Source organism: Lactobacillus sp. HBUAS51381, assembly GCF_012641095.1.
GTDB lineage: Bacteria > Bacillota > Bacilli > Lactobacillales > Lactobacillaceae > Levilactobacillus.
The window spans coordinates 1-44,195 of sequence record NZ_JAAVSC010000024.1; the positions used below are offsets into that span (position 1 = coordinate 1).

At 51.5% G+C, this 44,195-nt stretch carries 49 protein-coding genes and 1 tRNA gene; 15 read left to right on the plus strand and 35 right to left on the minus strand.

Annotation, left to right across the window (positions count from 1 at the left end):
* On the minus strand, positions 1–870 hold an 870-nt coding region (locus HEQ50_RS08840), incomplete at its 3' end, for a transposase (protein ID WP_168900158.1).
* 207 nt (positions 871–1,077) lie between these two features.
* On the opposite strand from HEQ50_RS08840, the gene HEQ50_RS08845 reads away from it, so the two are divergent.
* The gene (locus HEQ50_RS08845) at positions 1,078–3,027 is read left to right on the plus strand and encodes a M13 family metallopeptidase (RefSeq protein WP_168900159.1); all 1,950 of its coding nucleotides are present in this window, start codon (positions 1,078–1,080) and stop codon (positions 3,025–3,027) included.
* 590 nt (positions 3,028–3,617) lie between these two features.
* On the opposite strand, the gene HEQ50_RS08850 is transcribed toward HEQ50_RS08845, so the two are convergent.
* From HEQ50_RS08850 to HEQ50_RS08895, 10 genes are all read right to left on the minus strand, one after another.
* Entirely contained in the window at positions 3,618–4,016 is a 399-nt protein-coding gene (locus tag HEQ50_RS08850) for a type II toxin-antitoxin system HicB family antitoxin (protein WP_168900160.1), read from the minus strand.
* 24 nt (positions 4,017–4,040) lie between these two features.
* Positions 4,041–4,232 carry a type II toxin-antitoxin system HicA family toxin gene (locus HEQ50_RS08855; RefSeq protein WP_168900161.1) on the minus strand — a complete coding sequence of 64 codons (192 nt, stop codon included), beginning with the start codon at positions 4,230–4,232 and terminating at the stop codon, positions 4,041–4,043.
* A gap of 166 nt (positions 4,233–4,398) precedes the next feature.
* Positions 4,399–5,406: a LacI family DNA-binding transcriptional regulator gene (locus tag HEQ50_RS08860; protein WP_168900203.1), complete on the minus strand. Its 1,008-nt coding sequence runs from the start codon at positions 5,404–5,406 to the stop codon at positions 4,399–4,401.
* A gap of 22 nt (positions 5,407–5,428) precedes the next feature.
* Positions 5,429–6,892, minus strand: a complete 1,464-nt coding sequence (locus tag HEQ50_RS08865; protein ID WP_168900162.1) for a UDP-glucose--hexose-1-phosphate uridylyltransferase — start codon at positions 6,890–6,892, stop codon at positions 5,429–5,431.
* Positions 6,892–7,899 carry a UDP-glucose 4-epimerase GalE gene (gene galE / locus HEQ50_RS08870; RefSeq protein WP_168900163.1) on the minus strand — a complete coding sequence of 336 codons (1,008 nt, stop codon included), beginning with the start codon at positions 7,897–7,899 and terminating at the stop codon, positions 6,892–6,894. The genes HEQ50_RS08865 and galE overlap by 1 nt, the downstream gene beginning before the upstream one ends.
* A 204-nt stretch (positions 7,900–8,103) precedes the next feature.
* The gene (locus tag HEQ50_RS08875; RefSeq protein ID WP_168900164.1) at positions 8,104–9,273 is read right to left on the minus strand and encodes a galactokinase; all 1,170 of its coding nucleotides are present in this window, start codon (positions 9,271–9,273) and stop codon (positions 8,104–8,106) included.
* 199 nt (positions 9,274–9,472) lie between these two features.
* Positions 9,473–10,888 (minus strand): glycoside-pentoside-hexuronide (GPH):cation symporter, encoded by a 1,416-nt coding sequence (locus HEQ50_RS08880; RefSeq protein WP_168900165.1) that lies wholly within the window; start codon positions 10,886–10,888, stop codon positions 9,473–9,475.
* A 63-nt stretch (positions 10,889–10,951) separates the two neighbouring features.
* Complete coding sequence (locus HEQ50_RS08885) at positions 10,952–11,194, minus strand: hypothetical protein (RefSeq protein ID WP_168900166.1); 243 nt, start codon at positions 11,192–11,194, stop codon at positions 10,952–10,954.
* Positions 11,195–11,604: 410 nt separating this feature from the next.
* Positions 11,605–13,338, minus strand: a complete 1,734-nt coding sequence (locus HEQ50_RS08890; protein WP_168900167.1) for a phospho-sugar mutase — start codon at positions 13,336–13,338, stop codon at positions 11,605–11,607.
* A gap of 202 nt (positions 13,339–13,540) precedes the next feature.
* Positions 13,541–14,572, minus strand: a complete 1,032-nt coding sequence (locus tag HEQ50_RS08895) for an aldose epimerase family protein (protein ID WP_168900168.1) — start codon at positions 14,570–14,572, stop codon at positions 13,541–13,543.
* A 213-nt stretch (positions 14,573–14,785) separates the two neighbouring features.
* On the opposite strand from HEQ50_RS08895, the gene HEQ50_RS08900 reads away from it, so the two are divergent.
* From HEQ50_RS08900 to HEQ50_RS08910, 3 genes are read left to right on the plus strand one after another with little or no spacing between them, the layout of a single operon-like run.
* On the plus strand, positions 14,786–15,907 hold the full coding sequence (locus HEQ50_RS08900) for an acyl-CoA dehydrogenase family protein (RefSeq protein WP_168900169.1): 1,122 nt from the start codon (positions 14,786–14,788) through the stop codon (positions 15,905–15,907).
* An 11-nt stretch (positions 15,908–15,918) separates the two neighbouring features.
* Entirely contained in the window at positions 15,919–16,713 is a 795-nt protein-coding gene (locus HEQ50_RS08905; RefSeq protein ID WP_168900170.1) for an electron transfer flavoprotein subunit beta/FixA family protein, read from the plus strand.
* Positions 16,714–16,726: 13 nt separating this feature from the next.
* The gene (locus tag HEQ50_RS08910) at positions 16,727–17,692 is read left to right on the plus strand and encodes an electron transfer flavoprotein subunit alpha/FixB family protein (protein WP_168900171.1); all 966 of its coding nucleotides are present in this window, start codon (positions 16,727–16,729) and stop codon (positions 17,690–17,692) included.
* 515 nt (positions 17,693–18,207) lie between these two features.
* On the opposite strand, the gene HEQ50_RS08915 is transcribed toward HEQ50_RS08910, so the two are convergent.
* On the minus strand, positions 18,208–19,926 hold the full coding sequence (locus HEQ50_RS08915) for a phosphoenolpyruvate carboxykinase (ATP) (protein ID WP_168900172.1): 1,719 nt from the start codon (positions 19,924–19,926) through the stop codon (positions 18,208–18,210).
* A 202-nt stretch (positions 19,927–20,128) separates the two neighbouring features.
* Between HEQ50_RS08915 and HEQ50_RS08920 the strand changes: the two genes are divergently transcribed.
* A complete protein-coding gene (locus tag HEQ50_RS08920; protein WP_168900173.1) occupies positions 20,129–20,998 on the plus strand; it encodes a quinate/shikimate dehydrogenase in 870 nt (289 codons plus the stop codon).
* Between the two features lie 3 nt (positions 20,999–21,001).
* Positions 21,002–21,823, plus strand: a complete 822-nt coding sequence (locus HEQ50_RS08925) for an SDR family NAD(P)-dependent oxidoreductase (protein ID WP_168900174.1) — start codon at positions 21,002–21,004, stop codon at positions 21,821–21,823.
* 158 nt (positions 21,824–21,981) lie between these two features.
* On the opposite strand, the gene HEQ50_RS08930 is transcribed toward HEQ50_RS08925, so the two are convergent.
* The 5 genes from HEQ50_RS08930 to HEQ50_RS08950 all read right to left on the minus strand — a co-directional run bounded on the left by HEQ50_RS08930 (position 21,982) and on the right by HEQ50_RS08950 (position 25,366).
* Positions 21,982–22,263: a type II toxin-antitoxin system mRNA interferase toxin, RelE/StbE family gene (locus HEQ50_RS08930; RefSeq protein WP_168900175.1), complete on the minus strand. Its 282-nt coding sequence runs from the start codon at positions 22,261–22,263 to the stop codon at positions 21,982–21,984.
* On the minus strand, positions 22,260–22,550 hold the full coding sequence (locus tag HEQ50_RS08935) for a type II toxin-antitoxin system RelB/DinJ family antitoxin (protein ID WP_168900176.1): 291 nt from the start codon (positions 22,548–22,550) through the stop codon (positions 22,260–22,262). Before HEQ50_RS08935 ends, HEQ50_RS08930 begins: the two co-directional genes overlap by 4 nt.
* 262 nt (positions 22,551–22,812) lie before the next feature.
* A complete protein-coding gene (locus HEQ50_RS08940; RefSeq protein WP_168900177.1) occupies positions 22,813–23,172 on the minus strand; it encodes a hypothetical protein in 360 nt (119 codons plus the stop codon).
* A 4-nt stretch (positions 23,173–23,176) separates the two neighbouring features.
* Positions 23,177–23,809 (minus strand): hypothetical protein, encoded by a 633-nt coding sequence (locus tag HEQ50_RS08945; RefSeq protein WP_168900178.1) that lies wholly within the window; start codon positions 23,807–23,809, stop codon positions 23,177–23,179.
* Between the two features lie 141 nt (positions 23,810–23,950).
* Positions 23,951–25,366, minus strand: a complete 1,416-nt coding sequence (locus tag HEQ50_RS08950; RefSeq protein WP_168900179.1) for an MFS transporter — start codon at positions 25,364–25,366, stop codon at positions 23,951–23,953.
* Positions 25,367–25,568: 202 nt separating this feature from the next.
* Here HEQ50_RS08950 and HEQ50_RS08955 point away from each other — a divergent pair, with 202 nt between their 5' ends.
* The 4 genes from HEQ50_RS08955 (at position 25,569) to HEQ50_RS08970 (ending at position 27,620) form a co-directional block, all read left to right on the plus strand.
* Positions 25,569–25,745 (plus strand): hypothetical protein, encoded by a 177-nt coding sequence (locus HEQ50_RS08955; RefSeq protein ID WP_168900180.1) that lies wholly within the window; start codon positions 25,569–25,571, stop codon positions 25,743–25,745.
* 91 nt (positions 25,746–25,836) lie between these two features.
* The gene (locus HEQ50_RS08960; RefSeq protein ID WP_168900181.1) at positions 25,837–26,010 is read left to right on the plus strand and encodes a hypothetical protein; all 174 of its coding nucleotides are present in this window, start codon (positions 25,837–25,839) and stop codon (positions 26,008–26,010) included.
* Between the two features lie 77 nt (positions 26,011–26,087).
* On the plus strand, positions 26,088–26,882 hold the full coding sequence (gene map / locus HEQ50_RS08965) for a type I methionyl aminopeptidase (RefSeq protein ID WP_168900182.1): 795 nt from the start codon (positions 26,088–26,090) through the stop codon (positions 26,880–26,882).
* Between the two features lie 18 nt (positions 26,883–26,900).
* The gene (locus HEQ50_RS08970) at positions 26,901–27,620 is read left to right on the plus strand and encodes a demethylmenaquinone methyltransferase (protein ID WP_168900183.1); all 720 of its coding nucleotides are present in this window, start codon (positions 26,901–26,903) and stop codon (positions 27,618–27,620) included.
* A gap of 445 nt (positions 27,621–28,065) precedes the next feature.
* On the opposite strand, the gene HEQ50_RS08975 is transcribed toward HEQ50_RS08970, so the two are convergent.
* Positions 28,066–28,692 (minus strand): DNA-3-methyladenine glycosylase, encoded by a 627-nt coding sequence (locus HEQ50_RS08975; protein ID WP_168900184.1) that lies wholly within the window; start codon positions 28,690–28,692, stop codon positions 28,066–28,068.
* A gap of 54 nt (positions 28,693–28,746) precedes the next feature.
* Here HEQ50_RS08975 and HEQ50_RS08980 point away from each other — a divergent pair, with 54 nt between their 5' ends.
* Positions 28,747–29,139, plus strand: coding sequence for a DUF488 domain-containing protein (locus HEQ50_RS08980; RefSeq protein WP_168900185.1), 393 nt, complete (start codon positions 28,747–28,749; stop codon positions 29,137–29,139).
* Here the strand turns inward: HEQ50_RS08980 and HEQ50_RS08985 are convergent.
* From HEQ50_RS08985 to HEQ50_RS09010, 6 genes are all read right to left on the minus strand, one after another.
* Positions 29,093–29,770, minus strand: a complete 678-nt coding sequence (locus tag HEQ50_RS08985; RefSeq protein ID WP_168900186.1) for an HAD family phosphatase — start codon at positions 29,768–29,770, stop codon at positions 29,093–29,095. The two genes, HEQ50_RS08980 and HEQ50_RS08985, sit on opposite strands and share 47 nt — an antisense overlap.
* A gap of 98 nt (positions 29,771–29,868) precedes the next feature.
* Positions 29,869–30,327, minus strand: a complete 459-nt coding sequence (locus HEQ50_RS08990) for a universal stress protein (protein ID WP_168900187.1) — start codon at positions 30,325–30,327, stop codon at positions 29,869–29,871.
* Between the two features lie 381 nt (positions 30,328–30,708).
* On the minus strand, positions 30,709–32,322 hold the full coding sequence (locus HEQ50_RS08995) for a BCCT family transporter (RefSeq protein WP_370520142.1): 1,614 nt from the start codon (positions 32,320–32,322) through the stop codon (positions 30,709–30,711).
* Between the two features lie 311 nt (positions 32,323–32,633).
* The gene (locus HEQ50_RS09000) at positions 32,634–33,239 is read right to left on the minus strand and encodes a sugar O-acetyltransferase (RefSeq protein ID WP_168900188.1); all 606 of its coding nucleotides are present in this window, start codon (positions 33,237–33,239) and stop codon (positions 32,634–32,636) included.
* Positions 33,240–33,442: 203 nt separating this feature from the next.
* Positions 33,443–33,907, minus strand: a complete 465-nt coding sequence (locus HEQ50_RS09005; RefSeq protein ID WP_168900189.1) for a VOC family protein — start codon at positions 33,905–33,907, stop codon at positions 33,443–33,445.
* A gap of 117 nt (positions 33,908–34,024) precedes the next feature.
* Positions 34,025–34,900, minus strand: a complete 876-nt coding sequence (locus tag HEQ50_RS09010) for a ribonuclease H family protein (protein WP_168900190.1) — start codon at positions 34,898–34,900, stop codon at positions 34,025–34,027.
* A 276-nt stretch (positions 34,901–35,176) separates the two neighbouring features.
* Here HEQ50_RS09010 and HEQ50_RS09015 point away from each other — a divergent pair, with 276 nt between their 5' ends.
* On the plus strand, positions 35,177–35,656 hold the full coding sequence (locus HEQ50_RS09015; protein ID WP_168900191.1) for a hypothetical protein: 480 nt from the start codon (positions 35,177–35,179) through the stop codon (positions 35,654–35,656).
* A 166-nt stretch (positions 35,657–35,822) separates the two neighbouring features.
* A complete protein-coding gene (locus HEQ50_RS09020; protein WP_168900192.1) occupies positions 35,823–36,044 on the plus strand; it encodes a PLD nuclease N-terminal domain-containing protein in 222 nt (73 codons plus the stop codon).
* 108 nt (positions 36,045–36,152) lie between these two features.
* On the opposite strand, the gene codA is transcribed toward HEQ50_RS09020, so the two are convergent.
* Both codA and HEQ50_RS09030 read right to left on the minus strand, forming a co-directional pair.
* Complete coding sequence (gene codA / locus HEQ50_RS09025) at positions 36,153–37,388, minus strand: cytosine deaminase (protein WP_168900193.1); 1,236 nt, start codon at positions 37,386–37,388, stop codon at positions 36,153–36,155.
* A gap of 35 nt (positions 37,389–37,423) precedes the next feature.
* The gene (locus tag HEQ50_RS09030; protein WP_232842724.1) at positions 37,424–37,723 is read right to left on the minus strand and encodes a hypothetical protein; all 300 of its coding nucleotides are present in this window, start codon (positions 37,721–37,723) and stop codon (positions 37,424–37,426) included.
* A gap of 246 nt (positions 37,724–37,969) precedes the next feature.
* Here HEQ50_RS09030 and thiD point away from each other — a divergent pair, with 246 nt between their 5' ends.
* Positions 37,970–38,788, plus strand: coding sequence for a bifunctional hydroxymethylpyrimidine kinase/phosphomethylpyrimidine kinase (gene thiD / locus HEQ50_RS09035; RefSeq protein WP_168900194.1), 819 nt, complete (start codon positions 37,970–37,972; stop codon positions 38,786–38,788).
* Between the two features lie 88 nt (positions 38,789–38,876).
* Here thiD and HEQ50_RS09040 read toward each other — a convergent pair whose 3' ends face one another.
* The 4 genes from HEQ50_RS09040 to HEQ50_RS09055 all read right to left on the minus strand — a co-directional run bounded on the left by HEQ50_RS09040 (position 38,877) and on the right by HEQ50_RS09055 (position 40,451).
* Positions 38,877–39,056 carry a hypothetical protein gene (locus HEQ50_RS09040; protein ID WP_168900195.1) on the minus strand — a complete coding sequence of 60 codons (180 nt, stop codon included), beginning with the start codon at positions 39,054–39,056 and terminating at the stop codon, positions 38,877–38,879.
* The gene (locus tag HEQ50_RS09045; RefSeq protein ID WP_168900196.1) at positions 39,049–39,741 is read right to left on the minus strand and encodes an NAD(P)H-dependent oxidoreductase; all 693 of its coding nucleotides are present in this window, start codon (positions 39,739–39,741) and stop codon (positions 39,049–39,051) included. Before HEQ50_RS09045 ends, HEQ50_RS09040 begins: the two co-directional genes overlap by 8 nt.
* 139 nt (positions 39,742–39,880) lie before the next feature.
* Complete coding sequence (locus tag HEQ50_RS09050; RefSeq protein WP_168900197.1) at positions 39,881–40,033, minus strand: hypothetical protein; 153 nt, start codon at positions 40,031–40,033, stop codon at positions 39,881–39,883.
* Between the two features lie 115 nt (positions 40,034–40,148).
* Entirely contained in the window at positions 40,149–40,451 is a 303-nt protein-coding gene (locus HEQ50_RS09055; protein WP_168900198.1) for a hypothetical protein, read from the minus strand.
* Between the two features lie 144 nt (positions 40,452–40,595).
* Between HEQ50_RS09055 and HEQ50_RS09060 the strand changes: the two genes are divergently transcribed.
* Positions 40,596–40,669 (plus strand) — tRNA-Arg (locus tag HEQ50_RS09060).
* Positions 40,670–40,828: 159 nt separating this feature from the next.
* On the opposite strand, the gene HEQ50_RS09065 is transcribed toward HEQ50_RS09060, so the two are convergent.
* The 5 genes from HEQ50_RS09065 to HEQ50_RS09085 form a co-directional block, all read right to left on the minus strand.
* Complete coding sequence (locus HEQ50_RS09065; protein WP_168900199.1) at positions 40,829–41,068, minus strand: cytochrome b5 domain-containing protein; 240 nt, start codon at positions 41,066–41,068, stop codon at positions 40,829–40,831.
* Positions 41,069–41,220: 152 nt separating this feature from the next.
* The gene (locus tag HEQ50_RS09070; RefSeq protein WP_024746588.1) at positions 41,221–41,424 is read right to left on the minus strand and encodes a cold-shock protein; all 204 of its coding nucleotides are present in this window, start codon (positions 41,422–41,424) and stop codon (positions 41,221–41,223) included.
* A gap of 193 nt (positions 41,425–41,617) precedes the next feature.
* Positions 41,618–42,226, minus strand: a complete 609-nt coding sequence (locus HEQ50_RS09075) for an alpha/beta hydrolase (RefSeq protein ID WP_168900200.1) — start codon at positions 42,224–42,226, stop codon at positions 41,618–41,620.
* Positions 42,227–42,239: 13 nt separating this feature from the next.
* Complete coding sequence (locus tag HEQ50_RS09080; protein ID WP_168900201.1) at positions 42,240–42,560, minus strand: hypothetical protein; 321 nt, start codon at positions 42,558–42,560, stop codon at positions 42,240–42,242.
* Positions 42,561–42,630: 70 nt separating this feature from the next.
* Complete coding sequence (locus HEQ50_RS09085; RefSeq protein ID WP_168900202.1) at positions 42,631–43,770, minus strand: A/G-specific adenine glycosylase; 1,140 nt, start codon at positions 43,768–43,770, stop codon at positions 42,631–42,633.
* Between the last annotated feature and the right edge of the window lie 425 nt (positions 43,771–44,195).

Here is a 44,195-nt window from a genome sequence, read left to right on the forward strand (position 1 = left end):
CAGGACAAAGAGCGTTTGGGGGCCGTACAACGTAACGAGTGTCTTAGATAGCTGATGATTGATGTCAGTCATCCAGCGGTTCTCTCGTTGCTGTAACTGCTTCAGCTTTTTCTTCGCTGATTTGGTCCCGCGATGCTGTAATTCTGCGCGTATTTTCTGAAATTTATGACGTTTCAACAGGACTTTCTTCCCATCAAAAAATCTAGTTTTTCCTCGTTGATCAAAGGTGGTTGTCAGAAAACGTAATCCTCGGTCAATGCCTACGATCTGAGACGGGATGGTTGAATCGAAGTCCGCGACCTCTTTAGTGATACCAATGTGTAAGTACCATTTACCTCTGCTATGTATTAATTTGGCCGTACCCAGTTTCCAACCATTCTGGAAATAGTGTTCAACTCCCTTGATAGTAAAGGGCATTTTAGCTCTTTTCTCAAGAGTCGTTAAGGAAATCTCAGTTAAACCATTCCCAAAAGAATAATTGCTTCGTCGTACTAAATCTGCTTGTGGACGAGAAAAATGAAGTGGCTTAAACAGCCAGGTCAAGTCTTTGGTAACGCGTACCCACTTCTTATCGTCATCTTGATAGCGATAAGGATGGTGCTTCATTTGTTCCAGAACTGTTTTGTACCGCGCGACCACCGTTCTAAAAACGGATTGAATCATTTGACTGTTCAGTAACGATTCTCGTCGGAATACTTTGTACAGGGCATGATTGATTTTCAAGCTATTCAGTGGGAAATCATGATCAAAGACCCATTGGCTGACTAGATTAGCTAGGTGCTGATATTCTCGACTCATTTCTAAGAGTTGGGTAGCTTGACTTGCGTCAGGATAGAGTCTGACCTTCAGTGTTCGACCTAACATTGCCATGACTTCACCTCCCCGAAAGATTGGATTAAGTATAGCACATGCTGGGATCAAAAAGGGGAACGTACGTTTTAGAAAAGATTAAGATTTCGCATTCATCCTTTGATTGAAATCAAAGGTATTCTGCTTAATTTCTAAATAAAAAAAATTCCCTTTTAACGCTAAAAGCGTTAATCTGTCATTAATGACAACTTTTAAGGAGGATTTCCTATGCGACTTAATCATTTTGCTTCTGGTACCCCATCCGCAGCCGATTTCCCGGTCGACGATTCCCTGCTGACCCAGGACTTCTACGATGCTGTGAATGGCAAATGGGCCGCCCAAGCGACCATCCCCGGTGACCACGCTTCGACCGGTGGCTTCATGGACTTGGCCGATAACATTGAACACACGTTGATGCATGACTTCGGTGACCTGTTAGCGGGCAAATTAACGCCGGCAAATCCTGAAATGGCGGAGTTCAAGAAACTTTACACCATGACGAGTGACTTCGACCAACGGGAAAAGACGGGCACGGCCCCGCTCAAACCTTGGTTAGCCAAGATTGAAGCCCTGACAGACTTTGACGATCTCAGTCAGCACTTAGCCGACTGGTACCGTCAGGGGCTCCCCGCGCCCATCGAAATCGGCGTCGAACCAGACATGAAGGACACCAGCCAATACGCGCTCTACGTGGATGCACCGAGCCTCTTCTTGCCCGACAAGACCTACTACAGTAAGGATAACCCAGCGGCCAAGCAACTCATGCCGATCTTTACGCAAACGGCAACCAAGTTACTCGAACTGCTCGGGTATACCGCCGACAAGGCCGCAACTATCGTGGAACAAGCTAAACAATTTGACGCGCAGATTGCACCCCACGTGAAGTCCTCCGAGGAAGCCGCTGACTACGTCAAAATCTACAATCCGCGGAAGTTAGCCGCCGTGGACGCTCAGGTCAGTGCGTTAGACCTGACCGGCGCCATTACTGACCTGTTACACGATACGCCGGAAACGGTGATCCTTCCGCAACCGAAATTCTTCGATGCAGTCGATGACATTCTGACGCCAGCAAACTTCGAGGCCATCAAGAGTTGGATGCTCGTCAACACCGCCTTTGATGCCACTGGTCTTCTGACCGAGGAATACCGTCAAGTTGGTGGCACCTACAGCCGGGCCCTCTCCGGTAAGAAGGAAGCTCGTTCCCAAGCCAAGGCCGCTTACTACCTGGCCATGGGCAGCTTCTCCCAAGTAGTCGGTGACTACTACGGTCGCAAGTACTTCGGCGAAACGGCTAAAAAGGACGTCCACGACATGGTCGTCAAGATGGCCAACGTTTACCAGAACCGCCTGAAGACCAACGACTGGCTCAGCAAGGCGACCCGGGAAAAGGCGATTGTCAAGCTACAGAAGCTGACGATCAAGGTGGGTTATCCCGATAAGATCGATCCGCTTTACGCCAAATTCCACGTGGACACTGATCAGTCCGTCTTCGACAACTTGCAAAAGTTTAGCGAAATCATCTTAGCCGACGCCTACGGTCACTGGGGCAAGCCGGTTGACCGGGACAAGTGGGAAATGAGTGCCAGCACCGTCAACGCCTACTACTCTCCAACCAACAACGAAATTGTCTTCCCGGCGGCGATCCTGCAGAAGCCGTTCTACAGCCTAGAACAGTCCAGCAGTGCCAACTATGGCGGGATTGGGGCCGTGATCGCCCACGAAATCTCCCACGCCTTTGACAACAACGGGGCCCAGTTCGATGAATTTGGGAACCTGAATAACTGGTGGACGGACGCCGATCTGGCGCACTTCAAGGACTTGGCCAAGGCTATGATTAACGAATTTGATGACATCCCGTTTGCCGGTCAAAAGGTCAACGGTAAACTGACCGTTTCCGAAAACATTGCCGATGCCGGTGGTCTGAGTTGTGCCCTAGAAGCCGCTAAGTCTGAAGACGACGTTGACCTCCGCGCCTTCTTCATCAACTGGGGCAATATCTGGCGGATGAAAGCCACCAAGGAATACATGCAACTCTTACTGTCGATTGACGTCCACGCCCCCGCTAAGCTGCGGGCCAACGTGCAACTCAAGAACTTGTCTGACTTCTACAGCACCTTCAACGTCCAATCCAACGACGCCATGTACTTGGCACCGGCGGATCGGGTGAAGATCTGGTAGTCGCGCAACTTTAATTTCAAATCAAAATAGCTGTAAATTCCCGATTGTGAGAATTTACAGCTATTTTTTGTATGCTCAGCTAAAGGTTGAAAGATAGAAAACAGCTAAGATTCCTGGTGTGACAAGGATAACAACCATTATAATATGATAGTCGCGTGCTGGCCGCCTTACCGTTCGCCAAATTTGGTCTGGATCGCGGTGGGAAGGATCGGGAAAAGCCAAAGTGCTGTCTTTTCCCTCGCTTTGAGCCGTCAGCCCGCGTCTCAAAGGCGCCATTTACCAAGAAAAGTCACTTGGTAAATCCCACGGCTGAGACCAAATTTGACTCACTCACGGCTACATGAGATGTAACCAATTAAACTGACCGGACGTTGCCATTCCAGCGATGTCACCACACATTTAGTGGCTTTAAACCATCGTAACCGGAGGCAGGCAGAGACAGCCGGAGGACCGCTTCTCAGGCCGCAGGTGGTCCCCACAGCACCGGAATCTCTGGCAGCCGCAGGTGGTCGGTGATGATTAATTTTATGGCGATAAACCTTGTCAGCTGGGGACTGGGACATGTTCGTGAACTTTCAACCTTTAGATGATCAGCCTTGTGCCGACTCGTAGATTTCCTCTAAAGCCTCGGTTGCGAGTCGTGACACATTAATCTTTTGTTTTTTGGCCATGTCATTTAGATAGGCCGGCACCGTAATCGAGCGTTTAACCGTCTTAGCGTGCCTGCCAACCCAAGCACCCATATCTACCGTAACGTATACGACAACCTCATTGTCTTGTAGATGCCAGTCCTTAGGTTCCTGAACGTCTGGATAGCTTTCACCATCTAACATCGTGGCAATGGCATCCTCGGCATGGTTAACCAGTCCAAGCATCGTATCCGCCTGCGTCACCATCCCCGGAATATTTGGGGAAAAGCCAACGTAGTAGTGACCATCTTCATCGTTATTTTCTTGGGCGATGATAGGATAAACCAATTTATTTTTCATTTTTTGAATAGACCTGTGACGGGCTTATTTGAGACCCGCGTCCTTTCTAATTTTATTTTCAGTTCCCCTCTTAAGTTCGCCAGTATGAAACGGGATTTCTGTTGTTCGACCATCTGGATGCTTGTAACGTCTATGTCCTCCCTTACCACGAGTAGGAACCCTGATAAATCCAGCACTAAATAACTCTTTTTCAAGTTTCGCAGGACGAATCGGCATTTCTTTCCCCTTCTCTAATTAGAAAGTAGTATAACAAAAAGTAGGTATTTTATCCATATTAACGCTTATAAAATACCGATCTAAAAAATCGGCCAAAACTTACCGTATATTCAATAATTACGACAAAATAGCCCTCAAATCCGCTAAGATTTGAGGGCTATTTGATTTACGCTTTTAACGTACTTTCTCGTTCAATTAATTCGGTCCCAATCGTTACGCGCTGCGGTGTCTGTCGCCCGGTTTGCATGCGGTCGGCCACCAGATCGGCGGCCTCCGCACCCAGCATCTCCGTGTTCACGTGGACGCTGCTCAACTCGGGAAAGACGTACTTGGCAATCGTGGTGTCATTGAAGCTAAAGACGCTGACCTGTTCTGGCACGGCGATCCCGTTTTCCCGTAAGGCCTTCAATGCGCCCGCCGCCATTGGATCGTTGGTGACAAAGAACGCCGACGGAAGCTGCTTACCGAGCCGCGTAATGGCGGCCTGCATCTGTTCATAGCCCGACTCCGCGGTGTAATCACCAGTGAAGACCAGCTTCGGGTCAAAGACCCCCCGCACCTGCATTTCATGGCAATACGCCGTGTAACGCGGATCGAGCACGTCGAGCTTACCATCGGTCGTTGACTCGCTCCCACAGATCAATCCGATTTCGTGTTGGTCATGCTGCCAGAAGAAGTCGACCACCTGTTGAACGGCTACGTCAAAGTCGGTGACCACGCTATCGTAGCCGTGTGCCAACTGATCTTGATCCACGAAGACCAGGTTACCCGTGAGCCGGGACAGTGTGGTGACCTGGTCGTCGCTGAACTTACCAATGGCAATCACGGCGTCCACGTCGGAATCAATGGCCTGTAGGTTGTTCTGAAACGTCCGTGTCGCAAGCATGTTGAGCTGCTCACAGCGTTTCTCCAAGCCCAAACGAATCGCCATGTAATACAGATCATCCAGCTCTTTAGACTTCGAGTACCACTGCACGATGGCGACTCGCAATTGCTTGACCGGGGCATTGGCCCGTCGCTTGGACTTGGTGTAGTTCAAGTCCTCGGCAACCTCGAATATTTGTTTTCTGGTGGACTCGCTGACCGATAACGTCCGGTCATAGTTTAAGACCCGGGACACGGTCGCTAGTGAGACGCCCACAGTATTCGCAATATCTTTTAGGGTGGCTGCGATCACCTTCACCTCCTGACAGACTTTAAAGCTGCGCGATAAACTTATCCAGGGCCGCTTGCCCCTGCGCGTCTCGTTTAAAGACACCCGCATCGGCGAGCACCCGCGCAAACGTGTTACCAATTGCCTGGTGGACAATAGCGGTCACGTTGGCCGCGGTCACGTCGTTGTTTCGCTTCAATTCATCGGCCCAAGCCTGATGCATCGGCGCCATTTGATTCGACTGCCCCAGCAGGTACTTGCTGACTTCGGCCATCTCGGACTTCAGCCGCGCCGGCAAAATTGCCCGGCCCATGACCTCAATCAAGCCGATATTTTCGCGCTTGATGTGTTGAACGTCCTGATGCGGATGAAAAATCCCATCTGGATACTGAGTCGACGTTTGATTATCCCGTAGCACTAAATCCAAGACGTAATCCGCACCGTCACGGTAGGCAATCGGCGTGATCGTATGGTGGCGCGTACCATCCGTGTAGGCCCGCACGTCCACCTGCTCATCGGAATAGTTAATCCATGAATTCAGGACCTTTGTCGCCGCCGTAATCAGCGGTTCTGGTTGTGTCCCGCGCAACCGGATATCGGTCATTGGCCACTTCACAATCCCGGCCGAAACACCGTCAACGCCCAGATCTACGGCCCGATCAATTGGCGCTTTCATCATTGGGAAGGTATGTTTCCCCCCTTGATAATGGTCGTGCGTCAGCATGGATCCCCCCACGATGGGCAGATCGGCGTTACTCCCGACAAAGTACGTCGGAAATTGCCGTACGATTTCCAATAGGTTGGTAAAGGTATGCTGGTTAATGACCATTGGCCGGTGCACGTTGGACAAAAAGATGGCGTGCTCCGCAAAGTAAGCGTATGGCGAATACTGGAAGCCCCAGGTCTCGCCGCCCAGCATCATGCGGATAATCCGGTGATTACTACGGGCGGGATAGCCCAACCGTCCCAGATAGCCTTCATTGGTCATGCAGAGCTGGTCCAATGGATAGCTGACCTGTTGCTGGTTCTGCGCGGCCGCAATGGCCTTGGGGTCCTTTTCCGGCTTGGACAGGTTAATCGTGATTTCCAGTTCACCGGCCGGCGTTTGTGCCGGGAAGACCACGTTACGGGCAATGTTACGCGTTTTAATGTAGTTATTGGCCTTACTCAACTGGTAGAACCAGTCGGTCGCCGCACTCGGACTCTGTTGATAACGATCCCAGAAACCCCGGTTAACCGCCGATGGGAGCGGCGTCATGAAGTCCATTAACTGGGATTCCAGAATCTCACGGGGACTCGGCGCATCTTCAATCTTGCCGTTGGCCACGGCCGTGTCGACCATCGCGGCGACTAAATCAATCGGTTCGTCGCTCACCGCAGCCTGCGCCGCGCCATCCCCAATCAAGGCAAAGATCCGGTTGGTCACGTACTGCCGGTCCAATTCCGTGTAGGGTGCCGGCGAAGCCACGACGGCATCAATAAACGTTTGAATGGTCTCTTGTGTCATTATTTACCTGCCTCGTTTTGATCATCGTAACCAGCCGGATGCTTTTGCTTCCAGTTCCAAGCCGTCCGAATAATATCTTCGACGTTATCAAATTGTGGCTGCCAGTTCAAGACCTTCCGCGCCTTATCGCTCGCCGCAATCAGCGTGCTAGGATCACCGGCCCGCCGTGGAGCCATCTTGGCTGGAATTTCCTTACCGGTGACCTTCCGTGCGGCTTCCAGCATCTCTTTGTTGGAGAAGCCGGTGGAAGAGCCGAGATTAAAGGCATCACTGTCATGACCGGCCTTCAGGTATTCCAAGGCCAAGATATGGGCATCAACCAGGTCGACCACTTGAACATAGTCCCGAACGTTGGTCCCGTCCTTAGTCGGATAGTCACTCCCAAAGATTGAAAGTTCCTTGCGTTCACCCGCAGCAACCTGCAGGATGATGGGAATCAAGTGGGTTTCAGGATGATGGTCTTCACCAATGCTCCCGTCTTCCTTGGCTCCGGCCACGTTGAAGTAGCGTAACGCAATGAATTTAATCCCATAGGCTTCGTCGGCCCACCGCATGATCTTTTCCATCATCAGCTTGCTTTCACCATATGGGTTCGTCGGAATCTGTGGGTCGGTTTCCTTGATTGGAATCTGTTTCGGTTCACCGTAAGTCGCGGCCGTCGACGAGAAGATAATCCGCTTAACGTTGTGCTTGTTCATGACTTCGAGTAAGGACACCATCCCCGTCGTATTGTTGTCGAAGTACTTTAATGGTTTTTCCATGGATTCGGGAACGATGGAGAACGCGGCGAAATGCATGACGCCTTCGATGTCTTCCTGATCAAAGACGCTGTTCAAGAACTTCTGGTCGCGCACGTCTCCTTCGTAGAACCGTGCCTTGGCATTCACCGCGGCCCGATGACCGGTCACCAAATTATCGACAACGGCAACATCGTAACCCTTCTCTACTAAACGATCTACGGCGTGGGAGCCGATGTAACCGGCACCACCTAAGACTAAAACTGTCATTAATCAATTCCTCCTCAATTGTGTCGCTTCGTGGCTCACGCCCGGCTTGCTCAAACTGGCAATGGTCGCTGACCAGAAGCTGTTGTACGCTATTTTATCTTCAAACGGACTGTTTTGCTGACAAGTCGGTTTAAGTCAGTGTGATTGCCTAATACCTGAACCCAACCCGTCTTAACTTAACCGACAAGATTGCCTGATTCTCGACTACTTGTGCAATTCCTTAGGGCCGTCTGCGATTTCGGCAACGTAGAACTCAGCCTTGTGGCCAATGGCTTCTTCATAAACGCGACCAACCTGAGCCTCAAAGTCTTTGACGTTGGCCTTCTTGACCAGGGCAATCGCGCAACCGCCGAAGCCGGCACCCGTCATCCGGGCACCCAAGACACCGGGTTGCTTCCAAGCCGTTTCAACCAGGGTGTCCAACTCCTTACCCGTTACGGCAAAGTCGTAATTCAAGGAGATGTGCGACGCGTTGATCAGATGGCCAAAGACGGTAAGATCGTTGTCTTGCAACGCTTTGAAGGCCTTCAACGTCCGTTGGTTTTCGAAGACTGCGTGCCGCGCACGTTTGATCAAGACATCATCGTTGATCAGGTAGGCGTTCTGATCAAATTGATCTTCATTCAAGTCACCCAGCGTCTTAATGTCAAGCTTGGTTTGCAGCCGCTTCAAGGCCTCTTCACACTGTGCCCGGCGCTCGTTGTACTTGGAGTCCGTCAGCTCACGGCGCTTCTTCGTATTCATGATGACCACGACGTTATCCCCTAGATCTAGTGGGGCGTATTCGTAGGCCAAGGTATTGGTGTCCAACAGCATGGCTTGGTCCTTCTTCCCCATGCCAATGGCGAATTGATCCATGATCCCGGTGTTCAGCCCAAAGTAGTCGTTTTCAACCTGTTGGCCGACCTTGACCATCTCGACTTCATCCAACTTCATGCCATATGCCGCGTGGAGAATCTCGCCCATCAACATTTCCATCGACGCGGACGAGGATAATCCCGACGCATCCGGCAAGTTCCCATGAACGAAGAGATCAAACCCGTGGTCGATCGTCAGGTTCTGCTTTGCCAGCTCAAACAACATGCCCTTCAGGTAGTTGGCCCAGTTGTCCGCCTTGTTAAAGGCTAAATCATCCAGTGAGAACGTCAACGTACCGGCGTCCGGAACGTTGGCCGAGTAAACCCGAAACTGCCGGTCATCACGACTTGAGTAGGCGGCATAAGTACCCATACTGATGGCCGCTGGGAAGACGTGTCCCCCGTTAAAATCGGTGTATTCACCGATCAGATTAATCCGACCCGGGGAAAAGAACACCCGTTGTGGCGCGACGTTAAACTTCTCTTGATATTCCGTTGCTAAGCTGGCAAAATCCATGGCGATTAACCCCTTTTTGAGTTTTAGTAAACTTTTACTACAATTATCATAAACGCTTTTGCGACTATTGTCAATTTATTTTTGAAGCGCTTTCTTTTTGGCCACTTCGGCATTCGTCGGTTTTCGCCACCGAATGTCTTAAAAAAATACCTCTAACAGAAAAGCCCCAGCAGATTTGCCTGAGGCTTAGACGTCTTAATTACTTCTCTGATTCAATTTTTTCAGTCTTAATCTTGTGTTCCAATTCTTTAACAATTTCCGCATGTTTCTTTTCGGACAAGGTTACCTTGAACTGGTAAATCAATGCGGAGACAACCAATAGAATCATTGGCATGTAGAAAATGAAAGAATGGAAGATAAACATACCGTGTGCGGTAATATCACTAGGTTGGGCGTTACCCGTCATCCCGGCGTGAACGGCGGCAATCACCACAATCCCCGTTGAGAAGGCCCCGGCCAGCTTATCGATCAACGGCCGAACGGACAAGGTCACGGATTCATTCCGCGTGCCATTCTTCAATTGCCCGTATTCCACACTGTCCGTGATGGTCATCAAGGCCGCCAAGAAAATCATGGGGTATGGGAAGAAGAAGATGGCGTCCGCAATATACATCATGATGGCACTACTGCCCGCAAAATTAAACAGAACGTACCCTACCAGCATCATGCAGATTCCGCCGACATAAACGCCACGCCGGGTAATCTTAGACACAATGATTGGAAACAGCGGTACCGAGATAATTCCTAAGATGGCCGTAACCACCCCAATGATACTGTATGCTGCAGCGTTCCCGATGACATAACGGAAGTAGTATATCAATAGGGAATTGGTCACCACGTAACTTAAGGCAAATAACAGGTACGAGAAACCTAACCACATCAATTGATCATTTTCACCAATGACCTTGAAGACATCGCGGAACCGCGTCCGTTCAGTATCTTCACGAATCAGGTTCTTGGTTTCCTTGGTTCCAAAGAAGGTTGCCAAAGCCCCTAACAGAGAAACCAAACCAATAACTGTCGCAAATCCTAACCAACCGGCACGCGTCTGGGTACTACCATGAGTACCGGAGAACATTTGTGAAAAGTAGATGACCAATGGCGTCACCACGATGATGACCCCTTGGGAACCTAAGGTCGAACCAAACCGACCAACTGTCCCGAATCGGTTACGCACCTTGGTGTCCACACTCAAGGCAGGTAACATGGACCAGAACGAAATGTCTTTGAATGAATAGAAGATATCCATAATGACGAAGACAATTCCGAAGACCAGGAAGTACAGCGACGAATTGGAATCCGCCAAGCCAAACAGGCTAGAGAACATCAGAATCAGTCCAACTGAACTGACAATGGCCCCGGCTAACAACCACGGCTTAAACTTCCCAACTTTGGTATCGGTATTATCAACCATCCCACCAATCATGGGATCAAAAGCGATTTCAATTAAACGAATGACCACGACCATCGTGGTGACGATTCCCGCTTCAGCGGCGGAACCCTTGCCAACAAACAAGGCACTGGTAACAAAGATTGCAAAATAAGTATTCAATGTCGCGTAAAAGGCATCGTGTCCAAACGCCCCTAAAGCATATGAGAGATATTGCTTAACCATTGTTTCTTCCACACCTTTCAACAAGAAACTCTTTAAAATAATTGCCCATTCTCAGTTGTTACCCTAGTGATACCGGTGCTCAATGATCTTTGACAATACATCTTCTCGTTGTTGCGCCTTGGCCATATCAAACTGGGATTCTTCCAGCTTGTTGAAGTCTTGGGCCAGCAACGTGGCTTCCAGATAAAGTGTCAGCTGGCGTTTAATATACAGTTTGTTCTCCTCATCCGGATATTGCGCGTTACCTCCTAAAACGGCCGCCGCAAACTTCGCGGGATCCACTACAATTTTGTCACTCTTAGCCATTTTGACCCACCTCTGATTTTTAAAAATAGACGCTTAAACCCACAAATCATTTTAACTAAAATGTAAGCGCTTTACGTCCATTATCATAAGGTTTTACCGCCATAAATGCAATGATTTTTATTGTGAAAAAAATTCTAAAAAATGCGACTATCCGGAGCCAAATACAATTGCAACCGGTTGTATTTTTCAATGTAAAAATTTAGTAAAGCTGGCGGTAAAGTCTGTTAGCTCCCTTCACCCCCTATGAAAATGGCGTGAGCCTCGCCAAGCGACTGAAAGCAGCCCACTACGCCGAAATACCCGCTAACAACCGGTTGTCCACTTTTAGATCCTCCGGCGACCAAAAAATGGCGGTCAACTGCCCCCTGCAAGAGGACGGCTAACCGCCACAAACATTTAATTTAATTCGTCTACTTTACAGAATCAACGTATTGCTTTAAGGCCTTTTCGTACCCAGCTAACTGCTCCTGAGCAGCTGCATTCGTGGACGCACTCGTGCCAATGTAGAACTTGACCTTCGGCTCGGTCCCGGAAGGCCGAATGCAGATCCAGGTGCCATCGCTTAACCAGTACTTCAAAACGTTAGATTGTGGGAGATCAATCGTGCTGGTCGTCCCATCTGCGGCCGTCTTGACGCTGGTCGAGAAGTCTTCAACCGTTTCGATGGTACTGTCACCAAACGACTTCGGGGCATTTTCTCTAAACTCACTCATCAAATGCGCCATCTGCTTGGCCCCATCGATACCAGCAAACTCTTCAAACGTGGTCTTTTCGGCAAAGTAGCCGTAGGTCGCGTAGAGTTCCTCGATCCCGTCGTACAGGGTCATCCCCCGTTGCTTGTAGTCGGCGGCGACTTCCGCCAATAGCACCGTGGATTGGATGGCATCCTTGTCCCGGACGAACGGCTTAATCAGGTAACCGTAGCTTTCTTCAAACCCAAACAGGAAGGTGTGGTCGTGGTTGGTCTCGTACTGGTGAATCTGTTCGGCAATAAACTTAAACCCAGTCAGCACGTTCTTCATTTCCACGCCATACGCCGCCGCAATCTTGGTGGCCAGTTCCGTCGATACAATGGACTTAACCACGCGTGAGTTGGCTGGCAACTGACCGGCTTGCTTACGGGCCTTTAAAATGTAAGCCAGCAAAATTGACGCAATCTGGTTCCCCGTCAACAGTTGGTAGTCCCCATTGGGTTGGCGAACGGCGGCGCCTAGTCGATCGGCATCGGGATCGGTGGCGACTAACAGGTCGGCACCCTCTTTTTTACCCAGCGCAATCGCCATATCGAAGGCTTGCGGAAATTCGGGATTCGGGAAAGGAACGGTCGGAAATTCGGGATCGGCAATGGCTTGTTCGGGCACCATGGTAAAGTTCTCGAAGCCTGCACCGCGCAAGGCCCGTTCGCCAATCACCTTCCCCGTCCCGTGAAGCGGCGTATAGATTAACTTCATCGTCTTGCCCACGGTCTTGACCAGTTCAGGGTTGATCGTCACACTCGCCACATTCTTCAAGTAGGGTTGGTCGACGTTTTCACCGATGATCTGCATGGTCTTATCCGCACGCAGTTGCCGCTCATCGGCAACCTTGATGGCAAAGACATCCTTGGCTGAGCGGACAAAGTCGGTGATCATGTCGGACGCCTTCGGGGGCATCTGGCCGCCATCCGGGCCGTAGATCTTGTAGCCGTTGTACTGCTTGGGATTGTGACTCGCCGTAATCATGATCCCCATCGCCGTCTGTAAGTGACGGACCGCAAAGGATAATTCTGGCGTTGGCCGCAAATCATCGAAGACAAAGCTCGGAATGTGATGGGCGCCTAAGACCCGGGCAGCCTCGTGAGCGAACTCCGTGGAATGGTACCGGGAATCAAAGCTAATCGCAACCCCGCGTTGTTTAGTCGCGTCATCCAGCGTATCCAGGTAACGGGCCACCCCTTCGGTAGCTTGGCGAACCGTGTACACGTTCATCTGGCCAATTCCAGGGCCCATAACGCCCCGCATCCCGGCCGTTCCAAAGCTCATAGGCCCACTAAAGGCCGCTTCCAACGCCTTGGGATCATCCGCCATCGCGTCTAATTCTCGCTTGATATCCGGAAGCATGGTGGTTTGTTCTTGCCAAACGCGATAATTATCTTGCCAACTCATCTAAACCTCTCCTTTTCAATCGTCACTTAACATTTCACCACGGTTGGTGCGGGTCCCCGACTGACGTACCGCCAATCCTGATCATCCGTTGCTCTCCCCTGAGGTGAACGGTCACCAACCTGATGCCAATACCACTACTATACCAGCAACACCCCAACTTTTACATGACCCGGTCACAGTTTAAGCAAATCATTCGCTCAATTTAGTCCTTCCCACCGGCTAAATACTGGTAGGCAATCGTGTGGGTCACGGTCTGGTTGGCCGGCAACACGATGTCCCCAAAGTCATCGTGGTGAATGGCATCCGGTAATGCCTGAGCCTCTAAGGCTAGGGCATTGTAATCGCGGACCTTTGCCCGTTTAGCGTCCGTTGGATTGGCCGTGAAGACCACCAGACCACTCCGATCGGAGTAAAGGGCAACGCGGCGGTGTCCCGTGGTATCCCCAATCGCCGCAATCGGTGTGGTGGCGCTGGGAACGACCTCAAAGGCGTCATCGTATTCGACCGCACCCGTTTGCTTGAGTTCGGCTAGCCCATCCGCAATCGTCCGGGGCTGACTGAAATCGTAGCCGGTGCCCGCCGTTGGCAGCTTCTTCCCCGTCGGCACCTTGGTGTCATCGAGTTCGAGACGCTTGTCCCCACTCAGTAACAGCCACTGTTGATCCAGGCTATGTTGATCATCGGTCACATTGAAGTACGTGTGAATCGTCGGGTTAAACAGCGTGTCGGCATCGCTCTTCCCGGTAAAGCTAATCTCCAAGCGGTCAGCCGCCGTTAACGTATAGGTGATGGTGGTTGCCAACGTCCCAGGATAGCGATCGGCTTCTGGCGTCGCGATATAGGTCAGCGCCACGCTAGCCGTGTCGTCGGTCGTGTGCGTCGTCCCAGCCCAGTTGACACATTTAAAACCGTGCGGGCCACCGTGGATGGCGTTGCCGTCATCGCCGGCTTCCAAATGAACCGTTTGCCCATCCAATTCAAATTGGGCCCCGCCAATTCGACCGGCAACCCGGCCCAAGGCTTGGCACAGCGCCCAACCATTGTGATCGTAAGCGGTGAAATCGGATTCTCCCACCACGAGTTGTTGCCGACGGGTACCCTCAACAACACTAAATTCTTGTAACGTTGCCCCCCAGGACAAAACGGACACACGGGTCCCTTGTTGATTGGTTAACAGGTACTGAGTGACCGGCTGACTTTCAATGGTTCCTACAACAGTTTGCTTAACGTTCATGAGTCATTCCTCCAATTTAGAATCCGTTTTCATTGTATAATAATCAGCTGGTCAGTACCAATTTTTTTATGACCGGAATCGTACCTAGCCGCAACCGTTCATTTCTAAAAATAGTAATACTTTTGCTGGACTTATCGTTTGATTATTCGCTATACTTACTTCGAATCGTGCACTTTTACACAATTAAATTGTTCGTATAAGGAGGAACTATTTATGCCATCTACAACTGCTGCCGCTGAGAAGCTACTGCTCCAAATGGTCGACGACTATACCGAACGCGAGATTAGTCCCCAAGACATGCCCATGGATGCAGCGGGTGACTTCCCGGCTGGTTTCATGCAAAAGTTAACGGATACCGGCTTCCTCGGCATCATGCTCCCACAAGAATTCGGTGGCGCCGGCTTCGGCCCCGAGGTCACGGCCAAAGCGTTGAACCACATTGCTAGGGGAAATGCCAGCACGGCGGTCACCCTCGAGGGCCACTTTAAAACCATCGATCAACTTCTAAAATTCGGGACCCCGGCCCTGCAGAAGAAACTCTTGCCATCCGCCAATGACCGGATCTTCGCCTTCTCCATGACCGAAGCCTCCGGCGGGTCCAATCCTATGGGTATCAGCTCCACGGCTACCCGTGAAGGCGACCACTGGGTCATCAATGGCGACAAGATTATGATTACCAACGGTGGCTTGGCCCAAGTCTACTGTGTCCTGGTGAAGACCGCCCCCAAAGAACTCTCCGTCTTTGTGGTCGACCAAGATATGCCCGGCTTCTCATTTGGGAAACGCGAAGACTTCATCGGTCTGCGCGGCACGCCCGTGGGTGAAATCGTCATGGACCACATCATGGTTGACGACGACCACCTGCTGGGTAAATTGGGCGATGGCGGCCTGATCGGTGATTCCGCCCACGACGACGCCCGCATTCTGATGGGCGCCGTGCTTACCGGCATCATGGAACACGATTTAAAGATTGCCACCGACTATGCCAAGGAACGGAAAGCCGGCAACACGCCGTTGACCGACCTGCAAGTCACCCATCGTAAGGTTGCCGACATCGCTATGCGCAAGGAAACCACGCGCCTGTTGTACCAAAACGCCGCTAAATTGAAAGCGGCCGGCCAACCCTACAGCGAAGAAGCCGCCATGGCTAAGGCTCACGGCTCTAGGGCCGCCGTCAGTGCCGGTGACGACACCTTACAGATCTTGGCTGGTTACGGCTACAGTCGCGAATATCCGGTTGAACACCTGATCCGTGATGCGCGGGCAATGGAAATCGCCGAAGGAACCGTCGAAAAGATGCGGTCCGCCATTGCCACCGCCGAATTTAACAAATAGGAGGTCTCCCCATGAAAATTGTCGTATGTATTAAGCAAGTTCCCGAAACCAACGACGTCACCATCGACCCAGTGACCCACAACCTGGATCGGCGTGGCTTGGCTGGGGTTATGAATCCATTTGATAAAAACGCCATTGAACTGGCCCTGCACCTCAAGGACACGGCCAGTGAAGACGTCCAAGTGGCCCTGCTCACCATGGGCCCCGACGACTACGCGGAATCCCTGCGTGAAGGCATGGCGATGGGCGCCGATGCGGGCTATCTCCTGTCCGACCGGGCCTTCGCGGGTGCCGATACCCTGGCCACCGGCTACGTCATCGCCCAAGCGCTGAAAAAGATTGGCGATGCCGACCTGATTTTATTTGGCCGACAAGCCGTCGACGCCGATACTGGTCAAGTGGGCCCGATCGTCGCCGAATTTCTCCACCAACCCCAGATTACTTACGCGGCTAGCCTGCGTCTGAGCGGCAAGAACGAAGTCACCGCCGAACGCCTGCTGGAGGACACCAAGCAAACGTTGGTCGCCCAACTGCCAGCCGTGGTCAGCGTTCGTAGCGAGCTGAACACGCCGCGCTACCCGACACCGCGCAATATCCAGTTGAGCTTCGATAAGCCGCTGACCGTTTGGCACCACGATGACCTCGACCTAGACGATTCCCGGCTGGGTCAGGCCGGCTCACCGACCATCGTCACCAAGGTCTACGCGCCCAAGCCGGTCAAACGTGAACTGACACCACTGACGGGGACGCCAAGCGAGGCCGCCAGTCAACTTATCACCGCCCTAAAGAGTCGTCAATTAATCTAAGGAGGAATCTGCTATGTCAAAACCAGAACTGTGGGTCATCGCGGAACGCCGCTTAGACCACATTGAACCCACGACGCAACAATTGATTACTAAGGCCAAGCATTTGGCTGGGGATGCCTTTCACACCGTGGTCATCTTATTTGAAGCCAACAACGACCACTTGGAAGACGAATTAACCGCGTACGGCCCCGACGAGATTCGGATCGTCCGTGACGATCGCTTCCCTACGGCGACCGACGCCGAACACGCCGACGCCCTGGAACAATTAGTCCACAAATACCAACCAAACTCGATTCTCTTCGGGGCCACCATCACCGGGCGGTCTATCGCCCCACGGCTACAGGCCAAGCTCCAAACCGGCCTGACCGCCGACTGTCTGGACCTGCGTTTCGACGACGAGACCCTAGTCGCCACCAAGCCGTCTTACGGGGACAACATCATGTGTGAAATCATTTGCCCCGACCACCGGCCACAAATGGCCACGGTCCGGCCCAACACCTTCGTCGCCGAAACCACGCCTGGCGAGGCCACTGTCACGACAGAAACGATCATCTTTCATCCCGTCGCCCGGCTCCAGGTCAAGGCGGCAACACCGGTGGTCAACACCGCTACTACGGTCGGTGATGCCACCCGCGTCGTCGCCTTAGGTCGGGGGGCTGCCGGTGCCGCCACCATCGACACGGCCACTAAACTCGCCGAAAAGCTCGGCGGCCGCATCGGAGTCTCCCGGCCATTGACCGATCAGGAACGCTTTACGCACGACGACCAAATTGGACAAAGTGGGAATACGATCCACCCCGAATTAATCCTCAACTTTGGGATTAGCGGGGCCGTCCAATACCTGGTCGGGATGCAGGGTTCCCAGACCATTGTCGCGGTGAACGCCGATAAGGATGCGCCAATCTTTGATGTGGCGGATTACGGTTACGTGGGCGATGCTTCCGCCTTCATGTCCGCTCTGCTGGACCAATTCGTCTGACCTTTTAAGATTGTGGTTAACTGGCCGCCTTGCCGTTCGCCAAAGTCTGGGCTGGAACGCTGGGGAAGGACCGGGACGAGCCTGAAAGACGGTCTCGTCCCTCGCTTGAAACCGCCACAAACCGGCGTTTCCAAGACGCCCATTCATAACTGGTAACCCATCAGTTATGAATGCCCCGGCTGAGCCCAGATTTGGCTCACTCACGGCTACGAGAACAGCACCACAACGTCGTTAACCAACTGCACAACCACAGGCCACTTTCGACCATCTTAAGTTGACTGAACAAAAAATGCCGGCACATCAACGCTATCAAAACGTTGATGTGCCGGCATTTTACTTTGTGTCGGTCGATTCTTGCATTACGCTATTTGAACCATTCTCCGCAATGGCGCGAACGATAAGGCGGCCAGCCCACCCCCAAGTCGCCAACAACTGACCACAACATTTCAAAAAAGGCTGCAACAAATCTCTAACTTTTTACATTAGTAGTAAGTGTAACGGTAAATTCATTGGACCTAGAGCTTCAATAACTCGGCCAACAATTCCTTCGCCGATTCGTTGAGCTTGGCCTGTGATTTGTCGTTGCCCAGGTGGGTGTAAATTTCACCTACGTAGACGCCGTCCGTGAACAGCCGGTCGAAAACGGCATCGATGATCGGCTGCGTGGCGGCCTGTTCCTGAACCGGGCCAAACGGGTTGGCGAAGAAGGTCGTACTCATCCCCACTTCATCCGTGGTACCCAGCGCCTTACGTTTGCCAGCGATGAACGTCTTCTTGGCTGTCTCCTGATCCGTGAAGCGGTGAACGCCCACGGCATCATCGTAGTTATTGGCGTAGACCCACATGTCGATGTGGTGGTGGGCGACGACGCGTGGCCAGGTGTTGGCCGGAATGATAACCCGCGCATTCTTCTGTTCGGGATTCATGTAGATCCCCCGGTCCATGTTGTTGAAGGCCACCTCACTGCTCAGGTCATCGAGCCGCACGAAGGCGCCGGTTTCGGTTCCCTGTGCGTACAGCTCTTGACCAGCCAACGTGAAGCTCCCCATATCGTCAAAGATCGTTTCCATACTGACAATCTGATCATCGGCGACCTGTTGTAAGGCCTCGATGGATTCGGACTTGCCGGCCCCGGAATCGCCGAAGAAGACCACCGTCTTGGTCTGCCCGTTGGCGAAGGTAATCTTCATCATCGACCCGTGAATCGGCAGGCGTTTCTGCGCGATCATGTGCAGGTTGTGCAAGGTCAGGCACATCTTCTTCATGTAGCCAAAGTATGTGGTCTGATCGTTGTACGGAATCTGGCCAACGTAAATGTCATTGGCCTGGTCGTAGAAGTAATGGCCATTCTCTGGATCGGTATCCGTCGCCACGCCCGGCGTCCCAAATAGCAGGACCAAGTCGGGTTTGTGATCGGCGACCTGTTGCGCATCAGCGAGCTGGAATAAGTTGGCCAGGGCCAGCCCGGAAGCCAGATAATCGCGGTGGAAGTAGATATAGGCCAGACTTTCACCAATCATGGCCGGGTAACAGAAGAAATCGTCCGACGTACCCGTGAAGTTGGTTAACGGGTTCACTTGGGTCGCCGTAAAGGTCCCCTTCCGCTTGTTACTCTTGGTGTGGAGCATCATTGGTGGCCGCAACATGATCCGATCGATGAAGCGAATGTCTTGGAGCTTCTCATAGCCGGTGGGCATCGGCCATTTTAGTTTCTGTAAGAGCACGCAGGCGCTAGACCCGGCGCTCACTTGCCGGTACACGTGGTTGGCGTGGCCCTGAAGCTTCTCTTCAATCGTCCGGTATAGACGAATGACCAAATCGTTGAATCGTTGGTCGATGGTCATGAATTCACTGGCGACCACGTCATTACGTTTAATGGTCATCGTAGCGACCCGTAGATACGTCCGGTAGTAGGAGTAGAGGTCTTCAATGCTGGCCAAGATTTCTGACTTTTGATACGTGGCAAAGGCATCCGGTTGATTGGTCAGGATCGCCTTGATGGTGGCCAAATAAACCTGTGGTGTAACCAAATTAAAGGTGGTCGCTGCGTCAGCTACGTCCGGCGTGTGATCCCGTTGTTCATCTAAAAATAACCGAACAAAATCGGCGAGTTCGTCACTGTTTACCAGATCAAAGATACTGGTAATGAAGCGCGTGTTGTAGTCCAAGACCGCGACGTTCCGGTCGGGATTGGCGTAAAATGAAGCCAAATCAATTGCTGCTGGTGTCTGCATGGTGAAGCCCCTTTCATAATGTCTTACCGGTAATTTTAGCCTAAAAGCCGGCCAGAAGGAAGCGACTTTACACTTTAATTAATGGCAATCGTGATTTTTGTGACTTACCATAAAGGGGTAAAGCGCTATCAAAATATTTATAATCAGGGCGGTTTCCCACTTACGTCGACGCAGCCGTCCTCCATGAAAGGAAGTTTCTGACATGAAAATTGATGGTCATACCCAATTAATCGCGCTCATCGCCCATCCGGCGGGCCATTCGCAGTCACCGGCGATGTACAACTTTGCCTTTGCGCATGAGAAGATGAACGATCGCTTCTTGGCATTAGACGTGGACCCCAAGAATCTCGCCCAGGCGATTGCCGCCGTTCGGGCCTTCAAGATGCCCGGCGTCAGCGTGTCGATGCCCTTTAAACAAAAAGTCATTCCCCTACTCGATCATCTCGATGACGCCGCTCAAATGATTGGTGCCGTCAACACGGTCGTGAACCACGATGGCGTCCTCACCGGCTACACCACCGACGGAATTGGCTTTGTCAACGCCTTAAAGGATGCCAACGTGCCGCTAGCCGGACAAACTATGACGCTGGCTGGCGTGGGCGGTGCCGGGACACCGATCGCCATTCAATCCGCGCTCAACGGTCTTACCAATCTCAACGTCTTCAATCTCAACGACGCCTCGGTGGACAACGCCAAACGGGTGGTCAAGGTCATCAACGACCAGACTGACTGTCACGCAACATTCACGCCGCTCGAAGATCGCATTCATTTTCAACAAGCCATCGCCACCAGCAACATCTACACGGATGCGACGGGACTAGGCATGGGTAAGCTCATCGATCAAGCCTTGGTCGATGACCCCACCTGGTTCCACCGCGACATGACCGTCTTTGACACCGTCTACGCGCCGGCCGAGACCAAGCTGATGCGCGTGGCAAAACAAGCGGGTGTGGCCCACGTATTCAACGGGCAAGGGATGTTGTTGAACCAAGGCGTTGCGGCCTTTAAGCTCTGGACCGGGCACGACATGCCGGTCGCCGCCGTTCGTCATGAAATCTTTAAGGAGGATTAGCTGATGTCAGAAAATTGGTTGGGTTTAGACGATAAGGTTTGTGTGGTCACCGGTGCCATCGGTGGCATGGGTACCAAGATTTGCGAAGCCTTGGCGGATCAAAACGCGAAGGTGGTCGCGCTGGACATGAAAAAAGATGCCGTGACGACCTTTGCGACCAAGTTAGCCACGGCACACCACACTGAAACATTAGCGGTGGCCTGCAACGTAACGGATGCGGACAGCGTTAAGGCCGCCGTTGCCCAGGTTCAGGCCAAGTTTGGCCGGGTTGACGTGGTCATTAACACGGCCGGTATTCTCAAGTTCGACCCGTTAGAGGATCTCGACTACGCCACCTGGAAACAGGTGCTGGATGTGAATCTGAACGGCTACTATTTAATCACGCACGAATTCGGCAAACTGATGATTCAACAACGTCATGGCACCTTCGTCCACATCTCTACGGTCGCCAGTGACATCCCCGAAACCTATAGTGGCGCGTACAGCACCAGCAAGGCCGGCGTGAACATGCTGTCCAAGCAGGTCGCGGCCGAATGGGGCATGTTCGGTATCCGAAGTAACGTCCTCGAACCTTGCCTGGTCAAAACGCCGATGTCCGCAGCCTTCTATGCCGATCCACAGGTTGAGAATGGCCGCAAAGAACTGACTGCCAGCAAGCGCATCGGCACGACCGATGATATCGCCAATGCCATCTTATTCCTGGCCAGCGACCGGTCCAGCTACATTAACGCCACCGGCCTCGCGATTGACGGTGGCTTCAGCGTCATGATGCAAAATCAGATTCCTAAGCCTGGTGGTCGCCGCGGCTTTGCGGAAACGCATTAGTTACACTTTAATTTGTCTCTAAAAAGGCTATACCAAATCAGCCATATTTTGACCGATTCGGTATAGCTTTTGTTTGCTAGTTAAAAATTGAGGCCTCGTAAGCGCGAGTGTTGATAAGGCTTGGCGCCCTTAAATTAGTCATCAACGACCACCTACGACTACAAGATATTGTGGCCTCCGGTATTAAGTAAAAGCAAAGTGAGCTCATCATCATTGATGATTTGATACAAAAGCAACCAATTTTTGTCGACATGAATTTCGTTGATACCGACAAGATTGCCGGTTAACATATGCCAATCGAATTGGCGGATGAGTGTTTCATGGTCTTCAGCTAAAATTGTTTTAATTGCCGTATCTAGGCGTGCTAAATCATAATGCTTTTTACTCAACTTTTTTAGTGAACGATCAAACCGCGCTGTGGTCCGTGAGTATTTAATCAATTGGCTGTTTTCTCTAAATCATGCAGATGCCTGAAAAGTGCATCAGGACTAGAAAATTTACTGACACGTCCAGCTTCAACATCCTCCAAAGCTTCGTCTAATTCACTCTTCGATTTAGATCGACCGGGAGTGAAGGGCAAAGCTTGTTCTTTGATCATTTGCGCCAAGAACATGTTAATAACGTTAGACAGATCCGTTCCCAGCGATTCCGCAACTTCAGCAGCTTCCTGTTTACGTTTAGCATCAATTCGGATCGTCAGTCGTTCTTTTTGTGACGGATTTATCATCAAATCACTCCCATTGTTGTCAGATTGGTGCTATTTTATCATCGATTGGTCCACTTATCCAGCAAAATTACTTTGCTCACTAAGCGTTGCGCTGCCTTACTCAACCTAATATACAAGAACCTAGTTGCGTGAGTCACTCTGGGCTTACTCCGGGGACGAACGAATCTCCATTTCTTCGAACCGTAAATTCGCCGAGCACTCGTGAATTCTTTGCCTTCATTATTTTCACCTTTTTACCCTCGCATAGCCTTCGTGTACCATCTCACCCCGGCTCTGGGGTCGGATAGGCCACATTAAAAATCAAGATTCGCGTCACGTGAAAATCAACGACTTCAAAACTCGCACTCGAATCCAAGTAGGAGCGATCAATTTCGTAAATTCGTCCAATATGGAAGCGCCCCAAGACGTAACGCGTATCCGATGCCGGGGCCTTCGTGACGGTTACTCGACGAGCCAACTGCGGATGACCGTCTAACAAGATGGCCGCCCGCACCGCATTACTGGGCACCGTCGACAGGAGGAGTAAACCCACAATCAGCAACTCAAGGCCCTTTCTAAATGGACCAATCCGGTACCAGTGCGCGACGAATCGCTTCTTGAATTGCCGCAATCTAGTCGTCATTGGCTTATTCCTCATCCGCGGATGCCACGGTCTTCAGTCGATACGTGTTCCACAATTTAAGCGGATCTCGCGGTGTCGCACTTAAGATAACCACCACATCCGTTTCACGTTTACCTTGCAGGGTCGCCAGATACAATTTTTCATGGTCCGTATTCCCCAATGCATAGGCAATCTTAGCGTAGCGCGCTTGACGCACCGCCGCTGCGACCGCTGGCGTCGTGCTCAAGCGTTGAATGGTTGGCTCATCTTGATCCGCCACCACCTTTGCCAGTGCCGCCTGCGCCAATCGAAATGGCCGATTGGTCTGCATGTAGGTATTGAACCCACCTAAGGCCACCAACAACGCGGTTAGACCCAACAAGCTAACCGTGGTGCGTTTAGGCAGAAACTGATGCCAAACTGTGACGATCTGCTGATTGTGACCCGCTAGGACACCCAGTCCCGCCACGACCAATAAGACAATCCCCCAACAGGCCAGTAAGCTGAGACTCGTCCGCAAGAAGTCCAAGCGATAAAGTCCCCAACCGGTCGACTGGTCGTTGCCCCCAATCGGCCGCCCTAGAACCATCATGAAGCTCCCCAGGGCAACTAAAAAGATAATCAGCGGTACCTTGGCCCCCAAACTATGAACAAACATACATCCTCCCCCTATTCGTTACCCCCATTGTAAACTCAAAAGCCGTCTGAACCATTTATTCACTACAATGTTAGGAATTCTTTAAGGAAAAAGCCCACTCGTCATGTCACGAGTGGACTTCTAAATTAGCATTTAAAGCATTTAAGCGGCTGCTTTCGTCTTGCGACCATCCCGTAGCATTGCCGCAAAGATCCAACCGACCACGGCGACCACCAAGAAGGTGACGAAGACCGCGTGGTATCCTGATAGCGTTGCGGCGGCATGACTGACAACTTTGACGTGGCTGGCCGTAACCATGGCCAGAATCAACGTGGCCACGGCGACCCCGGTTGACCCCAGGATCTGCCGTACGGTCGTAATCACGGCCGTCCCATGTGAGATTAATTGGTCAGGTAACGAGTTGGCCCCCAACGTGACCGCTGGCATCATGACGAAGGCGTTGCCCCCCTCAATCAGGGCCGCAATCAGAATCATGGCCACTAAGGATTGACGACTGGAAACGACCGCCAGCCATAACCAGCCCAGGACAATCATCGACATCCCCGTCAGCATTGTGCCCTTGAAGCCAATCCGATCGGCCAGTTTCCCGGTCAGTGGATTGAGCAGACTCAAGATAACCGCACCGGGAACCAAGGCCATTCCGGACGCAAACGGCGAGAGGCCCAGCACCTCTTGGTAGTACAGTGGGAAAATAATCGTCACGACGATTAACGCAATATACGAGGTTCCCGTCAGTAGAACTGCGAGATCGAAGTTAAAGGTCTTGAGGACTCGCAGATCCAGCAACGGCGTATCCATTTGAAATTGTCGCCAAACGAAGAACGCCACGGCTAGCACACTGACCACCAGTAACCCGGTCATCAGGCCCCAGTTGACGTTGGCCTTTCCAATCTGATTGACCACGTAAAGAATCCCGATGAAGCCGACACTACTGATAACGGACCAGTAATCCAGGCGTGAGTCGTGTTGGGGCATGACATCCTTAATCGTCTTCAACGCGATTAAGAAGACGATGGTAATGATGACCATGAAGACCACGAACAGCCCTTGCCAAGTCGTATACCGTAAGACGATCCCCGAGATAATGGGACCCACGGCCAAAGCAGACCCCATGACGAGGCCCGCCATTCCCATAACACCGCCCCGTTGGCCTTCTGGGGTAATCCGCAACATGACCGTTTGATAGGATGGGAACATAATCCCCACTGCCATCGCTTCCATCACCCGACCTAACATCATCAGGCCAAAGCTTGGGGCTAAATAAATAATAAAGGTCCCGATATCGAATAAGGCCAGAACGCTAACAAACAAAACGGGAAAACGAATATTATTTAAGAGCCATGGACTCACCGGCATCATCACGACCATCACCAGCATAAAGCCAGTGGTCAGCCACTGGACCGTCGAGGCTGGGACCCCGAAGTAGCGCATCAACGTGGGATACGCCGTCGACAGTGACGATTGACTGATAGACATCGTAAAGGTCCCCGCCAGTAACGTCCAGATAAACGCCAGATGATTGTATGGCCGCCCCTGTAAATCAATTGGTTGTGCCATGTAATTCCTCCCTCATGTCCACTTTAGAAGCATTATTAACTGACCTTTATCCTAGTCCTTTTCTCGTTTGCTGTAAACTCAGGCGTCCCGCAATGATCAGCTATACAATCAAGTTACTTATCCCCTAATCTTTGGTACAATGAAGCTAATTAAGACCGATCGTTATCGGTCAAGCGGATTACGCAAGGAATGAGGGTAAACTATGGATTTAGTAGCATATTTACACGACGAGATTAACTTCTTGACGGAACAAATGAATCGCGCCAAGAAGGAAAAGGATAACGCAATGAATTTTCTTTGCGACGCTCGCATTACTGAGGCGAAACGCATCTTGGAACAGATTGACAAGGGAAACATTGATCGGCTGAAGGCCGAATAGACACGGCTTCATGCGAGCGTGGAACAAAGGGTCTGGGTGTTTCGTCCCGGGCTCATTTGTGCCGTCTAAATACGCTAAGGGAGGACACTAAATGAACGTGAAAGCCATCATCGATAGCCTCATCTTCATCGTGATCATTGGCTTGTTGGTCTTTCTAATCATCAACTTCATCACCGACTTTCGCACCACCCTACTCGTGGTGTTCGCCCTGCTGGCTGCCGCTTACGTGAAGCATCATTTCTTCAAGCGCCACGCCGACCGGTGATGATCGAGTCGCGAGTTCGCCTAAACGCGCAATTAGGTGTAGATTAGTAGTGTACGAAATTTTGAGGAGGCAACACATTGATAACCATTAAATCAGATCGTGAAATTAAGAAAATGGCCGAATCAGGGGCCGTTTTAGCGGGTGTCCACAAGGGCCTGCGTGACATCATTAAGCCAGGGATTTCGAGTTGGGAAATCGAACGGTTTGCCAACAAGTACATCGCCGAACACGGCGCCACTCCGTCCGAAAAGGGCTTTGAAGGCTACAAGTATGCCACCTGTGTCAGCGTGAACGATGAAGTCGCCCACGCCATCCCGCGTAAGGATCTCCTGCTCAAGGAAGGTGACATCGTGGCGGTCGATATGACCGTGAACTTGGACGGTTTCGAAAGCGACTCTTGCTGGACCTATGCAGTCGGCAAGATTAGTCCGGAAGCCCAACACCTGATGGACGTCACCAAGAAATCCCTGTACTTGGGGATCGACCAGGCCGTCGTGGGCAACCGGATCGGTGACATCGGCCACGCCATTCAAGCCTACACCGAAGGCCAGGAACACATGGGCGATGTCCGTGAATTAATCGGCCACGGCATTCAACCAACGATGCACGAACAACCCAACGTGCCAAATTACGGCGAAGCGGGTAAGGGCCTGCGTTTGCGCGCCGGCATGACCATCACCATCGAACCCATGATTAACCTCGGCACCTGGGAGATTGCCTCTCGGGAAACGGCTGACAAATCATGGGAATACTACGTGACGGCTGATGGCTCACTATCTGCCCAATACGAACACACCTTGGTCATTACGGACGATGGTCCTAAGATCTTAACGTCCCAAGATGACCCGATCGACGAAAAGTACCGGCTTTAATCTTAGGAGGCTTCCCGCATGGCACTGACCAACCAGACCCCGGAACACACGGTGCAACACCTCTTTGACCAGATTGCCCCGCAATACGATCAAATGAATAGCGTCATCAGCCTGGGCACACACCACATCTGGCGGCAACGGGTCATGACGGCAATGGCGGTTCGCCCCGGCAATTTTGCGCTGGACCTGTGCTGTGGGACCGGCGACTGGACGTTAGCGTTGGCTCAGGCGGTTGGCCCCGCCGGACGGGTGGTTGGCTTGGATTTTAGCCCCGTGATGATTCGTGAGGCACGGTGTAAGGTACGCGCCGCAAATCTGGCCGACCGCATCACGCTCCGTGAGGGCGACGCCATGCGGCTACCCTATCCTGACAATAGTTTCAACGTGGTGACGATCGGTTTTGGCCTGCGCAACGTTCCCGATGCTAATCAAGTCCTACGAGAAATGGCTCGAGTGGTCAAACCTGGAGGTCAGGTGGTTTGTCTGGAAACCTCACAACCCACCAATCCCGTTATTCACGCTGGCTGGCAAGTTTACTTTGGCCACGTGGTCCCGTTAATGGGCAGGCTGGTGGCTCACCACTATCAGGCTTACAACTACCTTCAACAGTCGACCCACCGCTTCGTTTCGGCGGAACAACTGGCCGAGATGTTTACGGCAGCGGGCCTGACGCGGGTGCACTACCACCTCTTCAATCTAGGGGCGGCGGCCGTGCACTTCGGGTACAAACCCTATTAATCTAAACAAAAGAATCCGCCGTATCAGCGATGAGTCATCGTTGGTACGGCGGATTTTATTTTACTAAAGGTTGAAAGTTCACGAACAGTCTCCAGCTGATAAGGTTTATCACCATAAAATTAATCATCAACGACCACCTGCGGCTGCCTACATCTCTGCCTGCCTCCGGTTACGGTAGTTAAAATCGACTAACCGTGCATTGATATCGCTGGAATAGCAACGTTCTTCCAGTTTAATTGGATACATCTCATGTAGCCGTGAGTGAGCAAAATTTGGTCTCAGCCGTGGGATTTTTCAAGTGTTCTGCTTGGAAACTGGCGTCTTTGAGACGCGGGCTGACGGCTCAAAGCGAGGGAAAAGACCGGGCTTTGGCTTTTCCCGATCCTGCCCACCGCGATCCAGACCAAATTTGGTGAACGGCAAGGCGGCAGGAATCCACATAAAACTATATCCAGCCGTGGTGTTCGCGGTCCCAGTCGCGCTTGCGGCTACCGGAGACGAAGGGATTGCCCGCCACTGTGAACCGCAGTGGCCGATCCTGCCAGCTACCGGCCGACACGCCCACCCGCGACGTGGCGACCACCTGCTTCGGTTGGCGCGTCATTTCCGGAGTAATCGTCAGGTTCTGCGCCCCCAGCATTGTCCGGTTCAAGTCCTTAGATTGAATGCCCAGCGCCGCCATTAATTTTCCCGGACCGTTGGTGACGTCCGGTACCGGCTTGTCGCGATTCTGTTGCATGAGGTCCAGACCCTCGTGAGGTTCAATCCCCCGAATCAGGATTCCTTGCGGGGTCCCGGCTGCTTGGGTGGCCACATCAAACATGTAGTAACCCCGCAAGATGTAAATGTAAATCGTCCCCGGCGCATCGTACAACGCCGCGTTAGCCGCCGTGTACCGGCCGTTGAAGGCGTGGGCCGCCGTATCCTGCTCACCCAGATACGCTTCGGCCTCGACGATCCACCCACTCATGGTCCCGGCTGGGGTTCGATAGACCAATTCGTGACCCAATAAATCCCGCGCAATCTGGGGCGTGGGCCGCCCTGTAAAAAATTCAGCTAAAGCATCTGACATCGTTTTATCCTCCAATTTGACTATGTTAAAATGGGGCCATGGAGATGATACCTTATGGCAATTAAATGCGAACGAATCTACACCAAGCCCGCCGACCTTGACGGGTATCGCGTGCTCGTCGACCGACTGTGGCCGCGAGGAATTTCTAAGGTGAACGCGCAACTCGCGTCCTGGGAAAAGGAAATGGGCCCCACCACCGAACTGCGAAAATGGTTCAATCATGAGCCCGAAAAGTTCCCAGAATTCAAAAAACGCTACGTGGCCGAACTTGAAGCAAACGCAGCGTTACCCGCTTTTTTAGACCTGGTCGCCGAACACCTCACCGACCAAGACGTGATTTTATTATACGGCGCCAAGGACGAGGAACACAACCAAGCCGTCATTTTAAAGGCTTTTTTGCTTAAACGCTTAGCGGATCGAGTGCCCGCTGCACGGCTGACAGACTAAGCTCACGGGTACTCCGAAACATGGCATCCGCCTGCGGTAAGTCTTGGGTGTTGATCCCGATGGTCAAGCACCCCGCGGCCTTGGCGGACTGCACCCCGGTCACCGTATCCTCAAAGGCGATGCAATCGGTCGGGTTGCGCTGAATTAACGCGGCCGCAGCAAGATAGACGTCCGGTGCCGGTTTACTGGCCTTTAAGTCCTTGGCCGCCACAATGTGAGGAAAGTACCGGTCCAATCCGAGACGTGTGATTTCGGCGGGCGCATTGGCTGAGGCCGAGGCCAGCGCCATTGGATACCCTGCCGCAACTAGCTTGTCTAAGAAGGCCGTGATTCCAGGCAACCGGTTGGCTGGCGTCAGAGCGGCCACATATTGCCGATACAGCGCGTTCTCGTGATCCGTGATCGTTTGGCGCTGGGCGGGACTAAAGTCGCTCTGACGGCCCACAGACGCCAGAATCGTCAGTAATGAATCGGCCCGGCTCATTCCGGGTAATGTCGCGGCTAATTGGTCGGTCCACGGAATGTGGAGTTCTTGCGCAACCGTTTGCCAAGAAGCCAAATGGTATTGCCAAGAATCAGCCAACACCCCATGAAGGTCAAATAAGAAGCCGCGAAGCTGTCGTGCTTGCATGTGATCTCCCCCTTGTGAAAGCGTTTCAATTCTAACCCCATTATACACCAAAATAAAATGGTTCACCGCTTTAAACTATGCGGTGAACCATTGTTAATTTAACGAATAACGATAACCGAAACATCGGACTTCTTGGCAAGCCGTAACCCGATGGCGCCCGGATGACCGTGGCTGGCAAAGTCAACGTCCGCCCCACAAACGACCAGATCCGGTTGGAATTCTGGAATAATCTTCTCCAGCACCACGTCATCGACGTCACCGCCTTCAGCGACAATCGGACGGACATCTTCCACACCAAACGCAGTGGCCTGATCGGCATAACTCTTGACGATTGCCTTGAGATGGTCGCGTTTCTCGTTGAGCTTGTCCGGCATCAGCGACTCATAAATGCTGATATCATCACTTTCCAGTACGGAAGCAATGCCCAGATGGGCGCGATAATCCCGAGCCATCGTCATCGCGAATCGAAACGCCCGACTGGTTGAGGGCCGGTCATCCTCATCGATGGTGATTAAAATTCGCCGGAAAAATAGTGGATTGTTACTTTCGTCTGCCATAAAACCCCTCCTGCAGTGATTGATGATTCGGCCCTATTGTATCATACCTGAGCCAGAAAGTACTTGCTGGGCTTAAGTAATCGGGCCAACTAGGTGTTCCACGAAAAGAGAGTGGGCCAAAGGGCGGTTAGCTGGTGAGCATTAAGACAGATAACCGAATAATCCCGGGCTTGGATTGTTTGGTTATCTGTTTTAAGCAGAACCAGCTGCCCTTTGGCCCACGTTTCGGCAATTTAAGTTCGAAGACACAAAGAGTCTGGGCACTTTGTCCCAGACTCTTTGTGATTTATTCTTGAGTAATCGGTGACGCTGATTTCTCGCTAAGTCTTTCTAACGAGATTAACGGTCGCCGAAACGTGTTCTCTCGGGCAGGTCCCTGCGCTATCTCGCGTGGTCCGGCGACAGAATCATTGGCCCACGAACCGCACGCGGCAATTCAACCGTAATTCGACGAACCACAACGGGTTGCGGAACAACCACGGGTGCTGGTTTCGGCTTGGCTGCCAATAAGTGCCAAATAGAATGCAGCAACAGTAAGCAGACAAACATCAACGGGAAGCCAGCAATCGTGGAAACCGTTTGAACGGTCTTGAAGCCCCCGACCATCACGATCCCGAAGGAGAAGATGATGAAGACCACAACCCAGATCATCCGGTTCCACCGACTAGGTTCCTGACCATCATCCAAGTGTAGACTGGTGAAAGATGACACGATGAAGGCGGACGACGAAATCGTCGTGGCCAGGAAGATAAAGCAAGAGATACAGTACAGAGCCAAGATAATCATCTTAAATGGCAACGTCGCAATGACCGTGGCAACCACGGCCGCTTGCCCCTGCGTATTTAAGATGTGGACCAAGTTAACGGCCCCGGTCCGTTGGAGCCACAGTGAGTAGCCACCAAAGATGGCGTAGAAACTCATGCACCCTAAGGCCCCGTACGTCAACATGCCGACTAAGACCTGACGAATCGTCCGGCCCTTGGAAATCCGGGCGATGAACAGTCCCATGACGGGCATGTAAGACAACCACCAGCCCCAGTAGAAAATGGTTTCCTGCTGAGCAGTGCTGTCCCCACCGTTCGGTAAGGTGTTGGTCGACATCGAAATAAACTTCTGGGCCATTAACCCAATACTATTCGTTTCAGAATTTAAAATATAAATCGTTGGGCCAATAATTAAAATAATGGCAAGCAGACCCAGCGCCGTCCAAATGTGGGCGGAACTCAACCGGTTGATTCCCCCGTTTAATCCGTGGAAAACCGTAACGGCAAATAAAATAAACAGAATGATAAAGAGTTCAATCTTAAGCATGAGGTTGTCTTGAACCCCGGTAAGCCGGCTTAACACCTTCGAGATGATCGGAATTTCCATCCCTACGGATGAGCCAATTCCCCCCATGATCCCAAAGACCACCAGGAAATCGACCACGTGACGGGCAATGACTTTACCCTTGCTGTCACCTTGTAAGCTGGTGATAGCGGCACTGACCCGTTGCACCTTGGCATGCTTAACGTACAACACGTAAGCAATCGCAATCGTTGCCGGTGCAAACATCATCCACGCCATCGGGCCCCAGTTGAACTGACCCAACATGTGCGCAGCGCCGTAAGCGTTGCTGGAGAATGGCTTGAACCCAAACGCGGGGTGTTGGAGATACCGCAGTGGGTCAACGATGGACAGCATTAAGATGCTGGCATCAATCGCCGTGGCGAAGACCATCGATCCCCACTGAAAGTTACTGTAGTGGGGCTTGTCATCGGGATCGCCTAATTTAACCTTACCAAATTTACCAAATGCCAAATACATAAAAAATAAGAAGTTGATCACGTACACCATCAAATAGGCCCATGACATGCGAGTATCAATCCAGTTCAATAATGAACTCAGAGTGGCTTGTAATTGATTACCACCTAAGATAAATAGCAATGACGCGAGAATAAATAAAACGATGGTTGGTACGAATACTAACTTATCAATATTTTTACGCGCTAAAATAAATAATCCTCCTCATTTGTTTCCTGGAAGCAAGCTTCCAGCGGTCATGTTTCGAAGAGATTGTACGAAAAAAGCGCTATACACGGGTCGTCACACGAGCCACCTGTACAGCGCCATCACGGTTAAATACAAATTGCCTACGCAAATCTCTTTGAATCAATATCCAAAGTCTATTATACGCGGACACTAGGATTAGTAAAATCTTGAATAAGGATAAGATTTTTCTGCGGGAATTAAAGCGTTTACATCACCAATCATCATTGAATTCTAAGAATTTGATTAGAATTTAGGTGATAGCTTAACCCTTTGTCTTAGTCAAACTTTTCTGGCCACTGGGCTTTCGCCGCCGCATTACCAGTAGGACCGTTGTCAATTTCCTTGATGGCGTGGGCCGGATTGCCGACTAAAACCACGTTATCACCGAAGGATTTGGTGACCACGGCGCCCGCACCGACCACGACATTGTTTCCCAACGTGACGCCCGGTAGAACCGTCACGTTGCCGCCAAACCAAGCGTTGTCGCCAATCGTAATGGGCGCACCCATCTCGACATCGTGGACCCGCGCCATGGCGTTCAGGGGATGAACCGGCGTGTACAGGCCCACGTTAGGCCCGAAGTAGCAGTGCTCGCCGATCGTAATGGGACACGTATCCAGCAAGGTCATGTTGTAGTTGCCGTAGAAATGGTCCCCAATGTGGATGTTCCAGCCGTAGTCGTATTCCAAACCGGCTTCAACGAAGAAATCATCCCCGCTGTCCGCCATCAGCTTGCGGTAACCCGTGTTCCGTTGATCGTTGTCATCTAATTGGTTGACCGCGCGCAGTTGCTTTCTGACCGCCACCCGGCGTGCAATCAGCTCCGAATCGAATTGTTCATAGGGCTGGCCCGCCGTCATTTTTTCCCGTTCTGTTGCCATTACATCAATCACTCCTCTTGCGTCCTATGATACCACTTATCAGAAATGCGCTACTCTTTGCCCTACGTTTCAGTAATTTGGGTTCGGAGACACCAAAACGTCTGGGCGATGTGGCCCAGACGCTTACCAAAAAAGGCGCATCGGTTTTAACACCCGATACTCCCGATAATTCATCTATTCTGTCACGGCACCGTAGCGGGCACTTACATCGTTTCCGCTGCCGAGTCACCCGATACCGTTTGTTCCCGCAAAATCCAGGTAATGCCGTAAGCATCAACGACTTGGCCCATCTTACCGCCAGCGCTCTGTTCGCCAAACGGACTGATCACCTTAACGTCGGACTTGAGGAGCCGCTGATAAAGGCCCGTTAACGCCTTAACACTGGCTGAATCATCCGCATCAACATCAATCATCAGCGAGATTAACGTAGAAGACGTGGGTTGGCCCATTAAGGCGTCGGCACACTGAATGTCTAACCCCAAGATCTTAAAGCCACCCTGCATGGTCATTTCCTCTAAATTAACGGTGGGTGCTAACCCAAACTGTTCGACTTCCTCCGCTGTCGGACTGATCCGATAGGCGTTGGTTGCCCCAAAGACGCTTTGATAGTACGTAATGGCCTCTTTGGCGTTTTCAAATTCCAAATACGGAATTAACTTTGCTTGCATCGTCGGTACCCCATTCACTACTTGATTTTTTGGAACGTTTTGTCTGGTCACTGGTGGACCGGTACTAGTCCCCCCAATGAGATTATCCGCATGTGATCTCTAGTTGGTATTATACCCTTAATGATCACGAAACGGTAGGTCACGAAGTCCCTTGGCAATATCTGCGACCGATTGTTCGGCCGTGGTATGGGCCAACGGTGCTTGTGACACAGCCGATTGCGGCTTCTGTGTCGGTGAAGCGGGCGCGGGCGATTCCTTTTTAGTGTCCGCAACGGGTTTTTTAGGCCCCTGATGACGTTCTTGACCCATCCGGTCCATGGTTTCATTAAGCAAATGATCCACAAATACGTTACCCTGGTTTGTCGCGTGCCCCTTCGTCCACTGGTACTGCAGTCGACTGAATTGCGGCAACAGTCGATCCACATCCTGCCACAGTTCGGCGTTTGCTAACGGGCCCGCACTGCGTTTCCAGCCTCGCCGCTTCCAGCCGGCTAACCAGCCCTGCGTCACAGCGTTTAGCACGTAACGTGAGTCCAACACAAAGACGATACTGGCTTGGGTCTGGTGAAGGTCCACGAGTCGCCGCAAGGCATTGCGAAAGGCCATAATTTCCATGCGATTGTTGCTGGCCCCAAATTCGCCGTCGGAACCGGTCACCACATCATCGACCAACTCGATCCGGTAAGCCCAAGCGGCCTTGTCGTCAGTTCGCACGTGGCCGCCCGCAACGTTGCCAGTGTTCCGCGATCCACCATCCGTATAGACGGTAATGGCCGCGGCCTTCAGCGGCGCTGACGTGGACGCAGCCTTGGCTGTCCCCGTCGCCCGGTGCGGTTTGTCTGCGCTCTGCATGAAGTCCTCGGCGGCACTGGCCGTCGTAAAGCTCTTGTATTGCGCCCCGGAAAAACCACTCACCTGCGCCTGCGTTTCTGGCCACGTCCGGTAGATTCCCGGCTTACGACCCCGACGAACCGCGTAGTATTTCTGTGCCACATTCATTCCTCGCTTTCAATCCAATCTAGGCTAGTTTACCATAGATTTCATCATTCTAAATAAATTCGCTATGACAATCCTTATGAAGCCGATACCATTTCCCGGTGGGCCCGAAAAGATTTTTTTTGCTCGGCCAACGCCAATTTTTAAAAAACAATAATTTTAAAGTGTAAATTGTTTCCATAACTTTTAGATTATGCTAACCTAGTAAGTGTGAGTAATGGCCGGAGACTGTCATTTTTTACTTAATTTTTCAAATTTCTAAGGGGGTTTTTGATGAAAAATCCAATCCATGCGTCCATGATTACCGTCGACCAAGCCCGCGCAATGCTTAAGGACCAGCGGGAACAACGCGATGAACGTTTTCCAGAGCTGGCCGCCTCCGGCCAATACATCTTACCAGACTATCGGTTAACCCGTAAGCGTGAGGCTTTCAAGATTCGACGGCATACCTTTTTAAAGAAACATTTTCGTTCCTACGTGGCCTTTGACTCGGATAACGGTCAGACCCTGTGGATTCATAACTTCTCAAGTTTGTCCGAGGCCTGTTTCTGGCTGAACACCGGCTTAAAGCCCAACGACACGGATTCCGCTGGTTCGTACCAGAGCTGGAAGGAAGAACACGTTACTGAGATTGAGGCGTTGAAAGATCAACTGCGCGCCCAACATCAAGAAAAGAAAAAGCCCGTTGCGGTACCCAAACCGGCGACCGTTACGACCGTTAAAAAGGCCAAACGGGTTAAATCAAAGAAATAATGATTGTCAGAAACCCTCGTGCGTCACTTTCGCGAGGGTTTTTTAGTCGCCTATTTCCCCACCAATTTTACTGCGCACGTGGCCGGTTGCGGTTAGACAGTCTCATGATAGCGTTTACATAGCGAACAGCGTATACTGAAGACACTTAAAGAAGGAGGCCCTTTAGATGTCAATTCACCGTCATCACCATACCAAGCCGTCACGCCACACACGCCAACGAATGGCCCCGTTCGTCGCCTTCGAAGTCACCGCATCAAGCGTCGTCATTTGGGATATTCTTCGGGCAAAACATGTTCGCCGGGGCCATAAGCTTGGCTGGTTACTGCTGGCCCTGGTTCAACCCATTGGTCCCTGGCTGTATTTTGCCTTTGGTCAAACACGGGAATAGCAGTCGTTCTTGAGACTAGTCCTGACAAATAGCCAGCGAATGGACATGTATCGTCCATCCGCTGGCTATTTTTGATCGTGTTCACTGATTTAGTTATTTTCTAGTTGTTTACAGATCCAGGTGAACCTGCTTGGGATCGGTCTTCACGATAATCTTTCCGTGGTGGATCGAGTAGAGAACCTCCGAGCGCTGGTTCAACGCATTATAGAAGTTGTCGTTGTTCATGATGACCAGGTTAGCAGGCTTTCCTTCGGCGATGCCGTAGTGGTCGCCGACGTGCATGGCCTTGGCCCCGTTGGTCGTCACAAATTTGTAGGATCCCATGATGTCGTCGTAGCCCATCATCTGCGTGACGTGAATTCCCATGTGCAACGCATCTAACATGTTACCGTCGCCCATCGGGTACCACGGATCCTTGATGTCATCCTCACCAAAGGCCACGTTAACGCCAGCGGCATTTAACTCCTTAACCCGCGTCAACCCTCGACGCTTAGGGTACGTGTCAAACCGACCGCCCAAGTGGGTGTTGATCAAAGGATTAGAAATCATGTTAATGTGGGACATCTGCAGGAGGCGCATGAGTTTATAGGCATAAGCGTTGTTGTAAGACCCCATCGCCGTGGTGTGGCTGGCCGTGACTTGATCGCCCAAACCGGTCTCCAAAGCCAAGGTTGCCAACGTTTCCAGCCCACGTGAGGCCGGATCATCGATTTCATCACAATGGGCATCGACCAACTTGCCATATTTCTGAGCTAAATCCACGGCGAAATGGAGGGATTCCACACTGTATTCGCGCGTGAACTCAAAATGCGGAATGGCCCCGATGACGTCAACGCCAAGCTTGGCGGCCTGTTCCATCAATTCCTTACCGTGTGGAAACGACAGAATCCCTTCTTGGGGGAAGGCCACCAGCTGTAATTCGATAAAGTCCTTCACTTCATCCCGTACCTGAATCAAGGCCTTTAACGCCGTCAGACTCGGGTCCGTCACGTCCACGTGCGACCGAACAAACTGCACCCCATGGCTGGCTTGGCGTTCCAGGGCTTGCCGTGAACGGGTCTTCACGTCTTCGATGCTCAACGTCTTCTTCCGTTCGGACCAGATACGAATCCCGTCAAACAACGTCCCAGATTGATTCCATTCGGGATCGCCGGCCGTCATCGTGCTGTCCAAATGAACGTGTGGGTCAACAAAAGGTGGCAGAATTAATTTTCCTTGCGCATCAATCACCTGTTCATTATCCTTCGCGGTTAAGTGATCGGCAATCGCTGTAAATTTGCCGTCCTCAATTCGAATATCCTGTGGCTGCTGAGCGTTTTCAATAAGACCTTGTTGAATTAACATGCGCGTTAACCTACCTCCTACACTTTTTCATCAGATTAATAAAACCCGGGAATGGTCAAGCCTAATAAAAGCAGAGTGCTGTCGGCAACCAACCCCCAAGCTACGGCAATCACACTCACCGTAGCGGGAATCAAGCCCCACCAGGGACCGCGTCTACTGGCACGAACCAACCCTACTAAGCTTATCACAGTTAGTCCACATCCGAGCAATAAAGTAACGGGTTCGTTGGGAAACCAGCGATAAACCGTTTGGACGGCACCAATTAGCGCATACCAACTGGCCGCAAGCCCAATCACACTCCAGATCAGCACGCCTCGCCATTGTCGTTCCATCATAGACCGCCCTCCTCGTATGATCCGGTTACCAAGTCTCCCCTTTAATTTACACGGCGATTTCACCATTTACGAACAACTCGCTTAAGTTCGGCCGCTAACCAACCTAAGCGATCGCCAGCCGGTAGTTTGGGCGCGGCTACCTAACGACCGGGGTATCACTAAATTTATAAAGCATCTGGGTCATCATTTCCACCTGATTTATGCTATGCTGGAACCTATAATCTTGACTTCGGAGGTCGATCAATCATGGTAAATTCTTACCCTCAAGCACTCACCATCGCCGGTTCAGACAGCGATGGCAGTGCCGGCATGCAAGCCGATCTGCATACTTTCTTCGCGCGTCACGTCTATGGCGCCTCGGTCATGACAGCGTGCGTGGCCGGCAATTCTTACGGTATTCACGCCAGCGTTCCCATGCCCACCGACTTTATCGATCAGGAATTCAAAGACCTCGTCGATGATTATCGGATTCGGGCCGCTAAGACGGGCATGTTAGCCGATTCGGAACTCATCCACACGGTCGTTAAAAACTATCGGGCCGCTGACTTTGGTCCCTTAGTCGTCGACCCCGTGATTATGACCAAGCACGGGAACCAATTGCTGGAAGAAAGCGCCTTTAACACCTTGCGCACCACCCTGATCCCACTGGCAACCGTTCTGACCCCTAACTTCTTTGAGGTCGAAAAGATCGCCGAGATGACCATCACCAGTGACGCCGACATGGAAACGGCCGCCCATAAGCTACAAGCCATGGGGGCCAAGAACATCATTGCCAAGGGCAGCCACGCCGATCCTCATCAAACCGTCGTGAAGGACTTTGTCTTGCTGGAATCTGGTGACAGCTTCTGGTTGAGCGAACCCTACCACGAAACGAACCGGGTCAACGGCACTGGCGATTCGCTGTCGGCCTGCATTACCGCCGAACTCGCCAAGGGCACGCCCATGAAACAGGCCATTACGATTGCCAAACAATTCGTCAACGCCGCAATTGGGTCACCCATTGCGGTTGGCCACAAATTCGGTCCGGTTAACCATTGGGCGGCGATGGCCCGCGATTTTAAATAACCAGAAGGTGCGGATTGCGCCAATTAAGAAATAGCGTAATGAAGGGCTGGGGAGATTTTCCCCGGCCCTTTTTTGAATCAACATGGTCCTACCACCGATCGGGACGCCACGTTCGGCCGTCCACTTCGCCACCGAGCTGCTCACTACGCCGGTCCTGTTCGGCGACCACTTGTTTGAGGGCCAGCCAAAAGGCACGGTCCGTAAATTTTTCTTGTTGTGCTGCCAACTGATCGATCTGTTGGCTTAACCATTGCGATTGTTCAGTCATCGTCTTGCTCCTTAATCATGGCCAGCGTGTCGTGCAACTGGTCAATTTGTTCGCGGTTTTGTTCAAAGACGCTAGCAATCAAACGGCCTGTGGTGCGTTGATCCTCCGCCAACCGCGCAACCATACCGTCCAACCGTTGGGCAAACCAGTCCTGCCGATTTGCCAGACTATCCGGCTGCGGTTGCGTCAGGTAACGCTGATAATCCACCACGAGCTGTAATTTTTCCGGTTCTTCTAGATAACCGAATTGGTAAATGGGAAAGACGGGCAACCACCGCATTTGCGCCCGGTGTGCCAAGGCGGCCAGCGGCGCCAAGGCGGCATCCAACGTGACGCCTTCAGCCCCACCACGTTGAAAGGCCTGCCGGGGCATCCCGGTTGTGACCACGATGCCCAATTCCTTATCGGCCAACGGGTACCGGTGATCTCCGTAAACAAAGGTCCGCGTTAATACCGTGTCCTCCCACTGCTTGAGTCCCGCCGGCGCCGCGTACCAGTATAACGGGAATTGTAGAATAATTCGGTCCGCTCGCCGTAACTGCGCCTGCTCCTGCGCAACGTCCAGCGAGCTCAAACTCTCGATGTGTTCCCAGATGATGTCGTCATCGGGGAGACTTTCTTTTAAAAATTGCTGACTAGTTGAATCCGCCAACTGGGGATGTGAGACCAATACAAGCGTGGTCATCGGCCACCAACTCCTTTTCGTTTTTTCACTAAACCTACTGTAGCACATTCACCTTGAAATTCCGGTCGTCCCTGCTCAGTAAATTCGTCCCAAAGAAAAAGGCCCTCAGCGTAAACGCTAACGACCAGTTGACTGAAAATTAACTTAGGCGACGATCGGACCCATCGTGAAATTTATTGTCCCGAGTCGCCAGATGCTTGCTATTCTTCCGGAAAGCTTCCCGGTTATTCAAATACAATTGGCCAACGCCGGCCAACACGATAATCGCCAAAATAACAACTAGTGCGTGCATAGCAATTCCCCCCGTCAACATTAAGGTTACAGTTATATTATCTAAATGTTACAGGAATATTGCAAGTATTACGTCATGGAAATAAGAAATTCTTCATATTTTGACGTTGCACTCCCTACTCATTCCCGGACCGGTTCGATGACTGGGACTCCTGCTTTTTCTGTGATTCACGTTGAGACTGATGTTTTTTCTGAACTTTACGAACCTGATTGGACACTTGATCCGTGGGACTGACCGTCTTTTGCCGAGAGAGGTTGGCTACCGGCGCTGCCAACAACAGCACAATGACCGCTGATAGACAGTAAATGTAGTTCTGCCGCTTGTTGCCCAGTCCTTGCGTAATTTGAAAAAAGTAATAAATGATACAGATTGCCGAAAAAAATACGGCAATCTCCGCAATAATGTGTAGCACAATCACGATAGCCACCCCCAGTCCTGTTTACCCTTACTTTACTGGAGGTGCGCGGTTCCTGTCAACTCGAGTCCCCCGGTTAATCCGCAATTGACACGACGCAACGGCTTCTCTATAATTAAGGAGTTGTGGGTTAGCTATTCCCATTAGGTCGCAATAGCTCAGCTGGATAGAGCAACGGTCTTCTAAACCGTAGGTCGAGGGTTCGAATCTCTCTTGCGACATGACTATTAAGCGAACGGTCGGTAAAGTCTTAGGACTTTACCGTTTTTATTTAACCAGAATTAGATCCATTTCCCGTCGAATACTTTTTCAAATCTGGCTTGACGCCATTAAAAAAGCGGGACCGGCACCCTGCCCATCCCGCGATACTTTCAATCAAATTAAGCCTCGTACTTACCTACAACTGGCAACTTAGCCAAAACCTTGCGTCCGTGTGGTGATTTTTCATCGATGACGCTGGTCAACTCGTTCCCGGCTAAATTACCGTGATGTTGCCCACCGGCCCAAGCCGCGACACCCGACACATCGTAAACCACACCATCAATGGCGACATAGGCTGGTTGTCCTTCTTGCCCATCAAATTTAGCTAACTCATCCTTGGAAAAAACTTTTTCACTCACAACGATCACCGCCTCAATTTATTTGGTTTCATCATAAACTGACCGAACGAACAACACAAGCAATTCATCTTTCAAGTGATAACTAAATGTGCAGAAAAAAACCATCAACCGAAGTTGATGGTTTTTCACGACACGATTTAGGCTAATGTAAATTAGTCAACTACCGTAACGTTAGCAGCTTGTGGGCCACGGTCGCCTTGTTCTACATCAAGGGATACGTGTTGGCCTTCTTCAAGCGTCTTGAAGCCTTCACTGTTGATAGCAGAGAAGTGAACGAAAACGTCTGAGCCGTTTTCCAAAGTGATGAAGCCGTAACCTTTATCAGCGTTGAACCATTTAACAGTACCTTGTTCCATAAGAATGAAACCTCCATGCGCATAGCGCAATAATATTTGCATTTGAAAGCTGGGGTAAAAAGGAGCCATTCTTATAAGAACGTCGAGCCTTTAAAACTTCCGAACCATAAATACATTAACCATAGGATAACAGGTATTTCGCAGAATAGCAAATGCAAACCTCGATATTTTTAAACTATTTTGCAATAAGTCCCTAATTATTTTCCGATAACCATTCCTTGGCAGCCAAAACCTCCTGTGGGGTCAACATGTGGGTCCCGGCAGTCTGAAAAAGAGTGGTCGTGATCCCACTTTTTTTACAATCGTCCGCCACCTGGGTCACCGTTGCCACCGATACCAAAGGGTCGCGCTGCCCCGCAGAGAGCCAAACCTGGTAGCCGTTGCGCTGAACATTTTTGGCAACCGCCAACCACAACGGGTGAAATAAAACGGCCTGTCGACCGGGTAAGATTCCCGCTCGAATCCCATAGGCCGCCATCGCCGCACCATTCGAATAGCCGACCGTAATCAACCGATCCACATCCCAGTGATGGGTTGCACAAATATTTTTGACAGTGGTCCCCAACCAGTTGGCTTCCGCTGCAACCTGGTCACGATCCACCGGTCCCGCAGCAGTCTGCAAAAAGTATTGACGTTGCGCCCCGACACCACTGCGACCGGAAATCGCAATGAGCGGGCTCTGGGGGGCCAGTCGACGACCAAAGTTCAACATCTCCGTGTTAGTCCCCCCGGTTCCCTGCAACAATAGGACCGGTGGCGCCGTGTTCGCCCCCGGAGCAATTTCAATTAAGTCGTCTTCCACCACGTGAATTCTCCTAACGGCGCACGATTAGCTCAATCTGACCCTTCTGCGGGGCGAAATTAAGCCCGTAACAGCCTTCGCCTAGAATCTTACCGTATTCGGCTAAAACGTCGTCAGGCAACGGCGTATGGGTCTTCAGCCGACTGATTAAATCTGGCCCCGACTGCACGTCCGCCAACGACACAAACAGCAATGCATTATCAATTAAGTCTCGTAACAAATCCGTCAACAATCCATTGGGTTTTCCGGTCTCATCGGTCACCACGACCTGATGGCTTTCGACTTCCTGATGATTTACCGAAATTGTTTTCAATTGATCAAAAATCGTTTGCACAATCAGCCACTCCCTTGCGAATCCGTTTTCAGTTTAACTAGATAATACAGCAAATAGCGACCAACTGAAACTAATTCTCACCAAAAGCCGTAGAATCTTGCTGTTTCGCATACCGGATCATCATCTTTTCCTGAACCTTGGGTAGCGGCAGCGCCGAAATGGCGTTAGCCTTAACCCACTTGCCTGGGAAGAAGGTCAGGGATTGCGCAGTTGGTAAGTCCGCCATCAAAAGCTTGACCTGCCAGTGTTGATGCGTGTACGTGTGACTGACCGGTTGTCCACCAACGGGCGTTAGGCGCAAAGGAACCTGATAGTCGCGGGCCCACTGCCGTTCTAATGCCGCAATATCGGTTGCTAAGGTCTGTTCATGCTGGTCTGTTGCCGACCGCAGCGTTTCTTGGCGGACCAACGGAAAACTCCAATAACCCGTCAGCATCTCATTGGCCCCACGTTGTGCGAGGAGGTAACCGGCCGGCGAGTGAATCACGAGGCCGTAGTAGGCCACCGGCTTGGGTCGTGGTGCCTTCGTCTTAACCGGAAATTCCAGCACGCGTCCCGCACGATAGGACGCGTCAAATGCCTTCACTGGTGAATGCGCCGGATCGGGATTCTTGGCCGTCATATAACTGGACCCTAGATCCATAATGGCTTGATTAAAGGCGCCGGGCCGTTGGGGATCAACGATCGGCTGAATGATAGCCGTAAATAGCTGGCGGGTCTTGGGCTTTGCAATGTCGGCATCGATCATCAGCAAGCGAGCAAATACGCGAAAGGCATTGCCATCTACAGCGGGCACGACCTCGTCAAAGGCAATACTAGCAATCGCGCTGGCCGTATACGGGCCAATGCCCACCAAGTCTTCCAGTTCGGCGGCCGTTTCGGGCCACTTCCCATGGTAATCCGCAACAAGTTGCTGCGCCGCACGCTGTAAATTCCGAGCACGCGAATAGTAGCCTAACCCCTGCCACGCCTTCAATAAGGTCGCCTCGTCAGCCGCCGCCAAATCAGCCACCGTCGGAAAGGTTGCCAAGAAGTTCTCGTAGTACGGAATCACCGTATTTACCTGGGTCTGTTGCAACATGACCTCGCTCACCCAAGTGTGATAAGGATTCCGTCCGTGACGCCAAGGCAGATCGCGCCCCTCGCGATCATACCAATCTAACAATGTTTTGCGAAACTCGCGGATTGTCGCCGCCGACCATTTTTCCATAGTTTGCCACCGTCCTTGTTTTTACCATTCTAGCGAATCCCCCGAGGCGTGACAAGCGCGGCAATCGCTCCCTTAATTTTCACTTTTTGAATGAAAGCTCGTGAACACGGGTCATTCTCCGGCATTTCCAGTTAATTTCCATCTTTCCGCCCAGTAAGCCTTGACGTGCCGGCGTTGCTCCCCTATTATCAGGGAAGATATCACGGCCTAAAGGTTGAAAGATAGAAAGCAGCTAAGATTCCTGGTGTGACAAGGATAACAACCATTATAAGATGATAGTCGCGTGCTGGCCGCCTTACCGTTCGCCAAATTTGGTCTGGATCGCGGTGGGAAGGATCGGGAAAAGCCAAAGTGCTGTCTTTTCCCTCGCTTTGAGCCGTCAGCCCGCGTCTCAAAGACGCCATTTACCAAGAAAAATCGCTTGG

Excerpts from the sequence above, each read along its gene's own strand:
- HEQ50_RS08985 (WP_168900186.1), bottom strand. The coding sequence starts at position 29,770 with ATGCAAGCACGACAGCTTCGCGGCTTCTTATTTGACCTTCATGGGGTG.
- HEQ50_RS08865 (WP_168900162.1), bottom strand. The coding sequence starts at position 6,892 with ATGACACAAGAGACCATTCAAACGTTTATTGATGCCGTCGTGGCTTCG.
- HEQ50_RS08875 (WP_168900164.1), bottom strand. The coding sequence starts at position 9,273 with ATGGATTTTGCCAGCTTAGCAACGGAATATCAAGAGAAGTTTAACGTC.
- HEQ50_RS08925 (WP_168900174.1), top strand. The coding sequence starts at position 21,002 with ATGTCAGAAAATTGGTTGGGTTTAGACGATAAGGTTTGTGTGGTCACC.
- thiD (WP_168900194.1), top strand. The coding sequence starts at position 37,970 with ATGGTAAATTCTTACCCTCAAGCACTCACCATCGCCGGTTCAGACAGC.
- HEQ50_RS08935 (WP_168900176.1), bottom strand. The coding sequence starts at position 22,550 with ATGATAAATCCGTCACAAAAAGAACGACTGACGATCCGAATTGATGCT.
- HEQ50_RS08945 (WP_168900178.1), bottom strand. The coding sequence starts at position 23,809 with ATGTTTGTTCATAGTTTGGGGGCCAAGGTACCGCTGATTATCTTTTTA.
- HEQ50_RS08970 (WP_168900183.1), top strand. The coding sequence starts at position 26,901 with ATGGCACTGACCAACCAGACCCCGGAACACACGGTGCAACACCTCTTT.
- HEQ50_RS08915 (WP_168900172.1), bottom strand. The coding sequence starts at position 19,926 with ATGCAGACACCAGCAGCAATTGATTTGGCTTCATTTTACGCCAATCCC.
- HEQ50_RS08880 (WP_168900165.1), bottom strand. The coding sequence starts at position 10,888 with ATGGTTAAGCAATATCTCTCATATGCTTTAGGGGCGTTTGGACACGAT.
- HEQ50_RS08845 (WP_168900159.1), top strand. The coding sequence starts at position 1,078 with ATGCGACTTAATCATTTTGCTTCTGGTACCCCATCCGCAGCCGATTTC.
- HEQ50_RS08855 (WP_168900161.1), bottom strand. The coding sequence starts at position 4,232 with ATGCCGATTCGTCCTGCGAAACTTGAAAAAGAGTTATTTAGTGCTGGA.
- HEQ50_RS08975 (WP_168900184.1), bottom strand. The coding sequence starts at position 28,692 with ATGTCAGATGCTTTAGCTGAATTTTTTACAGGGCGGCCCACGCCCCAG.
- HEQ50_RS08940 (WP_168900177.1), bottom strand. The coding sequence starts at position 23,172 with ATGACGACTAGATTGCGGCAATTCAAGAAGCGATTCGTCGCGCACTGG.
- HEQ50_RS08960 (WP_168900181.1), top strand. The coding sequence starts at position 25,837 with ATGAACGTGAAAGCCATCATCGATAGCCTCATCTTCATCGTGATCATT.
- HEQ50_RS09050 (WP_168900197.1), bottom strand. The coding sequence starts at position 40,033 with ATGCACGCACTAGTTGTTATTTTGGCGATTATCGTGTTGGCCGGCGTT.
- HEQ50_RS09085 (WP_168900202.1), bottom strand. The coding sequence starts at position 43,770 with ATGGAAAAATGGTCGGCGGCGACAATCCGCGAGTTTCGCAAAACATTG.
- HEQ50_RS08885 (WP_168900166.1), bottom strand. The coding sequence starts at position 11,194 with ATGGCTAAGAGTGACAAAATTGTAGTGGATCCCGCGAAGTTTGCGGCG.
- HEQ50_RS09030 (WP_232842724.1), bottom strand. The coding sequence starts at position 37,723 with ATGATGGAACGACAATGGCGAGGCGTGCTGATCTGGAGTGTGATTGGG.
- HEQ50_RS09070 (WP_024746588.1), bottom strand. The coding sequence starts at position 41,424 with ATGGAACAAGGTACTGTTAAATGGTTCAACGCTGATAAAGGTTACGGC.
- HEQ50_RS09040 (WP_168900195.1), bottom strand. The coding sequence starts at position 39,056 with ATGACTGAACAATCGCAATGGTTAAGCCAACAGATCGATCAGTTGGCA.
- HEQ50_RS09000 (WP_168900188.1), bottom strand. The coding sequence starts at position 33,239 with ATGGCAACAGAACGGGAAAAAATGACGGCGGGCCAGCCCTATGAACAA.
- HEQ50_RS08890 (WP_168900167.1), bottom strand. The coding sequence starts at position 13,338 with ATGAGTTGGCAAGATAATTATCGCGTTTGGCAAGAACAAACCACCATG.
- HEQ50_RS08950 (WP_168900179.1), bottom strand. The coding sequence starts at position 25,366 with ATGGCACAACCAATTGATTTACAGGGGCGGCCATACAATCATCTGGCG.
- HEQ50_RS08980 (WP_168900185.1), top strand. The coding sequence starts at position 28,747 with ATGGCAATTAAATGCGAACGAATCTACACCAAGCCCGCCGACCTTGAC.
- HEQ50_RS09015 (WP_168900191.1), top strand. The coding sequence starts at position 35,177 with ATGAAAAATCCAATCCATGCGTCCATGATTACCGTCGACCAAGCCCGC.
- galE (WP_168900163.1), bottom strand. The coding sequence starts at position 7,899 with ATGACAGTTTTAGTCTTAGGTGGTGCCGGTTACATCGGCTCCCACGCC.
- HEQ50_RS09045 (WP_168900196.1), bottom strand. The coding sequence starts at position 39,741 with ATGACCACGCTTGTATTGGTCTCACATCCCCAGTTGGCGGATTCAACT.
- codA (WP_168900193.1), bottom strand. The coding sequence starts at position 37,388 with ATGTTAATTCAACAAGGTCTTATTGAAAACGCTCAGCAGCCACAGGAT.
- HEQ50_RS08910 (WP_168900171.1), top strand. The coding sequence starts at position 16,727 with ATGTCAAAACCAGAACTGTGGGTCATCGCGGAACGCCGCTTAGACCAC.
- HEQ50_RS08900 (WP_168900169.1), top strand. The coding sequence starts at position 14,786 with ATGCCATCTACAACTGCTGCCGCTGAGAAGCTACTGCTCCAAATGGTC.
- HEQ50_RS08850 (WP_168900160.1), bottom strand. The coding sequence starts at position 4,016 with ATGAAAAATAAATTGGTTTATCCTATCATCGCCCAAGAAAATAACGAT.
- HEQ50_RS08990 (WP_168900187.1), bottom strand. The coding sequence starts at position 30,327 with ATGGCAGACGAAAGTAACAATCCACTATTTTTCCGGCGAATTTTAATC.
- HEQ50_RS09020 (WP_168900192.1), top strand. The coding sequence starts at position 35,823 with ATGTCAATTCACCGTCATCACCATACCAAGCCGTCACGCCACACACGC.
- HEQ50_RS08955 (WP_168900180.1), top strand. The coding sequence starts at position 25,569 with ATGGATTTAGTAGCATATTTACACGACGAGATTAACTTCTTGACGGAA.
- HEQ50_RS08920 (WP_168900173.1), top strand. The coding sequence starts at position 20,129 with ATGAAAATTGATGGTCATACCCAATTAATCGCGCTCATCGCCCATCCG.
- HEQ50_RS08905 (WP_168900170.1), top strand. The coding sequence starts at position 15,919 with ATGAAAATTGTCGTATGTATTAAGCAAGTTCCCGAAACCAACGACGTC.
- HEQ50_RS08895 (WP_168900168.1), bottom strand. The coding sequence starts at position 14,572 with ATGAACGTTAAGCAAACTGTTGTAGGAACCATTGAAAGTCAGCCGGTC.
- HEQ50_RS09005 (WP_168900189.1), bottom strand. The coding sequence starts at position 33,907 with ATGCAAGCAAAGTTAATTCCGTATTTGGAATTTGAAAACGCCAAAGAG.